Below are 57,374 nucleotides of genomic sequence, written 5' to 3'. Positions count from 1 at the left end.
AAGTCATGAAACTGGTTTTGAAGTTCTTTAAAGTTGTTTTCGAATTCTTCAGCTGCTTCAGGTTTTAATTCAACAAGCTTGTTTTTAATGTTTTCCGCTAGTTGTTCTGCAAGAATTGGATCGAGCCAAATATGTGGATCTACATCATGAGCGTGATCATCTTTATCTTCTTCCCCATGTTCATGATCATGCGCATTCTCTTCAGCATGCTCACCTTCATGTTCATGATCATGAGTAGATTTTTGAAGAGAAATACCTTCTCCAGCCTTTAAAATGGGAACATTTTCTGCTTCTAACGTTTCATGAGCTTTTTCAGCAAAGCCTTCTAATCCGATACCTGTATAAATAAATAAATCTGCTTCAGCTAACTCGACCATTTGTTTTGTTGAAGGTTCATAAGTGTGTGCGTCTGCACTTGGTGGGTAAACACTTTTTACAGAAACGTGATCACCCCCAATTTTTTTTGTGAAATCTTCTAGTGGGAAAATCGTTGTGTAAATTTGGATTGAATCTTCCGTATCCGTACTTGTAGAATCACTCGAACAACCGATTAACCCAGCTATTACAATGAACATAATCGGTAAAAATAAAGAAAATTTTCTTTTCATCGTCGAACTCCTTTCAAACAGTCCCTTATAGAAGTTATCGTAATAATTACGATTTAAATAACAAAAAAACAAATCAAAACGATTACGATTTATATCGTATTCGATTTTAAGTGAAAATACAAGAGGAAAATGAAATTATGTTTTTTTCTGACTTTTTTCGGGTACTGGATCAATGCCACCTGGATGAAATGGGTGACATTTTAATAAACGTTTTATCGTTAACAAGCCGCCCTTAAGAGCTCCATAGCGCTCGATCGCTTCCTTACCATATTGTGAGCATGTCGGATAAAAACGGCAGGTTGGTGGTTTTAAAGGAGAAATCACTTTTTGGTAGAAATAAATAAACAAGATAAGTACTTTCTTCATAATGGTCTCCTCATCTTCGTATTATGTTTCTATTTTAGCAAGAAATGCTGTATAAGTCACAATTTTGGAATTCCAATAAAGTTGATGAAATTTATCGGAATTTATAGTAAGATACATTTAGAAGGAATAAAAGGTAAGGAGTGATAAAATGCCTTCAGTAGAAAGCTTTGAATTGGATCATAATGCTGTAAAAGCACCATATGTTCGACACTGTGGCGTGCATCGAGTTGGTACGGATGGGGTTGTCAATAAGTTTGACATTCGATTTTGTCAGCCGAATCAGCAAGCAATGAAGCCTGATGCGATTCATACATTAGAACATTTATTAGCGTTTAATATTCGAAAGCATGTAGAAAAATATGATCATTTTGATATCATTGATGTTTCGCCAATGGGGTGTCAAACAGGCTTTTATTTAGTTGTAAGTGGTGAACCGACAGTACGGGAAATTATTGATTTATTAGAAGACACCATCAAAGAAGCAATTGTCGTTTCAGAAATACCGGCAGCGAATGAGCGTCAATGCGGGCAAGCGAAGCTCCATGATCTAGAAGGTGCGAAACGATTAATGCGTTTCTGGTTAGAGCAAAGTAAAGAGGATTTAGAAAAGGTTTTTGGATAATGTTCGATAAGGGGATTCTCATGATAGAATCCCCTTATATTGTTGGGAAATAATCTTGACGGAATAGAAAAGTTGAGATAAATTTGGATAGTAAATCGTAATTGTTACGATAAAAGATTGTGAAACAATAGGAGATGAACGATGGAACATCTACAAAAAGATAATAAAAATCATTATGTTGCTTATCTTTTACTAGGTCTATTTCTTTTTGCGTTTTTCTTTATTGATTTGTTTAAACTTGATTCTTTTATACCTAGTTCCTATAAAAGTGTCCATGTCATGTTTTTAAGTATTGTATTAGAAGCACTTCCTTTTATTTTGTTGGGGGTATTTGTTTCATCTATTATTCAAATTTTTGTATCAGAAGAAACGGTAAAGCGTTATTTACCTAAAAATCCATTTGTTGCAATTTTGCCAGCTGCATTGCTAGGGGCCATTTTTCCTGTTTGTGAATGTGCCATTGTACCGATTGTAAGAAGGTTAATAAAAAAAGGCGTTCCCGTGCACCTTGGGGTTGTATTTCTTGTTGGAGGTCCGATTTTAAACCCGGTTGTGTTTGCCTCAACTTATTATGCTTTTCAATCAAATGTAGAAATAGCCTACGCAAGAATGGGACTTGCTTTTGTTTTATCGATTGTCATAGGATTTATCATTTACTTATTATTTGAAAACAGTCCACAATTAAAAAACGTTGATCGACATCACCATCATCATGGAAGTCAAAATAAATGGATGAGCGTGCTTCAACATGCTAGCGATGAATTTTTTGATATGGGGAAATATTTAATTTTTGGTGCTTTTATCGCTAGTTTATTTCAGGCATTTTTAGATCGCACCATTTTGACGAGCATCGGAAATAATGAATGGTTCGCGCCACTTGTAATGATGATTTTTGCCTATGTGCTATCCTTATGCTCAGAGGCCGACGCGTTTGTTGCATCTTCTTTTTCTAATTTATTTACAGCAAACTCGTTACTTGCTTTCTTAGTATATGGACCAATGATTGATTTAAAAAATACGATTTTGCTTTTTGCTTATTTTAAAAAGAGATTTGTTTTTACATTTGTTTTCGTTGTAACACTTGTCGTTTATTGTTCCGTCTTATTGTATCCTGTGATTTTTGGATAAAAAATTTGAGTAGTTGGAGGGTATCATGACTCAATCTCATGCATTGCTAAGAGGCGTTATTTTACTTGGCTTTTCATTGTTAATGTTTAAGCTTATTGTGACAGGGAATATGACGAAATATATTGCTCCTAAAATGCTCCCTTACAGTTATTTTAGTCTCATTACCTTTTTTATTTTAGGATGTTTACAAATATGGAAAAGTCGTGCTAAAAACACAGATGACGTAACAGCTTGTGATTGTGAAGGACATGAACTTCCTAAGACAAGAGGAAGAGCAATCTTTATTTACTCGCTATTTATTTTTCCTGTTCTTACTGGATTTATGCTTCCGAATGTCGTTTTGGATAGCTCTATTGCGATAAAAAGAGGATTTAAAGCAGATATCGTTACTTCAACTTCAAAAGAATCCAATGTTCGAGAAGATAAAGAAGAAACGAATTTAGCAGAAAAATATTTAGAAGATCCAGATGCTGTACTAAAGGAATTGGAGGATGAGGCAAAAGCGCAATCGGATAATTTGCAAGAAGTAAATGGAGAATCCATAAAAAAAATGTTTGAAGAGCAAGACTTAGAACGAAAAGAGAAAATGCTAGATCGTGATGTCATTCGAGTAACCGATGAAAACTTTATCTCTGTTACACGCATTTTAGATCAATGGAAAGATGAATTTGTCGGCAAAAAAATTGAGTATTCAGGCTTTGTTTACCGAGAACCGGGTTTTATAGATGATCAATTTGTTATCGCTCGATTTGGTATTTCATGTTGTGCGGCAGATGCATCCGTTTATGGAACGATTGCTTCATCTGGTGAAGCAAAGCATTTGCAAAATGATGAATGGGTGAAAGTAAGTGGAACCTTATCTACGACAACGTATCAAGATGTCGAGATTCCCTTAATCGTCATTGATAAACTAACAAAAATTAATCAGCCAAGTGATCCGTACGTGTATGAATTATACGATAGTCTTTCAATTGTAGAGTAACATTTCTCCTGATGTCTGATAATCGTTTCAGTTTTTTTAAAAAGGGTAATGTACAAGTGAAACGATAAAAGGAGGAATGTCAAAATGAAACAATCACAATTAGTAGATGTCGTGAATAAACAAGTGGCTGATTGGACTGTCCTTTACGTGAAATTACACAATTACCACTGGAACGTAAAGGGACCGCATTTTTTCGTTTTACATGACAAATTTGAGGAATTGTACACAGAGGCTGCGACATATATCGATGATTTAGCTGAACGTTTACTTGCTTTAAATGGAAAGCCTGTCGGTACGATGAAAGAGTGCTTAGAGATTTCTTCCATTCAAGAAGCGTCAGGGAATGAGTCTGCTGAACAAATGGTGAAACAAATCCATGACGATTTTACGATGCTCATTGAAGATTTATCGAACGGTATGGAGTTAGCAGATGAAGCAAATGATGAAGCAACAGGGGATATGCTATTAGGTATTCATCAAACACTAGAAAAGCATAATTGGATGTTAAAATCATTTTTAGGAGAGTAAGAAGAAAGGGGAGCCCTTTCTTCTTTTTTTATACATTTTCAAATTGAAGAAGCAGTTCGTCCGCTCGTTCTTTTAAATAGGGTAGAAGCAATACGTGAAGCTGTTCGTCTGTCATTGCTTGTAATTCATGGACTAATTGCTGTTTCGTAAATTTTCGCAATACCGTAAGAAGCATGGCATCTAAGTCTTCCTCATCTGTTCTCATTGTTTCAAGTGCTTGAATTATTTGATCATGTACGATACTCATTCAACTAACTCCCTTTTCGTGACGTTTTTCCGACTTGAATTCGTTACTGATGGTTTCTCTTAATAATGTTGAATAAAATCGTTTATTCATACGTTTAAACAAAAATAAATTTTTGCAGAAGTTTTTATCTGTTGTCATCAAGATGGTTGTGTTTTTCTTAAGAATAATTCAAGTTCTTAATGGGAAAAACAAAAACAGAATGCAAGAGGGGGCTTATGAACATGGTTGATCATCGTAAAAAAACGTATTATATATCAGTTGCAAGTGGTGAAATTTCCCAAAGTCGTACAGCATCACCGTGGGATTTTAAAATTGAAGCTACAGATGATGAAATAACAATGTTGCGGGAGTATTTTGATCAAATTCATTCTACTGGTTGGCAAAACTTTTTTCGAGCACATGTTCCGTATGTAGGCTACCATTATGACCGTGAGAACGACGCAATTGATTCACTTAATAAAAAAGTGTATCAAATGATTTATGAATTAGGGGATGAAGAGGCAAAGGAGCATATTCGGACAAGTGGAATTATCGATCGTATTATAGAAGAGCCTCAATAAATATACATTCCCTGTTCAGTGTGATAAGATGTGAGTGATACGAACTGAAATAGAGGGATTAAGATGATCCGATTTACTGATTTTTATCAAAATGAAGTACTATTATCCTTTGACGACCATCCTTTTTCGAAAAAGCCAAAACATGTATGGGTAATATGTAAGTATGGTCGTCAATGGCTGCTAACGAATCATCAAGACCGAGGCTATGAGTTCCCAGGCGGAAAAGTTGAAAAAGGAGAAACGCCTGTTGATGCAGCAATGAGGGAAGTATTTGAAGAAACAGGTGGTATCGTTCAAACAATGAAGTACTTAGGGCAATATAAAGTGCTTGGTAAAGAAAAGGAAATAGTAAAAAATATTTACGTTGCTACAATTGAAAAGATCATCAAAAAAGAAACATACTATGAAACAAAAGGTCCCGTTTTACTTAATGAACTCCCAACAAATATTCAAGAAGACAAACGTTTCAGTTTTATTATGAAAGACAGAGTCCTTTTAAATAGCCTAGAACGAATGAAGATACTTAATCATACATAAAGCCGGGTGATTGAACCCCGGCCTTTTTCCTGTCATAAATCCATATTTTTTATCAATTTTGCTTCTAACCATTCAACGATTTTATACATAATCGTTGCAAAAATGGCGATTAATAATAAGCTGAGCATGACGAGTGTAAAGTTAAATACTTGGAATCCATAAATGATCATATAGCCGAGACCTTTACCGGATACGAGAAATTCTCCGACGATAACGCCTACCCACGATAAGCCAACATTAACTTTTAGTGTAGAAATAATGGTCGGAAAGGATGCTGGTAAAACAGCTTCTTTAAATGTTTGGAATTTAGAAGCATGGAAGGTTTTGAGTACTTTAATATAATTTGGGTCGACTTCTTTAAATGATGTGTAAACGACGATGGTCGTAATAATAACAGAAATAATTGTTCCCATTGCGATAATGGAAGTGAACCCTGGTCCGAGTGCTACGATTAAAATAGGCCCAAGTGCGACTTTAGGCATTGCGTTTAAAATGACTAAGTAAGGGTCAAGAATTTTGGCCATTTTCGGAAACCACCATAAAAAAGCGGCTAATAATGTACCGAGTGCAGTCCCTAAAATAAAGCCTACAATCGTTTCAAAAAGAGTAGCATTTAAATGTGTGACTAACGTACCGTCACTAATTTTATCAACAAACAAGGTCCATATTTTCGAAGGAGCACTAAAGATGAGAGGGTCAATCCATCTTTGAAACGATGCAACTTCCCATAGTGTAAAGAATGTAATAAATATAATGAATTGGAAAATAAAAATCCAATTCTTTTCGATTTGTAGCTTTTTTACATATTGTTTATGGAGAAGATCAATGTCATTGTTTTGATGTTTCAAGTTGATCTAACTCCTTCCATATAGATTGAAACAGATCGGGAAATGTCGGGTGCTGCCTCGCATGAAAAGGTGTTAATTGCTGCAAGTTTTCAGGGACTTGGATAATTTTTTCAACTTTTCCAGGTTGTGAAGAAAGAATGATAATTCGGTCACTCATTGCTATCGCTTCACCAATATCATGAGTAACTAATAGGGCTGTTTTCCCGTATAGCTTCAATGTGTCAAAAACAAGGTCTTCAAGCTTTAATTTTGTTTGGTAGTCGAGCGCTGAGAAAGGTTCATCTAATAATAAAAGTTTCGGATTGGTTGCTAAAGTACGTACGAGAGCCGCTCTTTGTCTCATCCCTCCTGATAATTGACGAGGGTATGATTTATGAACCGATTTTAATCCCATCTCATTGAGTAATTTCGTTGCGGAAGCAGTTGTTTCTTTATTAAATTGTTTTGAAATCTTTAATCCAATTAATATATTTTCTTGAATGGTTTTCCAAGGGAATAAATAGTCTTGCTGTAGCATGTAACCAATTGAAGAGCTCGTTGATTCAACTCGTTTTCCTTGTATATAAACTTCACCACTCGTTGGCTTTAGGAGCCCTGAAACGATCGATAATAAAGTTGTTTTCCCACAGCCACTAGGTCCAAGGAAGGAGATAAATTCCCCTTCCTCAATGGATAGATGGATATCGTCTAAGGCACGGGATGCAGAATCTTTTGTGAAATACGTATGATGGATATGATTAATCATTAAAAACGCCGACATGGAACATGCCTCCTTACTTGACGGCCTCCTCAGAAAACGTTGTATTAACAAGTGTTTCATAATCGACACGTTGAGGAAGTTCTCCTGCTTCATCCATAATGTTTTGTAAATTATTCCATTCTTCTTCGTCTAATAATGGATTTGTTGCATAAGAGCCTTGGGTTTTATAGCGGTCGATGACAGTATCGAGTAAGTCAATGGACGTATCTTCAAATTGTGGGGCAACGACTTCAGCGATTTCTCTTGGAGTATGAGTATCTACCCATCGTTGCGCTTTGTATAGTGCTTTTGTAAATTTTACGATGGTTTCATCGTTTTTTTCTAGGTAGCTATTCTTTGCCATAAAAGATGTATATGGTACTAATCCAGACTCCTCACCGAATGACGCGACGATATGCCCTTTTCCTTCCTGTTCGAAAATGCTCGCAGTTGGTTCAAAGAGTTGCACGAAGTCCCCTGTTCCAGATGCAAAGGAATTAGCGATGTTGGCAAAGTCAATATTTTGGATTAAATGTAGATCCTGATGTGGGTCGATGTTATGTTTTTTCAATACAAATTCCCCAACCATTTGTGGCATTCCACCTTTTCGTTGGCCTAAAAAGGTTGTTCCATTTAACATATCCCATTGAAAATGTTCGATCGGTTTTCGAGACACGAGAAATGTCCCATCCGTTTGGGTTAGTTGGGCAAAATTAATAACAGGATCATTCGCTTCTTGAGCATGAACGTAAATGGTCGTTTCGGAACCGACTAAAGCGATATCAGCACCACCTGATAAGAGCGCTGTCATCGTTTTGTCTCCTCCCCACGTTGTCTTCAATTCTAAATCAATTCCCTCAGCCTCGAAAAATCCTTTTTCAATGGCGACATACAAAGGTGCGTAAAAAACAGAATGAGTAACTTCCGCTAAGCGAATTTTTTCGTTACCTTGATTTTTATTACAAGCAACGAGAGAAAAAAGCATGACACTTGCGAGAAAAAGTGTAAATAGCCACTTTTTCATGTTATAGCCCTCCTTTTATTGAACAGTTCCGATTCAAACCTTGTAAAAACATTTATACCTACGTTACAGTATGAAAAGAATCATAAATATGTGAATGCCTAATAGCTGGAGGATATGATATGAAAAATGGCGATGTGATTGAAAAGCAGTTATTTCCTTCACCTAATCCGAATATAAAATTATTTCAAGTAACATATTGGTCAGATGGTTTAAAAGTTAAAGGGTTATTAGCAGAGCCTCGTAAGCCCGGGATATATGATGGCTTTTTATATTTACGAGGTGGTATTAAAAATGTTGGTATGGTAAGACCAAGCCGAATCGTTCAATTTGCAGCGCAAGGGTTTGTTGTGATGGCCCCTTATTATCGTGGTAATCAAGGAGGGGAAGGAAATGAAGACTTTGCCGGAAACGATCGTGTCGATGCGTTTTCAGCTGTTCGTCTTCTAAGAAATCATTTGAATGTACGAAAAAGTCGTATTCATGTCTTCGGTTTTTCTCGTGGAGGTGTAATGGCTCTATTAACTGCTATTCATTGTCCAGATTGTCCAGCCATTCGTTCTGTCGTCACATGGGGCGGTGTTTCTGATATGGCACTTACATATGTTGAACGCGAAGATTTACGGCGTATGATGAAGCGGGTTATTGGAGGTACGCCAAATAAATATCCCGACCGTTATAAATGGCGAACACCTTTATATGAACTAGAACAATTACATGTACCAGTACTCATTATTCATGGCGTTCAAGATCAAAATGTATCCATTAAGCATGCGTACCGACTTGAAAAACGATTAAAAGAATTAGGTAAACTCGTTACGACGATATATGTTGAAAAATTTAATCATTACTTCCCTCCTAAGATGAACAGGGAAATGGTCAAACAATTAACAGAATGGATGAAAAGACAATAACTCGAATGGCTATACTACCTTATTGTCTTCAGAAATGATATGATAACAACAGATAAATGGAAGATGAAGGGGCTGAATAGACGATGGGAATGCCACTTGAATTAAATACAATGATTGTAACAAAAGGAAATGAAAAACGTATCGAAGAAAATATGTTCCGACTTGTAAAAAAAGGATACCGTCTTTATCCAATTGATATCCCACTTGAAGTTAAAAAAACAATTGAAGGTGACACAATTGGAACGGGTATCATTCAAAAGATTGAACTCGAAAATAATAAAACGGTTTTAACATATAATTTGATTGCCTTAAAATCAACCAATTAAGGGTAAAAAAACTCGGCTGTAAATCAGCCGAGTTTTTAATCTTTTAAATTATGCTATGGAAGCTTCATTTTTTGACCCGCTACTTTGTTTCTTTGTAAATTTATTGACGATAACCGTTAATGCTCCATCACCTGTTACGTTTGTTGCTGTTCCGAAGCTATCTTGCGCTAAATATAAGGCAATCATTAACGTTAGCATCGTTTCATTAAAGCCAAGCATAGAATCTAATAACCCTAATGCAGCCATGACGGCACCACCAGGTACACCAGGTGCGGCTATCATTGTGACACCTAGCATGAAAATAAACGGTGTAATGGAAGCAAGGTCAGGAGTTTGTCCATTTAACAACATCACACCCATGGCACAAGATACTAATGTGATCGTACTACCAGATAAGTGAATCGTTGCTAATAGCGGTACAGTAAAATCTGCTACTTTTTCTTTAACGCCTGTTTGTTTTGCTTGTCGTAATGTAACAGGAATTGTTGCTGCAGATGATTGAGTTCCAAGTGCTGTAAAGTAAGCAGGAAGCATCGTTTTCATCAATGTAAATGGATTTTTTCCTGATACAACACCGCTAGTTGTATATTGGATCAGTAACATGATGATATGAAGAGCGATAATTAGTGCAAAAACTTTAGCAAAAACAGATAATATAAGTGCTACTTGCCCACCGTACGTCATGTTCGCGAAAATTCCAAAAATATGAATAGGAAGAAGTGGAATAATAATGTTTGAAATTAATTTTTCAATAATTGTACGGAAGTTATTAAACGCTTGCTGCAATGTGTCGCCTTTGATTGTGGCCATTCCTATTCCTAAAATAAAAGCTAATAATAAAGCACTCATCACGCCCATAACAGGAGGCATGTCTATTTGGAAGAAAGGATGCTGTAAAAATTCCTCTGGATTTTCCAATTCTTCTAAGTGGTTGCCAGAGATAAAAGATGGAAGGAACGCTGATCCTGCAAAAAAAGCAAGTAAACCGGCTACAATCGTTGACCCGTAGGCAACAGCAGTTGTAATACCGAGCATTTTTCCAGCGCCTCTTCCCATTTCCGCAATACCGGGTGCGATAAAACCGATAATAATAAGCGGAATGACAAATCCTAGGAAGCTGCCAAAAATGCCATTAAAGGTTGAGAACAACTTGACTAGCCATTGTGGTGCAACACTACCGATGGCAACGCCTAAAACAATTGCTAAAATAATTCTAGGTAAAAGACCGATGTTGATTTTCATTTTTGTCCCCCTCTTATATACAGATGTTCATCTGAGATGAATTATAAATAAAGTATCATAAAATAAAACAGATTGGAACGATAAAAATAAAATTTTCATTATTCAGAAAAATTATATTGAAATACATAAATTTAAGGTAAATGTAGATGCATATCCTAATCTATCTATTGTAGGGATATATTGGTCATTTGCCAAAAAAACAGGACAAGCTGACCATTGGTCAGCTTGTTACATCAATTATACAGTTGGCCCTCCGAGCTTTCCAATCTCTTCAGGAACATTTGAAAACTTTTTAAAGTTTTCTTTAAATGCTTCCGCAAGTTCTTTTGCTTTTGTATAATATGCCTCTTGATCGTCCCATGTTTTTACAGGTTGTAACACTTCATCAGGTACACCTGGTACATGTAAAGGAATGTGTAAACCGAAAATTTCATCTTTTACGGTTTCAACATTGTCTAAATCGCCCTCTAAAGCTGCTTGAACCATAGCTCTTGTGTAGGAAAGCTTCATACGTTGGCCTACGCCGTATTCGCCTCCAGTCCATCCAGTGTTCACTAAAAATACTTTCACATCGTGTTCATCTATTTTTTGGCCAAGCATTTCAGCATATCGAGTAGCTTGTAAAGGTAAGAATGGCGACCCGAAGCATGTTGAGAATGTTGTTTGCGGTGATGTAATACCACGCTCAGTACCAGCAAGTTTACTTGTATAACCACTTAAGAAGTGGTACATTGCTTGTTCTTTCGTTAATTTAGAGATCGGTGGTAACACACCGAAAGCATCTGCTGTTAAGAATACGATTGTATTTGGATGTCCGGCAATACTTGGTTTTATAATGTTGTCAATTGCTTCAATAGGATACGCAGCTCGCGTATTTTCTGTTAAAAAGGAACTATCATAATCAGCAACACGCGTTTCCTCATCAATCATAACATTTTCAAGAACAGAGCCGAATCGAATAGCATCAAAAATTTGCGGTTCTTTTTCGCGAGATAGTCCGATACATTTTGCGTAGCATCCACCTTCAATGTTAAATACGCCAGAGTGAGACCAACCGTGCTCATCATCACCAATTAAGCGGCGCTTTGGATCTGCGGATAATGTTGTTTTTCCCGTGCCAGAAAGGCCAAAGAATAACGCAACATCACCTTCTTGACCTACGTTTGCAGAACAATGCATCGATAAAATGTCATTTTCAGGTAATAAAAAGTTCATAACAGAAAAAATGGATTTTTTCATTTCCCCTGCATATTCTGTCCCACCAATTAAGATAATCCGTTTTTCGAAAGATAGCATAATAAATGTTTCTGAATTTGTACCATCAATTTCAGGATCAGCTTTGAAAGTTGGCGCAGATACGATTGTAAATGGATTTTCATGATTCTTTAACTCATCTTCATTTTCTGGGCGAATAAAAAGTTGATGAGCAAATAAATTGTGCCATGCAAATTCATTGATCACTTGAATTGGAAGTCGATATCTTTCGTCTGCACCCGCGAAGCCTTTAAATACAAATAACTCATCTTTCTTTTTCAAGTACTCGATTACTTTCACGTAAAGTTTTTCAAAAATTTCTTCCGATATAGGTTGATTAACAGAACCCCAATCAATTTTATCTCTAGTAGATGCTTCGTCTACAATAAATTTATCTTTAGGAGAACGTCCAGTGTATTTTCCTGTAGTTGCACGAACAGCGCCTGTTGATGTAAGAATTCCCTCATTACGCGCAAGCACTTTTTCAACCAATTGGGAAACAGATAAATTATGGTAAGTATTCGTACCGTTCAATACATGAATTAACTCATTGGATATATCCACTGTATTCATTCCTCATACCATCCTTTTTTTATATAAATTAAAGTCATCATCAATGTAAGTTCAAAATTAGTATAACACATTTACAAAAATAGTCTATACTATTTCGTGTTTTTTTGTTCGTATTTTATTAAAAAATAGGTAGCTAAATTTTATCCCATCTTAAAGGGAAATAAGGACTTCAGTATATTTAATTATATTATCGATAATTATGAAGAATCTAGTCATTTTTTTGTTGACATTGCCCATTTTATTCATGTAAGATAATTGCTTGAACGGATTCTCTTATCCCGAGTTGGTGGAGGGACAGGCCCGATGAAACCCAGCAACCGGCTTACAAAGAAAGTAGCCGCATACATCATCATTCATTGTACAATTAATGGGGTGTAAGAAGGTGATTATTTACTTCATGGCATGCGGTCGTTTTCGAGCAACGGTGCTAACCTGATGCAAGGTATTGTCCTTGATCGATAAGAGTGAAAGGCAATGAACGACATTATCAACCTTTCCTCAAAGTAAGGAAAGGTTTTTTCTTTGCGATAAGTAAATAGTGTATGTTCAAAAAGGTGGGAAGTTCTCTTTCTTGAAATCTTAAAAAGACATGACCCCTTTTTGATCATTCTCTTATAGTAAAAAATGCTACTAATTGAAAGCATGTATAAGTGAACACTATTTTTAGAAGGGAAATGAGTTCCGTCTCAACCAATTGATAATATTTGAGGAGGAAAAGTTCATGACGAATAAAAGACGTCTATTTACATCGGAGTCTGTAACGGAAGGGCATCCGGATAAGATTTGTGACCAAATTTCTGATTCCATTTTAGATGCCATTTTAGAAAATGATCCGAATGCACGTGTAGCATGTGAAACTTCTGTTACAACTGGTTTAGTATTAGTAAGTGGAGAAATCACGACAAGCACTTATGTTGATATTCCAAAAATTGTTCGTGAAACGGTAAAGGAAATTGGTTATACGCGTGCAAAATACGGTTTTGATGCTGAAACTTGCTCTGTATTAACATCTATTGACGAGCAATCCCCTGATATTGCAATGGGTGTAGATAAAGCGCTTGAAGCACGTGAAGGACAAATGACAGATGAAGAAATTGAAGCGATTGGTGCAGGGGATCAAGGGTTAATGTTTGGTTACGCTTGTAACGAAACGAAAGAATTAATGCCATTACCGATTTCTTTAGCACATAAAATTTCTAGACGTTTAACAGAAGTTCGTAAAGAAGAAATTCTCCCATACTTACGTCCTGACGGGAAAACTCAAGTAACAGTTGAGTACGATGAAAACGATAAGCCTGTCCGTATTGATACAATTGTTGTGTCGACTCAACATCATCCAGAAATTACGTTAGAACAAATTCAACGTAATATTAAGGAACATGTCATTGATCCGGTAGTTCCAAAAGAATTAATAGATGAACATACAAAATATTTCATTAACCCTACAGGTCGTTTTGTTATCGGTGGACCTCAAGGGGATGCTGGTTTAACAGGTCGCAAAATTATTGTTGATACGTATGGCGGTTATGCTCGTCACGGTGGTGGAGCTTTTTCTGGTAAGGATCCTACAAAGGTTGACCGTTCTGCTGCCTATGCTGCTCGTTACGTAGCGAAAAATATTGTTGCAGCAGAACTTGCCGATAAATGTGAAGTTCAACTTGCTTATGCAATTGGTGTGGCACAACCGGTCTCGATCTCGATTGATACATTCGGTACTGGCAAAGTTTCTGAAGATGTCCTTGTAGAGGTTGTACGTAAAAACTTCGATCTTCGTCCAGCTGGTATCATTAAAATGCTTGACTTACGTCGTCCAATTTACAAAAAGACGGCCGCTTACGGTCACTTTGGACGCAACGATCTTGATTTACCATGGGAGCGCACAGATAAAGCGACTGCGCTTCGTGAACAAGCATTATCATCTTAACAAAAAGGCCCCCTCTAAATTGAGGGGGTTTTTTAATTCGATAGAAGTGCTAAGCGTATTGAACTTTTTTATAGTTAATGACTGTTTTATATTCATTGATAAGTCCATCTAAAATGGAGTCCCACGTTTGTGATAATGCGTAAGAACGGGCTTCATGCCCCATTTCAATTCGCTTTGAGTCATTGGATAAAAGATACGCAATTTCCTCAATAAACTGATTTGCCTGTTTCATTTCACATAAACTACCTGTTTTGTAATGTTGAATAATGTTTTTTACTCCACCTGAATTGGCACCAATTGTCGGTGTGCCAGATGCCATCGCTTCTAATACGACATTTCCAAATGTTTCTGTCGGTGAAGGGAACACAAATAAATCAGAAGTAGCGTACACTTTTGCCAATTCTTCTCCTTTTAAGAATCCTGTAAATGTGCTATTAGTAGGTGCTTTCTGTTTCATTTCTTCAAGTGAAGGACCTTCTCCAACAATTAACCAATGAACATTTTGTTTTACATGCTCGGGAAGGTTATTGGCAATCGTTATTAACGTCTCGATATCTTTTTCGGGGGCAATTCGACCAACATACGATAAAATATACTTTTCCTTAAGGTTGTATTTCGTTCGAATTTCTAGTTTGTCAAAATAGGGGTGAAACATTTGGCAATCGACGCCTCTTGCCCAAATGTGTAAATTCGTAAACCCGTGCTTTGTTAGTTGTTCCATTGTAAAATGTGATGGAACAAATATTTTTTCGAACGGACGATGAAACCAATGCATATATTTCCACAATAATTTCGAGAAAAGTTGCAGGTCGTAATACTCTAAATATTGATCAAAATCTGTATGATAAGATCCTACAAGTGGAATGTTTAACTTTTTTGCATAATGTAATCCACAAAGTCCTACATTAAATGGTGTAGCGATATGAATAAGGTCTGGTTGAAAGCGGATAAGCTCTGCTTTAATCTGGAGCATATTTGGTAAAGCGAGCCGGCATTCCGGGTATAAGAAAAAAGGCAAGCTTGTAAAACGACGGATATTATTGGAAAACAAGTGGTCGTTTGTACTCTCTGGTGCAAAAACGCGATATTCATGTCCACGTTTTTCTAAATGATCTGTAAATCGCTTTAGCGTCCGTGCTACTCCATTGACGTCAGGGTAAAACGTATCTGTAAAGATCGCAACCTTCATCATGAACCTCCTGTCTATTTATATTTATAACTGTAAAAGATATAAAGAGATAAGAGTTATTCTTATATTCCATTCTATGTGGAGAGAATGATTCCATAAGAGCTTAGGTTATAAGTTGTGTGATGGTTGTATAACAAATAACGCCTGTACAGCTACCTAAAAACATCCCAACGAGCACATCTGAAGGATAATGAAGCCCTAAATATATACGAGAGAGCGCTACACTAAAAGCAATAGGAAGAATGATAATAAAAAGTTCAGGCATAAATAATATATAAGGAGTTACGAGAGAAAAAATGGCTGTCGTATGTCCTGAAGGAAATGAATGATCTTGTAGTGGGTTTTTTAATATTTTCGCATCTTGTAAAGCTATATAAGGACGTTTGCGAGGATATAATTTTTTTATAATTGCAACGGGAATGTGACTAAACAACAAAGCGGCACCACTTGCAAGAGCAACAGATTTTAAAGGATGCTCAGCAAAAACAATGAATAAAAGAGAAAGTAAAATGGTAAATGTGGCACCGCCAATATGGGTGATGTTGCGAAAATAAAAGTTTAAACATTTTTTTTCGAAATATTGATTCACATACTTAAATAATTTACACTCAACGTCATACATTGTGGCAATAAATTTGCTCATTTTCTGTTTACTCCTTTGCAAATCTTTTCTTTTATTGTAAGGGAGGAATATTTAAGGAGTAATAAATTTTTGTAAAGATTGCGAAAAAAAGATTTGCAAATTTTTAACATTTTTATGAACTGATTGAGTAAAATATAGAATTTCTAAAAAAGGACTTTTAAGATATCTTTATAAACAACGTGTAACATTTATTCTTTTTTTTCGATTGGTTCACATTGTTTATAAAATTGTCCTTTTTCTACATATTCGCGACGGATTCGATCCATATCTCGGCGGTCATCCTCTGTCAATTCTCGAATGACTTTCACTGGTCTGCCAAAAGCTAAACAATTAGGAGGGATTTTTTTCCCAGGAGGCACTAAGCTACCGGCACCGATAAATGCTCCTTCACCAATTTCAGCTCCGTCTAAAATAATGGAACCCATGCCGATGAGAGCGTTTTTTCGTATAATCGAACTATGGAGTATAACTTGGTGGCCAACTGAAACACCGTCCTCAATAATAAGCGGACGATTCGGGCTTTGATGAAGACAACATTGATCTTGAATGTTGACACCCTTACCAATCATAGTTGGAGATACATCTCCACGAATAACTGTATTAAACCAAATGCTTGTGTTTTCACCAATTTGGACATCGCCCGTAATCGTCACAAAATCTGCGATAAAGGCACTTTCAGCAATGACTGGTTTTTTATCTTTATAAGGATAAATCATGATGGTTTCGTCCTTTCAATTAATTTGATGAGATAAATAAGTGTATATTTATTATACATGAGGTTTGAGTGTATCGAAAAGGGGGGTAGTAATATGTGGAAATGGACGAGCGAAAATCCAAAAGGGGTTATTGTCATTATTCATGGTGCTGCAGAACATCACGGCAGATATAAATGGCTAATTGAAATGTGGAGGCTTGCTGGTTTTCATGTTGTCATGGGGGACTTACCTGGTCAAGGGACAACGACTAGAAGGAGAGGTCACATTCAATCCTTTGACGATTACATTGAAGCTGTGGAAGAATGGTTTCGTGAAGCGAAGACATTTGATTTACCAATTTATTTATTAGGACATAGCATGGGCGGACTTATCACGATTCGCGCATTACAAGAAAAAGAACTCAAGGTTCATGGAGTAATTTTATCTTCACCGTGTTTAGGTCTTGTCAAAAAGCCAAATAAGGCGTTAAATACGCTTTCAAAATGTTTAAATGTATTTCTTCCTAAGTGGCGTTTTGATTCCGGTTTATCCGTAAAGATCGCGACACGAAATAAAGAAGTACAAGATATGGATGAAAATGATTCCTTGTATGTGACAAAGGTATCTGTTCGCTGGTATCGTGAACTACTGAAAGCGATAGACGAAGCTTTCAAACAGCTTCCAAAATTTCCGAAAGTCCCAGTATTTGTCATGCAAGGTGGGGAGGATTTAATTGTTGATAAATCGTACGTATTTAAATGGTTCAATGAACTCGCAATCCCGGAAAAGTCCTACAAAGAATGGGAAGGCTTTTATCACGAAATATTTAATGAACCTGAACGTGAGCTCGTTTTTGAGACAGCAAAAAGGTTTATTGAAGCCCATTTGCCTCATTCAAAATGTGAAGATGAAAATTCGTGAGGAGGTGAGTGTATTTTGAAAATTCCAGAGCATCCAGTGATGTTAATGAAAAAAGTATACCGTGAAGTATTACCGACCGTTCATCGTTATTTAAAAAAATGGCGTCAAAAAGCAGAACAAATTCCGAATGATGAATTGAGGAAACAAGCTTTGCAAAGTATTGAATCGAAAGCCTTTCATTGTGAAGGGGGAAGCATTTTAGCGATACTAGCTGATCAGCAGATGGAAAGATGTATTGAATTTATCGTCGCCTATCAAACGATTAGTGATTATTTAGACAACTTATGTGACCGAAGCACGTCTCAGGATCCAGAAGATTTTCGTATGCTTCATCAATCTATGGTCGATGCATTGTCCATTAACGAGCCGTTAAAATCGTATTATCAATACCGGCAAGATCAAGAAGATGGAGGCTATTTACATGCACTTGTCTCAACTTGTCAAACGGTTCTAAGAAGCATGGGACAACATTATTCAGTTATTGCTCCATATTTACACGAGCTTTGCTTATATTATTGTGATTTACAAGTGCACAAACATGTTAAAGAAGAAGAACGTGTCCCGCGACTTGAAAATTGGTTTGAAACGTATCGCTCTCATTTACCAAAAATGGAATGGTATGAATTTTCAGCTTGTGCGGGATCAACACTCGGAGTATTCTGTTTAGTTTCTTATGCTTTTCAAAATCATTTTACAGAAATGATGGCAAAGCAAATAAGGAACGGATACTTTCCATATGTCCAAGGGTTACATATTTTACTCGATTACTTAATTGATCAACAAGAAGATGAACTAGAAGGGGACTTGAATTTTTGTCATTACTATGAGAATGAGCGTAATATGATGGAGCGACTTGAACATTTTATAACCGAAGCGGATCGCAGTTTAGAAGGCATTCCACATGAGAAATTTCATCGTTTAATTAATCGCGGCTTGCTCGGCGTTTATTTATCTGATGATAAAGTGAATGAACGGAAACAATTAAATAAGTTAGCAAAAAAACTCGTACGGTTAGGTGGCTCATCGTCCATTTTCTTTTACGTCAATGGACGGGCCTATCGAAAGATTCAAAAATTAAGTTTTATGAAATCGTCCTAAAAAACAAGGGGCTGTCCAATAATGGTTTTTCGACCTTGGATGCCCCTTTTATTTTCAAGAGGCTTTCCTTTTTGGACAGTCTCTTGTTTGGTGAATAAATTACCGTTTTTCAATAGCGATAATAAATGGTGGGTTGTTTTGTTGATTCAAAAAACGATATTCAAGCACGTGAGCCTCTTTTTGATCTAAATGTTTCACAAATTGTAAGATGGCATCGCGTTCCTCTTTGCCTTCGTCATGTCCATGATAAATAACGAGGACAATCATCCCTTCCTTTTTCAATACATTTAAAAGTTGCTTAATAGCTTGAATGGTTGAAACTGGTTTTGTGACAATGTCTTTATTGCCACCTGGCAAGTATCCAAGATTGAACATTGCTCCAGAAACGTTTCCATGATGCTCTTTTGGGACCGTTTCTTGTATAGCACTATGACTTTGATGAAATAATGTTACACGATTGCTAAGATTTTTATCTATTAAAAGTTTTTCCGTATTTTTAATGGCTTCTTCTTGGATGTCATAGCCAAATACATGCCCGTTTTCCCCGACAAGCTCGGCTAAAAAGGCGGTGTCATGCCCATTTCCAACTGTTGCATCAATGACGATATCGCCTGTATCTGCTGCCGTTTTCATTAATTGTTTGGCGAAAGGTAAAACGCGAGTTAATTTCATTTCGACTTCACTCTTTCTCTGTTGAAATATTTTCCTTGATAGCTATTCCGGCGTTTTAGCTCTTTATCAATCGTATTTAGTACGTTCCATTTATTCACACTCCACATTGGACCAACCATTAGTTCAATCGGTCCATCCCCTGTAATACGATGAATAATCATTTCCGGCGGTAATATCTCAAGTTGGTCACACACTAATTGAATATAATCATCGAACGATAAAAACTGTAACAAGCCTTTTTCGTATTGTTTCACCATTGGTGTTCCTTTTAATAAATGTAAGAGATGGATTTTTATTCCTTGTACATCTAAATTGGCAACTTCTTTTGCGGTTTCCATCATCATATCGTAACTTTCTAGTGGTAGGCCGTTAATGATATGTGAACAAACACGTATGCCATGGCTTCTTAACTTTTCTACTCCTTCTACATAACAATCATAATCATGGGCACGATTAATAAGGTCAGCTGTTTTTTGATGAACGGTTTGTAATCCTAATTCAACCCATAAATAAATGCGTTCATTTAACTCAGCTAAATAGTCTACAACTTCATCTGGTAAGCAATCAGGTCTAGTAGCAATAGAGAGTCCGACAACACCATCGAGATTCAAGACGGTTTCATATTTTTCACGCAGTACGCTAACAGGTGCATGAGTATTTGTGAAAGCCTGAAAATAGGCCATGTATTTACCGTCTTTCCATTTATGATGCATTTTGTTTTTAATCGTATTAAATTGTGTCACAAGATCATCCGCACGATTTCCTGCAAAATCACCAGAACCAGCAGCGCTACAAAAAGTACAGCCTCCATGACTAACGGTGCCATCTCGATTTGGGCAGTCGAAACCGCCATCTAAAGAGACTTTAAACACTTTATGTCCAAATGTTTGTTTTAAATGATAATTCCATGTATGGTAACGTTTATCGTCAAATGTATAAGGAAAAGGATTTTCATGATTCAAATGGAGATACCTCCTACTGTTAAAAATATACCATCATAGCATTTTATCACGAGATAAAATGGAATCTCAAATGGGAATGTTATCAACAAAAATTTCCAACTCCCATCATGTGTATTCATAGCCTATCAATGACAAAATAAGAACGATGATCATTGTATTTTATCGAAAGAAAAGGGGGAATTCGCTTGGCAACGAGACAATCTGTTGAGAATTGCATTCAAAAATGTGAAGAAGTATTAAACTATGCAAGAGAGCAGTATGAAGAAGCAGCGAAGCAGGAGCACTATAACGATGAAGAATATACAAAAGCACAACGAATGCTTGAAGAAGTCCTTCAAGAAATTGCCCAGCTTGAAATAAGTTCAAGTGATCAGCAACGTGAACAACTGTATCGAGAGCGATTAAAGTTACAGTCATTACAAAACAATATGATTTTACAATAGGAGAGGAAAAGTATGAAAAAACGTTCGAAACAAAACAATCCTGAACAAAAAACGAAAAATGGAATGAATAGTAATGATGTTGAATTTGCCGGGGAATATGATCCGGTAAAAAGTGCCAAGAAAAATTATTTAGATGCTAAACAAAAGAAATAGTGATTGGAAAGGAAAGGTTCTGGTTTAAAGAACCTTTCTTTTTTTGTTGTTTCAGAAAGTTTAAATTCGCTAAAGCGTTAAAATACAATGAATGGAGCTTTGTCCAACGGAAGCCACCTACTCTCTCGAAGTCAAATAAAATTTTACGCCGTAAAGGCAAAAAGCTCCTTTGTCGTAAGAACATTTTGTACGAGGCTGATTCAGGCGCTTCGCGCTTATTTTACAAAAAAATTGTTGACAACTTAATAAAAAAACCATACTGTATTAAGTGTATTATTTTTAATAGTACACTTAATACGCTGTATGGAAGTAGGGATGAAATGATTCAAATTGATCCAAGAAACTCTACACCCATTTGTGAACAAATTGTTCAAAACGTTAAAGAGCTTTGTTTTAAAAGAGTTCTAAAGCCTGGGGATCAAGTTAGCTCTGTTCGTGAGCTCTCAAAGGTGATTGGTGTGAATCCTAATAGTGTTTCCAAAGCTTATCAAGAACTTGAAAACCAGGGCATTATTGAGGAGATAAGCGGAAAAGGCATGTTCGTAACAGAAAGAGCGAGAAGTTTAATTTATGAAGAAAAAATGCGAATCGTTTTAGGCCAGTTAAAACAGATGATCGTTACCGCTCGTTATAAAGGAATGGATATGGAACAAATGCAAAATTGGTTAAGCAATGGACAGATTGAGGAGGAAAAATGACATGATTCAAGTTAGCCATTTATATCACTCATTTAAAGTTGGGAAAAAGGGAAGTGAAAAAGAAATTCCCGTGTTACAAGATGTTAATTTGCATATTCACCAAGGAGAAATCGCTACAATTGTCGGGAAAAGTGGTTCAGGAAAGTCAACGTTATTACACTTGATTTCCGGATATATTTCCCCCACAGCAGGTGAGATTGTCATAAATAATACAAATGTTACGAATTTCAATGAAAAAGAATGGGCGAAATTCCGCTTAGATTATTTAGGATTTATTTTTCAAAACTTCCAATTGATTCCTAGTTTAACCACCTATGAAAATGTCGAACTCCCATTAACATTAAAGGGTATTGCCGAAAAAGAGAGAAAATTACAAGTTTCTCGCTTATTAGAAAGAGTTGGTTTACAAGATCACACCAATCATTATCCGAACGAACTATCAGGTGGACAACAGCAACGTGTCAGTATTGCAAGAGCACTCATTACGAACCCGAAAGTGATTTTAGCTGATGAGCCGACTGGAAGTTTAGATTCTGAAACAGAGCAAGAAGTTTTAGCGCTCATTCAAGAGTTAAATAGAGAAAAAGGAATTACGTTTTTAATGATTACACACGATGAAGAAGTCGCACAATCAAGTGATAGGAAACTTTTCTTGCACGACGGTGTTTTACTAGAGAGGGGAATATTACATGAAGTTTAAAGATCAAGTGCAATTTGTCCGCCAAAACATAAAGAAAAATCGTTTACGTATATTTATGACCATATTAGCGACAACGATAGGGTGTGCCTTTTTAATCGTGCTAGCATCGGTCGGCTTCGGTTTGCATAAAAGTATTACGTCTGAAATTCTTGAACAAGATATCGTGACAACAATTAATGTCTTCGGTAAAGATGACGGGGATGAGGTGCAAATGCCGACAGATGAAGATCTTAAAGAATTAAAAGGATTAGAACATGTGAAAGCAGTAGTTGTAAATAAATATATAGATCAGAGGGTGGATCTATCATTACAGGATCGAGCGACAACTGTTGCACCGATTTTTACGAACATAAAGGAATGGAAAAAAACAGGTGTAAAATTAAGTGAAGGGAGACTTCCGAAACAAGATGGTGAGGTAGTCGTTGGATATCATTTTGCCAATTATTTAAATACAGAAAAAGAAAGAATAGAATTTGAAAAAAAACCACCTGAAAACGGTTCACTACCAGAAGGGTACAAAGGTGATTTAATCGGACAAACCTTGTCGATGAGAGTAAGTAGTGAACAAGTGGAAGAGGTTATTCCAGTGAAAGTTGTTGGTGTTTTAGATGAACCTGCCAATGATTGGGATATTGATACAAAGATTATTATTAGTGATTAAGTATTTAATCAAGTGAAAAGTATCATTGAAAAAGAATCAATGAATGAAGAAATGGGAGAGGTTTACTCAGAAGAAGTGAATGTTTACGCCTCAAATTTAGAGCACGTAAAACCGCTCCTCGAAGAACTAAAAGACAAAGGCTATCACGTTTATTCGGTTACAGAACAACTAGACAGTATGAACGTTTTTTTTCTTGTATTTAAAATTGGATTAATTTTTATCGGAACGGTAGCAGTTCTGATTGCATCCATTGGTATATTTAATACGATGACAATGGCGGTAACAGAGCGTACTCAAGAAATTGGAATTATGAAGGCAATCGGGGCACAGCCGAATGTTATTCGAAGGATCTTTTTAATGGAAAGTGCATGGATCGGTGTCGTTGGGGCCATGCTTGGAGTCGTTATTTCATACGGGATTAGTGGAATATCCAATTGGATTATTCCGATGGTTTTAAATTCAGTTACGGACTCAGAAGGACCTGAAGGATTTATATTTTCATATATTCCGCTTAGTTTAGTTCTTATTGCTTTTGGTATTAGCGTTGGTGTTGCCATTATTTCTGGTTTAAGACCAGCATTTAAAGCGACAAACATCCCTGTATTATCTGCACTTCGAAAAGAAATATAACGTATTTATTGAAAAAATGAACAAAACGGAATAGAATAATTTTAATAAATATAGCGGAAAGCATGTCATTTAGCGTGCCTTCCGTTCTTTTTTTTTCGAAATTTTAAAGGAAAGGTGGTTGAAACATGCCACGTTCATTATGGTTGTTAATCATTGGAATGGCTATTAATGTAACAGGTGCATCCTTTTTATGGCCGTTAAATACGATCTATATTCATGACCATCTTGGGAAGTCGTTAACGATGGCTGGGATTGTGCTTATGCTCAATTCAGGAGCTAGTGTCGTTGGGAATATGCTAGGTGGAATTCTCTTTGATCGAATAGGCGGTTTTCGTTCCATTATGGCAGGTATTATAACGACTCTCGCTTCCCTAATTGTACTCGTATTTTTTCACGATTGGCCAGCTTATATTATTCTTTTAACGCTTATCGGTTTTGGGCAAGGAATTGTTTTTCCTTCTATGTATGCTCTAGCTGGAGCTGTTTGGCCTGAAGGAGAACGTCGCGCCTTTAACGCGATCTATATTGCCCAAAATAGTGGTGTTGCAATCGGATCAGCTTTAGGTGGAATCGTAGCGAATATTTCATTTGAATTTATTTTTATCGCAAATACATTATTATATATTGTATTTTTTATGATCAGCTATTTTGGTTATCGAAATTTAGTAGGAGAGAAAGGAGTACACTCAACGATATTAAAACAACGTACTTATGTGAAAAATCGCCAAAAATATATGGCATTAGTAACGTTAACGATTGGTTACTTATTAGCATGGGTAACTTACTCGCAATGGCCTTCTACTTTTGCGGCCTATTCACAAGAAATGGGGATTGGACTTCATCAATATAGTTTATTATGGACAGTAAACGGTGCTCTTATTGTGTTAGGTCAGCCATTGCTATCTGCCTTTATAAAACGGTTAGCAAAATCGTTAAAAGTGCAAATGTTTGTCGGATTTATGATGTTTATTTTATCTTATATCGTGATGTCTAATGCTACCCAGTTTACCGGATTTATGGCAGCAATGATCATTATTACAATTGGAGAAATGCTCGTTTGGCCAGCTGTTCCGACGATTGCTAATAAACTAGCTCCGAAAGGCCGAGAAGGCTTTTATCAAGGGTTTGTGAATAGTATGGCAACTGGAGGAAGAATGATTGGACCTTTATTGGGTGGAGTCATTGTTGATGTTTTCGGAATTCGATGGCTGTTTGTTGCGATGATCGGATTATTATGTATTGGAACAATCACGGCAATTATATACGACCGAAGTATCGTACAAAAAAATAATAAACAAATGTCATTAACCCACTAACTTCGTTAGGGACTGTGAATAGCAGTCTCTTTTTTTTTTTTACACTTTTTCTGTTGTTAAATAGGAGATACCTTATTAAACGTCTAAATTAAAGAAAGTGATTGATCATGTTTGAAGTGTCTTCGAAAATGAGCTTTTAAGGAGGATTAAGAGAAAATGTTGATGGAAAAACAATTACCATTTGCGAAAGAAATTGTTGAAACGGTTTTAGAAAATGCCTTCGCGTGGCTTGTTATCGTCGACAAAGATGGGAAAATTATCTATATGAACGACGAATATTGTACGTTTATCGGCTTAGATCGTGTTGAATGTCTAGGTAGGCACGTAACGGAAGTGATCGAAAACACAAGAATGCATATTGTTTTAAATACGGGAATCGAAGAAATAGCGGAACTCCATTATATTAAAGGGAATTACATGATTGCGAATCGCATTCCAATTTTTGTGGAAGGAAAAGTTGTTGGTGCATTCGGTACGGTTATGTTCCGAGATACGAGAGAGTGGAACGAAATGAACTCTCATGTGAAACAGCACTTAGCTGCCCTAAAGTCGATTTTCGATAAACAACATCGAACTGGAACGAGATATTCATTACATGATATTGTCTCAGTTTCTGAAAAAATCGAAGAACTAAAGGAGCGTGTAAAAAGTATTGCGGCTAGTGATAGCTCCGTTTTAATATGCGGGGAAAGTGGAACAGGGAAAGAGCTGTTTGCACACAGTATCCATCAATTAAGTGAACGAAGTGAAAATCCATTTGTAAAAGTAAACTGCGGTGCGATCCCAGAGCATTTATTGGAGTCAGAATTATTCGGGTATGAAGAAGGGGCTTTTACAGGTGCGCGTAAAGGCGGAAAGAAGGGGAAGTTTTTAATAGCAAATGGCGGATCCATCTTTTTAGATGAAATAGGTGACATGCCACACCATATGCAGGTGAAGCTATTAAGAGTATTACAAGAAAGAGAAGTAGAGCCTATCGGTTCTACAAAAGCTATACCGATTGATGTTCGGATTATTACAGCGACAAATAAGCCATTAGAAAAGATGATGAAAGAAAATCGATTTCGTAAAGATTTATTTTACCGGCTTAGTGTCATTCCGCTTTACATACCTCCATTACGTGAGAGAATGGAAGACTTAGATGTGCTCGTCTATCATTTTATGAAAAAACTATCTTTTCGAACAGGAAAGCGTGTAACAAGGTTACAAGATGAGGTGATGAGAGCTTTTCGTCAATATGAATGGTATGGAAATATACGTGAATTGGAAAATGTGATTGAGTCAGCCATCAATTTGACTAAAACAGACGAAATTACGATGGCTGACATTCCGGAATATATTAAGCACGAAGCAGTTGTGAATGAGGAGGAAAAAAGTTTAAAAGAAATGATGGAAGAGTTGGAAAAGAGAATTTTAGTTCGAGCGCTTCGAAAGCATAATGGGGATAAGAAGAAAGCGGCTAAATCACTCAAAATTAGTAAATCTTCCATATACGAAAAAGTACAAAAATACCGAATCGAAATTTAGTCCGAATAACCGGAATTTATTCCGGAAAAGTGGACTTTTTATATGTTGAAGTGATAAAAGAGGAAATCACCGTGTGTAGGTTTTTGTCCAGAAAATTGGAAAAATTATTGTTTTAGATTATTGTCGTATCTTCCTTTAAAGGATGGCATGATTATTGCTTATTACTATTTAAAGGCTGGACAAGGAGGAGAAAAAATTTGCTTAGTATGGTTGGATTAATCGGTGGTCTCATTTTATTAATTGTTTTAACGATGCGTGGTATGAACTTACTTGTGGCAGGTCCTTTATGTGCCTTATTCGTAGCACTATTCAGCGGAATGCCTTTATTCCCGCAGCTCGTTCAAGAAGGGGAGGCAAATTTAGTCGGAAATTACATGGCAGGTTTTTCAGGGTTTGTTGCGTCATGGTATTTAATGTTCTTACTTGGCGCGATTTTCGGAAAGGTCATGGAAGACAGCGGTGCGGCAGATAGTGTTTCAAAATGGGTTGTTGATAAGTTAGGCATGAAAAGAGCTGTACTGGCGATTGTGGCAGCATGTGCCGTTTTAACATACGGTGGGGTAAGTTTATTCGTTGTTGCGTTTTCAGTATATCCAATGGCTGTTAGCTTATTTAAGCAAGCGAATTTACCACGCCGCTTTATCCCAGCGACATTAGCATTTGGTTCTGTGACGTTTACAATGACTTCTGCTGGTTCTCCGGAAATTCAAAACTGGATTCCAATTGAATATTTAGGAACAACCCCGTATGCCGGATGGGAAGTAAGCATAATTGTTGCATTATTTATGATGTTTTTCGGTTATTGGTGGTTAACGAAAATGATCCGTAAAGCGGTTGAACGCGGCGAGACATTTGAAATGAGAGAAGATGATCCCGAAACGAATAATGGTGCCTTGCCGAATCCTCTTTTATCCATGCTCCCACTTGTTGTCGTACTAGCATTTTCATTCGTTTTTCATAATTCGTTAAAGCAATCAGCGCTCATTATCGCTTTATTAGGTGGAATTGTTGCGACATATATCGTTAATCGAAAATATTTTCATTCATTTTGGACAGCTGTTTCGGCTGGTACGGTAGGGGCTCTTATCGCGATTGGGAATACAGCAGCTGTTGTTGGGTTTGGAGGTGTCGCCAAAGCTGTACCAGCATTCCAAACAGCGGTTGATCTGATGACAAGCATCCCAGGAAGTCCGTTAATTGGAGGAGCTATTGCTGTCAGTGTTATTGCTGGTTTAACAGGTTCTGCGTCAGGGGGGCAAGCGATCGCCTTACCAATTTTAGCACCTCACTACGTTGAGCTAGGTGTTAATACGGAAGCACTGCACCGTGTTGTATCCATTTCTTCAGGGGCATTAGATTCCCTTCCTCACAATGGCTATGTTGTAACGACGGTTCGAGCCATTTGTGGAGAAACTCATCAAGACGCCTACAACGCAGTTGGAGCGTTAACCGTCATTGTTCCTTTAATGGGTGTAGCATTAGCAATCATACTTTTTTCATTAGGAATAGGTATTTAAAAATATGATAAGGAGAAGGAGGTTTTTACGATGGTGAAAAATCGTGTCGCCATTGTGACGGGGTCAGCACAAGGGATTGGGCTTGAAATAGCGAAGATGCTCGCTTTTTCCGGAGCAAAGGTTGTATTGTCTGATCTACAAGAAGATAAAATCGAACAGGAAGCGACTAGTCTAACTTCGCAAGGATTTAATGCAAGCGCTATATGTTGTAATGTAACGGATGAGCAGGACATTATAAAACTAGTTGATGCGACGACAAAGAAATATGGTCAAATTGATATATTAATTAATAATGCTGGATTACAGCATGTCGCTCATATTGAAGATTTTCCAACAGAAAAGTTTGAGCAATTGTTAAAAGTTATGCTTGTTGGACCTTTTATGTTGATGAAACATGTCATGCCAATGATGAAAAAACAGCGATATGGAAGAGTTTTGAATATGGCTTCGATAAATGGTCTTGTCGGATTTGCAGGTAAGTCTGCGTACAATAGTGCAAAGCACGGTGTGATTGGTTTAACGAAGGTTGCTGCTTTAGAAGGAGCGGAGCATGGAGTGACGGTAAATGCTCTTTGTCCCGGGTATGTCGATACTCCGCTCGTACGGAATCAACTAAAAGATTTAGCTGAAACGAGGAACGTTGCATTTGAGAAAGTGTTAGAGGAAGTGATCTATCCGCTTGTCCCACAAAAACGACTGCTAACTGTCGAGGAAATAGCAGATTACGTTGTATACTTAGTTAGTGAAAAAGCAAAGGGAATTACAGGCCAGGCTATCGTCATTGATGGAGGTTATACGGCTCAATGATGAATGTTACCCTTGAATCTTATTGAACAGTAATTTTCGACATAAACTTGCACTACTATTGAAAATTTCTTAAAATAATAAATAGAAAACTCGATACATGATGAACGTTGAAAAGGACTAGTAGTGAACGGAAAATGTTCAGAGAGTTGGCGGCTGGTGTGAGTCAATCATTTTCCTTCGTGAACTCCCCTTTGAGTTACAGGTGTAAAATGACTTATAAATGATCAGAGTAATACCTTGTCGTCTATTCCACGTTACGGAAAAGAGCGGGCGCGTTTGGCGCTAATTTGGGTGGTACCGCGGGAAGATATGAAATCCTCTCGTCCCTTTATTGGGATGGGGGTTTTTTTATTTCCTATGATCATACATATTCTGTACTTTTCAAATGAGTATGTTGTGAATCGAAAAAATGTTCATACTGTTAACAACATGTTGAAGGAGGAAGCACTATGAGCTTTAATCATCGCGAAATTGAAAAGAAATGGCAAACATATTGGTTAGAAAACAAAACGTTTAAAACAGAAGAAGGAGATAAACCGAAATTTTATGCATTAGATATGTTCCCTTATCCTTCTGGAGCAGGACTTCACGTTGGACATCCAGAAGGCTATACAGCGACTGATATTTTATCTCGTATGAAGCGCATGCAAGGGTACAATGTACTTCATCCGATGGGATGGGATGCATTTGGATTACCTGCTGAACAATATGCTCTAGATACAGGAAATGATCCTGCAGAATTTACGGAGAAAAATATTGATAATTTCCGCCGACAAATACAAGCCCTAGGCTTTTCTTATGATTGGGATCGAGAAGTGAATACGACAGATCCAAACTATTACAAATGGACACAATGGATTTTTCTAAAGTTATATGAAAAAGGGTTAGCTTATATCGATGAGGTTGCGGTGAACTGGTGTCCTGCGCTTGGGACTGTTTTAGCAAATGAAGAAGTCATTGATGGGAAAAGTGAGCGTGGTGGACATCCTGTAGAACGCCGCCCGATGAAGCAATGGGTATTAAAAATTACGGCTTATGCTGATCGTCTCTTAGAAGATTTAGAAGAGCTTGATTGGCCAGAAAGTATTAAAGAAATGCAACGGAATTGGATTGGCCGTTCTGAAGGGGCAGAAGTTCATTTTGCAGTGGATGGTTCTGACGAGACATTTACAGTATTTACGACTCGCCCCGATACACTGTTTGGTGCTACGTATGCCGTTTTAGCGCCAGAACATTCATTGGTCGAAAAAATAACAACAGAAGCCCAAAAAGAAGCTGTACAAGCTTACATTGATCAAGTTGTAAATAAAACAGATTTAGAGCGAACAGACTTAGCGAAAGATAAAACAGGTGTGTTTACAGGTGCCTATGCAGTCAATCCTGTAAGCGGTGAAAAAATGCCCATTTGGATTGCCGACTATGTCCTGATGAGCTATGGGACAGGTGCTATCATGGCAGTACCGGCACATGATGAACGCGACTATGAATTTGCGAAAAAGTTTGATTTACCGATTAAAGAAGTTGTTGCTGGTGGAGATATTTCGAAAGAAGCGTATACAGGAGACGGTGAGCACGTCAATTCTGATTTCCTAAACGGTTTAAATAAAGAAGAAGCCATCCAAACAATGATTCAATGGCTTGAGACAAATAAAAAAGGTGAAAAGAAAGTGACGTATCGTCTACGCGACTGGCTATTCAGCCGTCAACGCTATTGGGGAGAGCCGATTCCAATCATTCATTGGGAAGACGGTACAATGTCGCCTGTGAAAGAAGAAGAGCTTCCATTAATGCTTCCTAAAACAGATGAAATTAAGCCATCTGGTACAGGAGAGTCACCGCTTGCAAATATTGAAGACTGGGTTCATGTAGTAGACCCTGAAACAGGGAAAAAAGGTCGCAGGGAAACAAACACGATGCCGCAATGGGCAGGAAGTTGCTGGTATTACTTACGCTATATTGACCCACACAATGATGAGCAACTAGCCGATCCAGAGAAGCTTAAGAAATGGCTTCCAGTTGATATTTATATCGGAGGGGCAGAGCATGCCGTCCTTCATTTACTTTATGCACGATTCTGGCATAAAGTGTTATATGACTTAGGTGTTGTACCAACGAAAGAACCGTTCCAAAAGCTCTTTAACCAAGGTATGATACTCGGTGAAAATAATGAAAAAATGAGTAAATCGAAAGGAAATGTTGTCAATCCGGATGAAATTGTTGAATCGCATGGTGCAGATACATTGCGCTTATACGAAATGTTTATGGGACCATTAGATGCATCGATTGCTTGGTCAACGAATGGACTGGATGGTGCTCGTCGTTTCCTTGATCGTGTATGGCGCTTATTTGTAGAAGATGAAGGAGAATTAAATCCGAAAATTCAAGATGCTCCTTCTGACGAACTTGAGAAAGTGTATCATCAAACAGTGAAAAAAGTAACAGAAGACTATGAAGAATTACGATTTAACACAGCCATTTCCCAAATGATGGTGTTTATTAATGAAGCATATAAAGCAACGGTTTTACCGAAAGAATATATGGAAGGGTTTGTTAAATTACTTTCACCAATTGCACCACATATTTGTGAAGAGCTTTGGGAAAAGCTTGACCACACTAATACAATTTCATATGAACAATGGCCAACATTTGATGAGTCGAAGCTTGTCGACAATGAAGTGGAAATTGTCGTTCAAGTGAATGGGAAAGTTCGCGCAAAGCTCCTTGTCCCAACAGATGCATCGAAAGAACAAATGGAGCAGCTTGCGCTTGAAAATGAAAAAGTGAAAGAACAAGTTGAAGGCAAGACGATTCGAAAAGTCATTGCCGTGCCTAGAAAGCTTGTAAACATTGTGGCAAACTAATAAGAACAAAGCCCTCTGAACGAATCCGTTTCAGAGGGCTTCCATTTGCTAATAGTAGTCCAACTAAAGAATTTGATATAATAACGATATCCTTAAAAAAGGAGTGGAAATCATGCTTGAAATAAAAGAAATTACCCCCGCTGAATTACAAGAAAAGCTAGAAAAAGGTGAAAAGCTCGAATTAATTGATGTCCGTGAAGAGGAAGAAGTTCAAGAAGGAATGATTCAAGAAGCTAAGCACGTTCCGATGGGGGAAATTCCTAATTACGTGGACCAATTAGATAAAGAAAAAGAATACATTTTTATCTGCCGTTCCGGTAGAAGAAGTGAAAATGTGTGCATGTATTTACAAGACAAAGGCTTTAAAGTCGTCAATATGGTTGGTGGCATGCTTGAATGGAAAGGTAAAAGTACTCCAAAAGCTCAATTGTAGAAGGATTGGGAAAGCTGTGTGTGAAAGCACGGCTTTTTTTATTATAATGATCAGATAATAGGAAGTTTCCGCAAGTTAGTCACATTTTCGCGCAAGTCGTGAAAAATATCCGCATGCTATGAAAATATCCCTCAAGTTGTGAAAGAAATCCTCATATCATGAAAGAAATCCGCAACCAACATGATAGATAATAGGACCATTTGACCGCTATTGATCTGATATCGAATAGTCATATATTTCGAAAGCGTTATCATAAATAATCTACACGCTCAATACATTATGTTAAGGAGGGATGTAAATGGCGAAATACCTCAAATTAGATGTGACAGAACGGATTCAAATCAAAATAGATGGAGAGGACATTTTATTATTCAATGGAAAAGATTGTATCGGTATGCTAGTCATAAAAGAAAAGGAAAAGCAATATGATTTAGTAGATGGATACGTTTATGAAAATCTACGAATATTTCGGCTTTTCCGTCACGAAGGTACGGGTCAACCGTATGCGGAAGGCTGTGATTTAGGGTGGTGTTAATAAATGTATCAAGTAGCAATTTTTGATGAGGAACACGAGAAAGATTTAGAGTATGAAGTGAATGACTTTTTATCATCACTTTCTGAGGAACAATTTATAGATATCCAATACAAAGTGGCGGCAACGTGCGACCAAAAAGGGGAACAAATTTATTGTTTCACAGCAATGATTATTTATCGTAAATTATAACAAGAAAGCTTAAAAGGGGTGCCCCTTTAAGCTTTCAACTAAATAAAAAAGATCTTCAATTTTTGGACAAGGCATTACATAATCTTTCGATGTATTGTTCCTTTGTCTCGTTTCGGATGTTTTAGTTTTTGTATTTGGAACAACTGTTTTTCAATTAAATACTTCCATGGAAGTACAAGGTGACAAGGTTTTCACCCGACCTGTCTACATTTTTCGAAAAAATAATATTTTTCTTGCTATTATTCGATTATTCTTGTTAAAGTAGAATAAGTAGGGAAAAAATAAGAATATTTTACGGAACATTCGAAAATATGTAAATATAAAACTGAATAGCTGTTTAAAAGTGCTTAAAATTGCAGAGGTAATTTTAAGATAATAGGGAAATCGGTGCAAATCCGATGCAGCCCCCGCTACTGTAAGCGCTGATGAAATTGTCATAGACCACTGGCATATGTGCCGGGAAGGTGACAAGAGTAAAGGGAAGCGTAAGCCAGGAAACCTGCTTTTAAACAATGAATCTACATCTTTCGGAGGGAAGGGTGGGAAGTGAAGAAGTTTCATGCACTTATGTTAAGCTAAGCCTAGCTTGTTCAAATCCTTAATTCCCCCTGGAGTTAAGGGTTTTTTTGTTGTCTTAAAAATGGGGACTGGGAGGAAAGGTATTATGGCAACATGGAATTTGAATGGAACGAAGCACCATGTCTTAATTTGTAACGGTAGTAGTTGTATGAGAAAAGGTGGAGAAGAAGTTACTTTGGCGATTCGCGATGAAATTTCAAAGCGTAAACTCGATGAAGTCGTTCATACGAGTCGAACCCGATGTAACGGTCGATGTCAAGATGCGTGTGTCGTTGTCGTCTACCCAGAAGGCATTTGGTATGAAGGAGTGACAGAGGAGCTAAGCCGTGAAATTGTCTCTCAGCATTTACAAAAAGGAGAACCGATTGAGCGTTCAATCAGTTATACGATGACAGAAGACGGGATGCAGCTACAAAATAATCGTCCAATCGGCAAGAAAAAAGAAGAAGTCGTAACAAAATAAGGAGGTTTCCACATTGTCAGGAAAACTATTTGTCATTGGATTCGGTCCAGGTAGTGAGGAACATTTTACAAAGCGAGCTAAGGAAGCCATTCAAGAAAGTGATTCTATTATCGGCTATAAAACGTACGTTGACTTAGTACGTGATTTCATTGTCGGAAAAGAAGTTGTCAGTACAGGGATGTCTGAAGAAGTGACTCGTGCGATTAAAGCCGTGAAATTAGCGGAACAAGGGAGAAAAGTAGCGGTCATTTCTAGCGGCGACTCAGGTGTATATGGAATGGGTGGGTTAGTATACGAAGTGTTGGTTGAAAGAGGATGGACGGAAAAAGATGGGATACAAGTGGAGATTGTCCCTGGCATATCCGCCATCAACTCATGTGCCTCGTTACTCGGCGCACCAATTATGCATGATGCATGTACGATTAGTTTAAGCGATCACTTAACACCGTGGTCCATCATTGAAAAGAGAATTGAAGCGGCAGCTATGGCTGACTTTGTTATTGCCTTATACAATCCGAAAAGCGGTAAACGTACGAAGCAAATTGTCGAAGCACAAAAGATTTTGTTAAAGTACCGTTCGAAAGAAACACCTGTTGGACTCGTGAAAAGTGCATACCGTGAGCGTCAACACATTGTCATAACAACATTAGAAGAAATGCTAGAGCATGAAATTGGTATGTTAACGACTGTCATCATTGGGAACTCTACAACCTTTTTATACGATAATAAAATGATTACGCCGAGAGGCTATCAACGGAAATATACGTTAACGAAAGAAGAACAACCGTTAAAACCACATGAACGCTTACGAAAAGAAAATGAACCTTGGGCGTTACATGGCGGAAAGGACTCAGATAGCATCGCAAACCTTGTAGAATTAGCAAACGAAGCATTAAGTAAAATAAAACAAGAAGAAGTGGAACAAGTACCATTTCATCACTTTCAAGAAAGTATTTTAGAATTTGCTGTAAGTCCTGGGCTCGCCAATAAACAATTCACACCGAAACAACTCAAAACGTTGGCAGAAGTTGTCGGCGAAAATGGAACGATGGAATATACTCCTCACCATCAAATTTATGTGAAAATTTCAACACAAACGCCTGAAGCTGTAACGCGACCTCTTGAAGAAACAGGGCTCATGCTTTTACCGATAGGAAATGTAGTAAAGATTAAAGCGTGTGATTTTTGTGATGGAGAAAAATCAGATTCCATTCCGTATGTAGAAGAACTACATAACCGAATAGGTGGTATGGAATTACCGAAAACGTTAAGAATTGGGTTTAATGGTTGTGGAATGGCCTGTTACGGCGCTGTCCATGAAGATATTGGGATCGTGTATCGAAAAGGAAAGTTCGACCTTTTCATTGGGGCAAAGCCGGTCGGGCGTACGGCACACCCAGGACAATTAGTTGCTGAAGGAATTCCTCCTGAACAACTCGTCGATCTTGTTTGTTCAATAGTTGATGAATATAAAGAAAAAGGTCATCCAAATGAACGATTTTTCAAATTTTTCAAACGAGTAAAAGAAGTGCAAGGCTTTGTCTACCGTGACATTGCCCCGAAAATGGAAATTGCCCCACTACCTTGTGGAGATTAAAGGAGGACATCCAACATGAAAGCCGTACTATTTGTCGGGCATGGTAGTCGTGACCAAGAAGGAAATGAGGAAGTCATTCAAGTTGTCAATCGCCTGAAAGAGCGGATGGACAAGCGTCTTATCATCGAAACATGCTTTCTCGAATTCGTCGCACCAGATGTACAACAAGGGATTGGAACGTGTGTAGAAAAAGGCGCAAAGGAAATAGCGGTGATTCCAATCATGCTTTTGCCTGCTGGACATTCTAAAATTCATATTCCGATGGTTATTGACGAAGCAAATAAAAAATACCCTTCGGTGTCCATTACATACGGAAAACCAATTGGAGTACATCCTTTAACATTGGAAATTTGTCAAGAGCGATTAAAAGAAATTGGTGAAGATGTTCAAAAGGAACATTTAGATACAGCGATTATCCTGCTTGGAAGAGGTGGCAGTGATCCTGATGCCAATAGTGATTTATATAAATTATCCAGAATGTTATGGGAAAAATTGAACTATCCGATTGTGGAGACAGCATTTATGGGTGTGACTTCCCCATTAATACAAGAAGGAGTCGAACGAGCAATTAAATTAGGTGCGAAGAAAATCATTATCGTCCCTTACTTCTTGTTTACTGGAATATTAATTAAACGCCTTCACGACTATGCGGAAAACTTTAAACAAACATATGCTGACACGGAATTTTCATTAACGCATTATTTCGGCTTCCATCCATTATTAGAGGATATATTGCTCGAGCGGGCTGAAGAAGCGTTACAAGGACCCGTTTCGATGAACTGTGATACGTGTCAATACCGACGAGAGCTAACCGAGCATCTTGAAGCACATCATCACCACCATCATCATTAAAAGGAAGGAGGAAGATCATGATTTTACTTTTAGCTGGAACGAGTGATGCAAAAAAATTAGCCCTTTTGTTAAAAGATGAAGGATATGATCTCATAACTTCCGTTGTGACCGAAAATGCTGCCAATGAATTAAAAGAAGTTCAGCTGCCTGTTCGAGTCGGAAGAATGAATGAACAAATGTTTGAAGAATTTGTAACGACAAAGCATGTTGAGCTCATTGTTGATGCAAGCCATCCTTTTGCTGAAGAAGTGTCGAAAACGGCGATGAAAATAGCAAATCGTACAAACATTCCTTATGTTCGCTATGAACGAGAAAGTCAAACGTTTCATACACCATACGTAACCTATGTCAATGATTATGAAGAAGCAGCCAATGTAGCAGCAGAGCGAAAAGGGGTTATTCTTCTTACGACAGGAAGTAAAACCCTTCACATATTTGCAGAAAGACTACTAGATCAACCAAATACAAGATTAATAGCTCGTATGCTGCCGAGAAAAGACAATATGGAAAAATGTGAAGCGCTCGGTATTCCACAAAAAAACATCGTGGCAATTCAAGGGCCGTTTACGAAAGAATTTAATCAAGCATTATTGAAGCAATACGGTGTTACGTTAATGATTTCGAAGGAAAGTGGAAAAGAAGGGTCAGTAGACGAAAAACTTGAAGCAGCAAAGGAATTAAAGATTGAAACGATTATGATAAAAAGACCGAAAATTGAATATGAAACGATGTTTCATACATTTGACGATATTGTTCGTCACGTTCACATGTGCATGAAAAATAAAGCGATGTATTCGTAAACGTTGTTACGATTTAAAACAAAAATCATCACTTCGAAAGTTATTGTGGCACCTTGAGGTTAGAGGTGGGATGTGAGGAAACCTTCGAACTAACCACCGATTGCCTGTATTTAAGTGTAGATCATGATAAAGAAACAATACTCTTTAGAGAAGAGCCGAATAAAAAGGAGGAAACAAAATATGGACTTTAAAACGGAATTTAAACCATTAACGGTTCAGCCACAACAGATTGAAGGAAAAAGCTTTGAAATGATTGATGAGGAAATTGGAGAGCATCCGTTTACAGACGAGCAATATCCTGTCGTGCAACGTGTCATTCATGCTTCAGCAGATTTTGAGCTCGGAAAAAGCTTACTCTTTCATCCAGACGCTATTCAATCGGGTATTGCCGCAATTAAAAACGGAAAAAAAGTCGTGGCGGACGTTCAAATGGTTCAAGTTGGGATTAGTAAACCGAGAATTGAAAAATATGGCTGTGAAGTAAAGGTTTACATTTCTGATGAAGATGTCATGGCAGAAGCGAAACGTCTAAATACGACAAGAGCCATTATTTCCATGCGAAAAGCGGTAAAAGAAGCAGAAGGCGGAATTTTTGCCATTGGAAACGCCCCAACAGCTTTACTAGAATTAATTCGCCTTGTCAAAGAAGGAGAAGCTAAGCCGGGTCTTGTAATCGGTCTACCAGTCGGCTTTGTATCAGCAGCTGAATCAAAAGAGGAATTGGCGAAATTAGATATTCCATATATTACAAACGTTGGACGTAAAGGAGGAAGTACGGTCACGGTTGCCGCATTAAATGCGATCTCATTACTTGCTGAACGTGTGTAAAAAATGAAAGAAAAAAAGAAATTACGCGAAGGGTTTACGACGGGTGCTTGTGCAACTGCTGCTGTAAAAGCTGCTTTAACGACTTTCATTACAGGCGAGTGTCAAACGGATGTAACGATCTATTTACCTGTTGGGCGATTTGCTACATTTCAGGTGTCAGATTGCTATGTAGAGGAAGATTATGCGGTTGCTTCTGTCATTAAAGATGCTGGTGATGATCCAGATGCAACGCATGGAGCGGAATTAGTTGCGACGGTTTCTTGGATTGACGAAAAGAAAATTATTCTTGACGGTGGAAATGGGGTGGGACGTGTCACAAAGCCTGGTCTCCCCGTATCCGTCGGCGAGTCGGCGATTAACCCTGTCCCGAGAAAAATGATCCTATCGGTAGCCGAAGAAGTGTTAGCCGAATTTCAAGTTGAAAAAGGAATTAAAATTGTGATCTCTGTTCCAAATGGCGAAGAAATGGCAGAGAAAACATTAAATAAACGACTTGGCATCATTGGCGGCATATCGATACTTGGTACGAGAGGTATCGTCGTTCCTTTTTCTACATCTGCCTACCGGGCGAGCATAGTCCAAGCTCTTCAAGTAGCCAAGGCAAATGAATGCAAGCACGTTGTCATTACAACGGGGGGAAGAAGTGAAAAATATGCGATGAAAAAGTACCCTCATTTACGTGAAGAAGCGTTTATCGAAATGGGGGATTTTGTCGGCTTTACGTTAAAGCATTGCAAGCGTCTCGGTATGAAAAAAGTATCCATGGTCGGAATGATGGGGAAATTTTCAAAAGTAGCACAAGGTGTGATGATGGTTCATTCGAAAAGTGCGCCAGTTGATTTCGGCTTTTTAGCAAAAGTAGCCGAAGAAGCAGGAGCAAAAGAGTCATTATTAACAGAAGTCCTACAAGCCAACACCGCTTCTCAAGTAGGAGATTTAATGCTGCAACATGGCTTTCCAGAGTTTTTCAAACGGCTATGCCATTATTGTTGTCAGTCAGCATTAACAGAGGTAAAAGGTGGAATTCACGTTGACACTACTTTATACACATTAAAAGGAGAGAAATTAGGAGAGGCTGATTTGGATGGATCATGCAATTAAATTAATTGGTATCGGAGCGGATGGAAAACAGAGCCTGTTACCAATCTATGAAAAATGGATTAATGAAAGTGAAGTATTAATTGGCGGAGAAAGACAGCTTTCTTTCTTCCGAGATTATACGGGTGAGAAAGTCGTCATTAAAAATGGGCTTAAAGCATTAGTGAGTCGGCTTCAGCAAGAGACGAAAAAAACGGTGATATTAGCCTCCGGTGACCCGCTATTTTATGGCATTGGTAGTTACTTAGCAGCAAAAGTTAAGCTTGACGTTTACCCGAATGTGAGCTCGATCCAACTTGCCTTTTCTAAAATGGGTGAAAAATGGCAAGACGCCTATATAACGAGTGTGCATGGGAGAAGTTTGAAGGGATTAGCGCAACGAATCGATGGAAAAGAAAAGGTCGCGTTATTAACAGATGAGAAAAACAGTCCTGACCAAATCGCAAGCTATTTACTTTCATATCATATGACAGAATATGAAGCATTTGTAGCAGAAAATGTAGGTGGTGAAAATGAAAAATGCGCTTTTTACACATTAGAGGATATGAAAAATACAAGATTTTCACCACTAAATGTCGTCATCTTAAGAAAAGTAAAGCCATCGCCTTTTTGGTCATTCGGAATTGAGGATGAGGAGTTTGTCCAGCGAAAGCCGGAAAAGGGCTTAATTACGAAAAAGGAAATTCGCACATTATCATTAAGTGCCTTAAAGCTAAAGTCTACTAGCGTCGTTTGGGATATCGGAACGTGTACAGGCTCAGTGGCGATTGAAGCAAGTAAAATTGCGAAAGAAGGAGCCGTTTACGCGATAGAAAAAAATGAACAGGACATTAAAAACTGCTATGAAAATATGAAGAAATTTCGCTCCGATATAACGGTTGTTCACGGGCGAGCACCCGAAAAGTTAGATGAATTCCCAGATCCAAATGCGATTTTCATTGGAGGAACTGCTGGGAATATGGATGCGATTTTAAATATATGCACGAGCCGACTACAACAAAACGGTCGCATTGTATTAAACGCTGTAACGATTGAAAACTTATACGAAGCAGTGAACGGATTGAAACAAAGAGGATTTCATGTAGATATTACACTTGTGCAAGCATCAAGAAGCAAACCAATTTTGTCTTTAACACGGTTCGATGCATTAAATCCTATTTACATCATAACAGCGAGTCGAAAGAAGGAGGAATCATCATGATTGGGACATTGTATGGCGTAGGTGTTGGTCCTGGCGATCCTGAATTAATAACGGTGAAGGCATACCGTGTATTAAAGGAAGCACATACGATTGCCTATCCGAAGAAGCGAAAAGGGAGCAAAAGCTATGCCCACCAAATTATTGATGTGTATGTAAATCCAAACGAAAAAGATATGCTTGGGCTCGTCTTTCCGATGACAAAAGACGAGGATGTTTTAACGCGGGAATGGACGAAAACCGCTCACCTTCTTTGGGAAAAACTGAAAGAAGGGAAAGATGTTGCCTTTGTAACAGAAGGAGACCCTTCCTTTTACAGTACGTTTATACATGTTCTAAACATCATGAAAGAATTATATCCAAACGTGAAGATGGACATGGTGCCGGGGATTTCGTCTATCAATGGTGCGAGTGCTAGACTTGGCATTCCATTAGCTGAAGGGGATGAGCACATCGCGATTATTCCTGCAAGAGAGGATCAAGAAGCGATGAAAAAAGCGCTGCTTGAAAACGACTGTATTATCTTTTTGAAGATTGCTAAAGTGTTAGATTTTATGCTTGATTTATTAGAAGAACTGGATTTATTACATAAAGCCCATGTTGTGACAAAAGTGACCTCAAAAGAAGAAATCATCTGGGATGTGAAGGAGTTAAAAGGTACAGAACTTGGATATTTATCGTTAATGGTGGTGAGAAAATGAACGTATATATCGTTGGGGCTGGTCCAGGAGCAACGGATTTAATTACGGTACGCGGTGACAGATTAATTCGCGAGGCAGATGTCATTTTGTATGCCGATTCATTAGTAAGTGAAGAATTATTAGAGAATAAAAAGCCGACATGTGAAGTGTATAAAACAGCGGGGATGCATTTACACGAAATGACTAATATTATGATTCAACGTGCAAAGGAAGGGAAAAAAGTCGTTCGTCTTCATACCGGAGATCCATCTGTATTTGGTGCGATTATGGAACAAATTGCTTTATTAAAAAAAGAAGGAGTTGAAGTTGAAATCGTACCAGGTGTAAGTTCTGTTTTCGCCTCTGCAGCTTCTGCACAAGCGGAACTGACGATACCTGATTTAACGCAAACGCTTATTTTAACGAGGGCAGAAGGAAGGACACCTGTTCCACCATTGGAAAAACTGTCTGAGTTAGCAAAGCATCATTGTACAATCGCCTTATTTTTAAGTGCAACCTTAACAAAAAAAGTTGTAAAAGAACTCGTGCAAGCGGGATGGAAGGAAGAAACGCCAGCAGTCGTTGTTTATAAAGCAACATGGCCAGATGAAAAAATCGTGCGAACGACCATTTCACAGTTAGATGAAGATATGAAGAAAAACGGTATTCGCAAGCAAGCGATGATTCTTGTCGGTTGGGCACTTGATGAACATATTCACGAAAAAGAGTACCGTTCAAAATTGTATGATCAAGCCTTTACCCACGGTTTCCGTAAGGGGTGTCAACATGACGATACGATTATCTGAGGAAGCGAATGTTTTGATTAAGCAAACGTATCCTTATGCGGTTGTTGCCATTACGAAGCACGGTGTTCAGCTCGCTCGAAAGCTTACGGAAACATTTCAACAAATGGACCTTTACTATATGAAAAAATTCGAGCATGGTGATGAACAAGAAAAAGGCATTCAGCTTTTTGATGGGAGTGTACGTCTATTATTACCTTCCTTGTTTCAGCAATATAAAGGGATCATTTTAATCATTTCCCTCGGTGCCGTTGTCCGAATGATTGCACCCATTTTAAAAGATAAAAAGACAGACCCCGGTGTAGTCGTGATTGATGATAAAGGAGAGCATGTTATTAGTGTATTATCAGGACATATAGGTGGGGCGAATGAGCTAACGCGTGAAGTTGCCAAAGCGTTAACCGCAAAGCCTATTATTACGACAGCATCCGACGTCCAACAAACGATTCCCGTTGATTTATTTGGAAAGCGTTTCGGCTGGGAATGGGATTCACCAGAACATTTAACACCTGTAAGTGCTGCCGTTGTAAATGAAGAGCCCGTTGCTGTTGTTCAAGAAAGTGGAGAACGCCAATGGTGGGATTACGACAGACCATTACCAAACCATATTCAAGTATATAATAAACTTGAAGAGGCAGTAGCTCAGAAGCCAAATGCGATTTTGATGGTCACACATCGACTATTATCTCGTGATGAGGAAAAGTGGATGGCAAATGCAGTCGTTTATCGCCCGAAAGTACTTGTGTTAGGAATCGGATGTAACCGCGGGACATCTTCTGAGGAAATTGAGGAAGTGATTTCTGAAACGTTACGAGAAATTCACGTATCTATAAAAAGTGTGAAGGCAATCGCAACAATTGACTTAAAAAAGGATGAACAAGGTTTACTCGATGTGGCGAAAAAGTACAAGTGGGAGTTTATTTATTATGAGCCAGATGAATTGAATCGTGTTTCCATTGAACAGCCATCAGAAACCGTTTATAAGTATACAGGTGCTTACGGAGTTAGTGAACCGGCCGCAAAGCTATATAGCGGTTCTGATCAGTTGTTACTAGGAAAGAAAAAAAGCGGAAATGTTACGATTTCTGTCGGGCTCATTTCACATGAGTAGAAAAGAAGGGGGAATACGTTTGAGAAGAATCGTGATTGCTGGAACGGGAAGTGGTGTCGGGAAAACGACGATCTCAATCGGATTAATGGCAGCACTTTCTAAAATTGGTTATACCGTACAAGGATTTAAGTGCGGTCCGGACTATATTGATCCTTCCTACCATACGGCCGTAACGAAAAGACCCTCAAGAAACTTGGATAGCTGGATGTTGAAAAAAGAGGTCGTAAAGGAGGTTTTTATTAATGGAAGTAAAGGTGCTGACATTTCGATTATTGAAGGGGTGATGGGCTTTTATGATGGAAAAGATCCATTATCCAATGTCGGAAGCACAGCTGAGATTAGTATATTAACGGAGAGTCCCGTATTACTCGTTGTAAATTGTGCGAGTATGGCACGGAGCGCTGCTGCCATTGTAAAAGGATTTCAAGCACTATGTAATGAGGTAAACATTGTCGGTGTCATCGCAAACCGTGTCGGCAGCCAAGGGCATTATAAACTCGTAAAAGCGGCGATTGAACAAGAGTGCCAAATTCCCGTCGTCGGTTATGTAAAAAGAGATGCCGAATTATCCATTCCAGAACGACATTTAGGGCTTATTCCTTCCATTGAAAGAGGAGAGCTCGATTCCTTTTTTCATCAACTTGGAGAAACGATTTCACAAACGGTAAACATAAAGAAAATATATGATTTAGCAAATGTCTCACCGATCGAAATAAATGATCAACCGCTTTTTGTTCAAAAGGACCATCAAAACGTTCGAATAGCTGTAGCAAAAGATTCAGCCTTTAATTTTTATTACCGAGAAAATTTTGAGTTACTTCAAAAGCGTGGCGCAGAACTTGTTTTCTTTTCACCATTAAAAGGGGAAAAAATACCACCGAATGTTCATGGATTGTATATTGGAGGAGGATTTCCGGAAGAGTTTGCCGAACAGTTAGCTCATAATGAGAATGTAAAGGCCTCCATTAAGGAAGCGGTTGAAAGTGGTATGCCAACTTTGGCTGAATGCGGCGGATTTATGTATTTAACAGAATCTATTGAGACAACGGTAGGAAAAAAATACGAAATGATCGGTTTCATCAAAGGACACGTGAAAATGCAAAAAAAATTAGCGGCATTAGGCTATCGGGAGATTCGGGGTGAAAAAGGAAATTATTTATTCGGAAACGAACTAACTGCAAAAGGGCATGAGTTTCACTACTCTACGTTTGAATCCGGTGAAACCGTACCGGCTGCTTATTGGACGAAAGGATTAAGGCAAGAAAAGCTTGAAGGTATTCAAAAAGAAAATGTCATCGCAGGATATACGCATCTTCATTTTGCGTCATGTCCAGAACTCGTTCAAAATTGGATTGAAAAATGTAAACAATATAAAAAAGGTTGTGTAATGATCCATGAATAATATTTTACCTTTAAATCATGAAATTGGAGAAGCTACAAAAAACTATATTGATACGTTAACAAAGCCAATTGGAAGTCTTGGAAAGCTTGAAGAAATAGCCATTCAACTCGCTAAGGTGACTGGATGTGAAAAACCTGACGTGACACCACCAGGAGTGATCATCTTCGCCGCTGATCACGGTGTTGCAGAAGAAGGGGTATCAGCCTATCCGAAAGAAGTTACAAAACAAATGGTGTTGAATTTTGTAAATGGCGGTGCCGCCATCAATGTTTTTTCAAAACAGATTGGTGCTATTTTTTCTATTGTCGATATCGGGGTAGATGGAGAAGTAAATGAACCGAACGTTCGGCAAAGAAAAATTCGAAATGGTACCCAGAATTTTTTACATAGTCAAGCGATGAGTATGGAAGAAGCTAGGCGGGCTATAGAAATTGGAAAAGAAGAAGGAAAGCGGCTCATTGAAAAAGGAATTAAATGTCTAATCGTCGGAGAGATGGGCATTGGAAATACAACGACGTCAAGCGCGCTCTTAAGTGCCATGACGGGTGAACGAATGGAATCGATCGTCGGATATGGTACAGGTATTTCGAATGAGCAAAAGAAGGTGAAGGAGCGTGTCATTACTCGTGCCATTGACGTTCATCAGCCTGATCCAAAAGATGGCTTCGATCTTCTTTCTAAACTAGGCGGACTCGAAATTGCCGGGATGGTTGGGGCTATGTTTGCTGCAGCAGAAAATAATATTCCCATTTTAATAGATGGATTTATTACTACCGTTGCCGCATGTGTTGCAAAACTGATCGATCCAGCAGTATGTGATTATATATTTGCAACCCATCGTTCTCTTGAACCAGGTCATGAAGCAGCATTACGTTTTCTTGAGAAGGAACCTTTATTACAATTAAATCTTCGTCTAGGCGAAGGGAGTGGGGCAGCGGTTTGTTTCCCGCTCTTTTTATCAGCGACATTAATGGTACATGAAATGGCTACGTTTACGGAGGCAGGAGTATCTAACAAAGGTTAGGAGACGGACGCATGTATTATCCAGCTATGTTGAATTTAGTAGGAAAACGAGCAGTTGTCGTTGGCGGAGGGAAAATTGCTACGAGAAAAGTGAAGACGCTGTTAAAAGCTGAGGCAAACGTGACGGTCGTGAGTCCAACCGTTACAGAAGAGTTGCATCAGCTTGCACAGCTTCACCATATCGAATGGAAAGAAAAAACGTTTGATCCAAAGGATATTCGAGAAGCTTTTTTAGTCATAGCTGCGACAAATAATCGAAACGTAAACGAAATCGTCTTTGAGTCAACAACTGATCATCAACTTATTAACATTGTTGATGACCAAAGGAGAAGTAATTTTATCGTTCCAGCCGTTTTTCAAAGAGGTAAACTAATGATGTCCATTTCAACAAGCGGTACCTATCCTGGCTTAGCGAAACAAATAAAAAAAGAATTAGTAGCGCATTATGATGAGCGTTATGAAGGATATTTATCATTTTTGGAAAGCTGTCGGATGGAAGTTCTTCAAACTATTGAGGATGAGAGTGAGAAACAGCAAATTTTAAAAGAATTATTAAAACCACACTATATACAATTAAGTGATGAACAAAGGCGAGAAGCGTTTATACAAATCATGGAGAGAAGTAGGGGAACGTGATATGAATAAAGGAAAAGTGTATATTGTAGGAGCGGGGCCTGGTGATCCAAAGCTCATTACCGTTTTTGGGTTAGAGTGTATTCAAAAAGCAGACGTTATTTTATACGACCGCTTAATTAATAAAGAATTACTATCTTATGCGAAAAATGGTGCAGAACTCATTTATTGTGGAAAAGAACCTGGAAAACATGCGCTTATTCAAGAGCAAATTCATCAATTATTAGTTGAAAAAGCACAAGATGGAAAAGTCGTCGTTCGACTAAAGGGAGGAGATCCATTTGTGTTTGGAAGAGGGGCTGAAGAAGCGGAAGTATTAGCAAATGAACACATTCCATATGAAATCATACCAGGAATAACAGCGGGGATTGCTGCACCTCTATATGCCGGTATTCCTGTTACACATCGTGATTTAGCGACATCTTTTGCTATCGTAACAGGTCACGGCAGAGTCTATAAGGACGAAGATCGTGTACATTGGGAATCGTTAGCGAAAGGTATGGACACGATCGCTTTTTATATGGGTGTTGGAAATCTTCACTACATTTGTGAGCAGCTCCTGAAGCACGGTAAACCGCCGGAAACTCCTGTTGCAGTCATTCAATGGGGAACGTATAAAGAGCAAAAAACGGTCACAGGAGATTTAACGACGATTGAACGAAAAGTGAAAGAAGAAAACTTATCCCATCCAGCGATCATTCTCGTTGGAAACGTTGTGAGTCTTCGGGAAAAGATTAAATGGTTTGAGCAGCTTCATATGGAACATTCGATCGGAAAGTAGGAGCGTCATAAAATGGAGAAAACTAAAAAGGGACAAGTGCTCATTTATACAGGTGATGGAAAAGGAAAAACGACAGCGAGTTTAGGACTCGCCGTCCGGGCATTTGGCAGAGGTCTTCGTGTATGTGTTTTACAATTTATTAAATCGCCCGAAAGAACGTATGGGGAACAGATTGTTTTTCAAAAGCTCGGAATTGAAATTGTCCAAAAAGGAGTAGGCTTTACGTGGACAAAAACCCCTGAAGAACATCGGGATGCACTAAAGGAAGCTTGGAAATTAGCCAAGGAAAAAGTATATTCAGGCAATTACGATCTTGTCATTTTAGATGAACTAAATAATGCATTAAGTATCACATCTTTTCCCATTGAGGATGTTCTTCCTCTACAAGAAGTTCTCGATTTAATTGAACAGAAGCCCGAATCGATGCATTTAGTGATAACCGGCAGAAATGCGAAGGAAGAAGTGAAAGAGAAAGCCGATTTAGTAACAGAAATGAACCTCGTGAAACATTATTATACGGAAGGTACAACAGCTATAAAAGGAATTGAATTTTAAAGCTTACCTTGTAATAAAAACAGTATATTTGAAAAAGGTCAGGGAATCATTCGCCTGACCTTTTTGCATATTGTGAAGCGTTTATTCCAGCAAGTCGACCGGTTACGAGCGCGGAGGTGATGTTATAACCACCCGTATATCCGTGAATATCTAAAATTTCACCGCAAAAATAAAGTCCGTTCATCATTTTCGACGACATTTTTTTCGGGTGAATTTCTTTTACGGAAACACCGCCACCTGTAACAAATGCTTTTTCTATCGGTAATGTCCCATGCACAGTAAAAGTAAAGTGCTTTATGTTTTGAACAAACTGACGTAACCGATCTTTAGAAATAGTGGAATAGGATGCGCTCGGGGCGATGTTCGCTTGTTCCAATAAGAAGAGTAAATACCGTTCTGGCACAATGCCTTTTAAAACATTTTTAATCGCTTTTTTCGGTTCCGCTTGCAAATCTTTCATAATCGATTGATACAACTCTTCTTCATTTCGATCTGGCAAGGAGTCTATTGCCATCTTCACATCATTTGTTTTCGATTTTTTTAACTGTTTAACGACAAACTGGCTTGAGCGAAGAACGGCTGGGCCTGATAGGCCAAAATGGGTGAAAATCATATCCATTCGATGTGTAATGATATTCTTTCCTTTATTGTTTTTAACGGAAAGCGCAACATCTCTTAGCGATAACCCTTGCAATGTTTTGTTTTGAATAAATGCTTCTTTTGATGTAATCGGAACTTCTGTTGGGAATAGATCGGTAATCGTATGCCCGGCTTTTTTAGCCCATGCGTATCCATCTCCGGTTGAACCGGTATGAGGAACGGATTTTCCGCCAACCGCGATGACAACGGCCTTTGCTTTTAGTTTTTCTCCGTTTTTTAGGACAATTCCTTTCACTTGTCCATGTTCATACAATACCGTTTCAACCGGTTCATTCGTACGGATCGTCACGTTTAACCGTTTTAACTCGGATAAAAGGGCATCGACAACATCTTGTGCTCGGTTGGAGACAGGGAACATTCGCCCGTGATCTTCTTCTTTTAATGGAATTCCGAGGTTCTCAAAAAAACGGATAATATCTTCGTTATTAAACTCAGAAAAAGCACTATAAAGAAATCGTCCATTTCCAGGTATATGCTTAATGATTTCTTCAATCGGGAGGCGGTTTGTCACATTACAGCGCCCTCCGCCTGAAATCGCTAATTTTCGACCTAATTTATTTCCTTTATCAATAAGTAACACATTTGCTCTATTCTCACCGGCAGCAATTGCAGCCATAAGCCCTGATGGACCTCCACCGATGACGATGACATCATAGTTCATGCTTTCACGACCTTTAATGAAAATGTTCATTTCTTCATTATATCCAAACAAAAATATGGGAACAACAAGAAAAATAGTGTTTCGATGTAGTATCTACAATTATAAAGATTGTGGTAAAATAGAAAAGTTGAATTTGAATCCAACAGTATGGTGAGTGCGATATGTCAAATAAATTATTACGAGGCACGTTAATATTAACATTAGGTACATATATTTCGCGATTTTTAGGGATGATTTATGTCATTCCATTCTTTGCATTAGTAGGAGAAACGGGAGGAGCTTTGTTTCAATATGGTTATGCTCCTTATACGGTTTTTTTAAGCTTCGCGACAATGGGGTTTCCATTAGCCGTCTCTAAATTTGTGTCTAAATATAATGCAATGGGTGATTATAAAACAAGTCGGAGAATGTTTAAATCCGGTTTATTTGTCATGTTTTTAACTGGGATAACGGCTTTTATTGTTTTATACTTAGTTGCCCCGGTTTTTGCGAAAGAAGCTTTAGGGCAAAAAGAACTTGCTGGAATTACGTTAGATGACGTTGTTCTTGTTATTCGAATGGTGAGTTTAGCTCTAATTGTTGTTCCAGTCATGAGTTTAATTCGTGGTTTTTTTCAAGGGCATCAATCAATGGGGCCAACAGCGGTTTCCCAAGTAATTGAACAAATTGTCCGTATTGTATTTTTACTCGGATCTTCTTACCTCATATTAAAGGTATGGAACGGGGACTTAGTAACGGCTGTCGGTTATGCTACATTTGCTGCATTTGTCGGTGCGATTGGCGGTCTACTCATATTGCTCGTCTATTGGTTTAAACGAAAAGAAAGGCTTTTAGCGATGCAGGAAAATATCGTTCCGGCTTCAACTATCTCCTATAAGCAAATGTTTGGGGAGCTTTTTCGGTATGCAGGACCTTTCGTATTTGTCGGATTGGCGATTCCTTTATTTCAATTTATCGACACAATGACGTTTAATCAAGCGATGATACAAGCAGGTAATGCAAATGAAGCGCAGGATCTTTTTTCGATTGTGAATTTTTGGGTAAATAAAATTGTCATGATTCCTGTATCACTTGCTACAGCGTTTGGATTAACGCTCGTACCAACGATTACAAAATCTTTTACAGAGAGAAACAATGGCTTACTAAATAAACAAATCAATCAAACATTTCAACTATTAATGTTTCTCGTGCTGCCAGCTACCATCGGCTTATCGCTTTTATCTCAGCCGATCTATATGCTTTTTTACAATGATAATGAAGTCGGAGGAAACATTTTAGCGGCGTATGCTCCCATTGCTTTATTGTTTTCCTTCTTTACGGTAACCGCAGCTATCTTACAAGGAATTAATAAACAAAAATTAGCTGTTATTAGTTTAGCACTTGGTTTAATCATCAAAGCATCGTTAAACACGGCGCTTATTATGGCATTTGAAGCGTACGGCTCGATTCTGGCGACAGCTCTAGGGTTTCTCGGCTCATTGCTATATAGCTTTTCGATGATTAAACGTCACGCTGGATATAAATATAAACAATTGATCAAACGATCCGTGTTGATGGGAATATTCTCAATTTGTATGGTCATTGTCGTCCTTGCTGTTTATTCTGTTCTTTCACTATTTATTCATTATCATGACGGGAAGCTACAAGCGGCGGTCATGTTAACCTTTAGTGTTGGAGCAGGAGCAGGTACGTATTTATATTTAGCGCATTATTCAGGACTATTACCTGTTCTGTTCGGCGCTCGATTTAATAAATGGAAGATGCGCGCATAGAAATTACGAGGAGGTGATTCCTTTGAGAATGGACAAATTATTAGCAAACCTCGGATTTGGGAGCCGGAAAGAAGTTAAAAAATTATTGAAATCAGGTGTTGTCAAAGCAGATGGTCATACCGTTACCGATCCAAAAATTCACGTTGACCCAATGGAGCAAGAAGTCACGGTAAATGGTGAAGTTGTTGAATATAAAGAATTTATTTATTTAATGATGAATAAACCTGCTGGCTATTTATCAGCTACAGAAGATGCGACAGAAGAAACGGTTATCGATTTGTTAGAATGTGAGGATGTCGTGTATCAACCGTTCCCTGTCGGTAGACTTGACAAAGATACGGAAGGATTTCTTTTATTAACAAATGATGGGCAGCTTGCCCATCAGCTGACATCGCCGAAAAAACATATTCCAAAAACGTATTATGCTCATATTTTAGGTGAGGTCACAGAAGAGGATGGTGCCATCTTTAAACAAGGTGTTGTTTTAGACGATGGATATAAAACGAAACCAGGACAGCTTGAAATTGTCGAATCAGGATCAAAGTCTATCATCTACTTAACGATTACAGAAGGAAAATTCCATCAAGTCAAACGAATGTTTGAGGCAGTCGGAAAAAAAGTGACCTACTTAAAACGAGTGAGTATTGGTCCCTTGTCGTTAGATGAAGATTTACAAGTCGGAGAATACCGAGAATTAACAGATGAAGAAATTGAATTGTTAAAAAATGCGAAAGGGATCGATTTGTAAAAACGATGTTAAGAAATTAGTATAAAAAAAGGAACCTGCTTGCAGGTTCCATATGTATATACAAAAAGGTGTTTTTTTATTTTCCATTTAAGATGACATCTTTACTTTCTTATCTGTAGTTGTCCATTTACCTCTTGCAGGGCTTTGCACCAAATCGTTATATGCTAACACGTTTAAATCACGTTGAACGGTTCTTGGTGTAATACCAAATTCATCAACGAGGTCTTGAGTTGTTACAGTTCCTTTTTCTTGAATAAACATGTAGACTGATTTAATTCGAGTTAGCATACGGTTTGTCGAAGGTTTCAAAAAACCACTCCTTATCGTTTAATGCAGCCTTTTTCCTACTACAACTCCGATGTCACATTCTTATGAGGCTCTTTAATGTATTAAGTTGTTAAACGTTACAAGTCTATTTTACACGATATGAGGGGCTATATTCTAGTCATAGATCTATTTTTACATAATATTAACAGAATGATAAAAAGTATGCTGCTATGAAACATATATGAAACAATTAAAAAAATATGACGGATTAATGTAAAAAAAGCGATGTATCAATTGACACATCGCTTTTTTCAATAAGTCGTGAAGGTCTTTAATGTGTCCCTAGGAAAAATAGTTGATAGAAAAATAACACGGCAAACAAGTATACAAAAGGATGAACCTCTTTTCCTTTCCCTTTTACGATTTTCATTAAAGGATACGAAATAAAACCTAATGCAATTCCAGTAGCAATACTTGATGTAAGCGGCATACTTAATATAACTAAAAAGGCAGGGAAGGCTTCATCTAACTGCTTCCAATTTATTTCGGCAATAGCTCCCATCATTAAACTTCCGACAATAATGAGTGCTGGTGATGTAATGGCAGCGACACTCGATACCGCAGCTACAGTCGGGCTAAAAAAGGCAGTCAAGCAAAATAAAATGGCGACAACGAGTGTTGTTAATCCTGTACGACCACCGGCTGCGACTCCAGAAGATGATTCAATATAGGCGCTTGTTGGGGAAGTGCCAAACATGGCACCTGCTGTAGCAGCAATTGAATCAGCGAGGAGTGCTTTTCGTGCCCGTGGCATTTCATTTCCCTTCATTAAACCTGCTTGTTTCGCCACACCAATCATCGTACCTGTTGTATCGAAAATCGTCACGAGCAAGAACGAAAAAACGACAGCATATAAACTATGACTAATGACATCGCCAATCGCCGAAATGGGATTGGAAACGATAATGCCCTCCGGTAATTTTGGAAGTGATGTAAATCCTTCGTTAAAGGATAACTGTCCTGTGATCACCGCAATCATTCCAGTTGCAATCATTCCGATAAAAAGCGCACCGTGAATATTTAGGCTCATTAAAATGAGCGTTATCGCAAGTCCGGTAAAAGCGAGTATTACAGACGGTGAATGTAAATCACCAAGTGTGACTAAATTCGTAGGATGATCAGCAATGATGCCTGTCATTCGTAAACCGATAAAGGCGATAAATAAGCCGATCCCAGCTGTAATACCGTTTTTTAAGTTTTGTGGTATCGCTTCAATTAAGTGTTTCCGAAAAGGTGTTAAAGAAAGGAGGATAAAAATAATTCCTGCAATAAAGACAGCTGAAAACGCAATTTGATAAGAGATATCTTCACTTGCTCCAACAACTGAATAAGCGAAAAATGCATTAAGTCCCATCCCTGGTGCTATTGCGATTGGATAATTGGCAGATAAGGCCATCCATAACGTTCCAATGACAGTTGCAATAATCGTTGCTGTAAATACTTGATCAAACGGAACACCTGCATCGGATAAAATAATCGGGTTGACAATGACAATATAAACCATCGTTAAAAAGGTTGTGAAACCAGCCATGATTTCTGTTTTCACATTTGTATGATTTTCCTTTAGCTTAAACATAGGAACCTCCTGTAATGACGAACATTATTTCAAAACATATATAATAATATTCGTTTTTGGTGATTGTTGCAAGAGGGAAATATATTTTATTTTTTAATCATGCTAATATGAAAGAAGGGAAACCGTTTTTCCTTAGGAACGTTTTACATAAATCAAAATAAAAAATGAAAGGATGGTCTTAAAATGAATTGGAAAGAAGAAGTGATCAAACGAAAAGACAAGCTTATTTCGGATACACAAGCATTTTTAAAAATTAAAAGTGTTTTAGACGAATCAACGAAATCATCGGATGCGCCTTTTGGAAAAGGGATCAATGACGCGTTACAGTTCTTACTTTCGAACGGGGAGAAAGATGGTTTTAAAACAAAAAACGTAAATGGATATGCAGCACATATTGAAATGGGGGAAGGAGAAGAAATTGTTGGCATTCTATGCCATATTGATGTCGTACCTGAAGGAGACGGCTGGTCAAAACCTCCATTTGGAGCCGAGATTCATGACGGGAAAATTTATGCTAGAGGAGCTCTTGATGATAAAGGCCCGACAATGGCAACGTATTATGCGATGAAAATAGTGAAAGAACTAGGACTTCCTTTAAATAAACGAGTACGAATGATCATTGGAACTGATGAAGAAAGTGATTGGAGATGTGTCGATCACTATTTCAAACATGAACAAATGCCTACAATTGGATTTGCTCCCGACGCAGACTTTCCAATCATTCATGCTGAGAAAGGCATTATTGATGCAAAATTCACACTGACATTACGACAAAGTAGTAGAAGTGCAACAACGCTTCAACGTTTTGATTCAGGCAGACGATTTAATATGGTTCCTGACTATGCAAAAGCAACTATATCGAATGTTGCAAACATGGATGAAGTTACACATTCTTTTCAATCGTTTTTATTAAAAGAAAACGTAAAGGGTCATTTAGAATCTACAGGAGACACATTAACGTTTCATCTTGAAGGTGTTTCCGCTCATGCAATGGAACCGAATGATGGACGAAATGCTGGAGTCATATTAGCGACATTTTTAGCGGAATTACAACTAGATGAACAAGGTGAAGACTTTATTGCATGGATTCGTCATTATTTTCACAAAGATACGCGGGGGCGAAAATTAGGAATAGCGTGTCAAGATGAGGTGAGCGGCGAACTCACTGTAAACGTTGGGATGATTCGTTATGAAGCGAACAAGCATAATGAAATCGGGATCAATATTCGTTATCCTGTAACGAAAAAGGGCGAAGAAATAAAGATTAAATTACAGACTGTACCGAAAGCTTCTATTATTCATTTTTCCAACTCTAATCCACATTATGTTGATGAAAAACATCCCCTTATACAAACGTTATCGCGTGTGTATGAGGAACAAACAGGTGATAGTGCACAGCTTCTTTCAATAGGAGGTGGGACGTATGCACGTGCTTTAGATGCTGGCGTTGCATTTGGACCGCTGTTTCCTGGACGAGAAGATGTCATTCACCAGAAAGACGAATATATCATCATGGATGATTTGCTAAATGCAACCGCGATTTATGCACAGGCGATTTATGAACTTGCTAAGTAATGTTCAAAACTAATTTGATATGATAGGATAGTATAGAAAACCGCTCCCTTTATATGGGAGCGGTTTTCAAAAGCTTAATGTGTGAAAGAAGGGGTAGAATGGAATATACATTAAGTAGGGAAGAGCGTGAGACGAAAATTCATTTTTACACGTTTTATTTTTTTGTCTTTTTTGGCTTCGGTTCGTTGTTTCCACTTCTATCTGTTTATTTAAAGGATGTTGTCGGGTTAACGGGAAGTCAAATTGGTATCGTCATGTCGATCAGTCCTGTTGTGATGATTATTGTCCAGCCGATATGGGGAATAATTAGTGATGCGACAAGAAAGCCGGTACAAATTATCGTTTGTTCGTTATTACTAGGAGCTGTTTTTGGAATTGTGTATTCTTTATTAGGAAACTATTATTATATTATTCTCATTGCAACGCTTCTAGCTATCGTTCAAAGTGCGATCGTGCCATTATCGGATAGTGTTGCGATCAATTATGTTCAACGAACAAATGTTATCGAATATGGCTCGATTCGATTATGGGGAGCTGTCGGATTTGCGGTGTCCGCATTAATAGTTGGATGGTTATCTGAAGCTTTTCATTTAAAAGTTATTTTTTATTCGTTTTCAATTGTTTTATTGATTGCCGCTATTTTTGCTCTGCAGTTACCACGTGAAAGTGATTCATTGCAAGTTAGCATTCGAAACGGATTAGCCGAACTGAAAAAAATTCCTCAATATTTTTTATTTTTATCTTGTACGTTTCTTATTCTAGGCCCGATTTTAGCTAATAATATTTATTTCGGTATTTTCGTTAATGAGCTTGGTGCCGGTTTAGCCGGGGTGGGACTCGCCTTTTTATTAGGTGCAGGTAGTGAAGCTCCGTTTATGAAGGCTGTAAGCCGTTTTATTGCAAAACTAGGAATTCATAAAGTGTTAATTTTAGCAGCTCTCGTGTCCACGTTAAGATGGGCGCTATATATTTTCGAGCCACCTTTGTTTGTCGTGTATGCGACGATTATTACTCAAGGTTTTTCCATTGGGTTATTTATACCGGCTGCTTTACAGTATGTTCAAGAGATTACACCTAAAAGTGTAGGGGCTACGGCTATTTCGATTTATTCAGCAATTGGGAATGGATTAGGAAACTGGTTTTGCACATTTATTGGTGGAGTCATTTTAGAAGCTTACGAAATTACCGGTGTCTATTTATTTTTTGCCGTATTAACATTGCTTGGTATGCTTCTTCTTTTCCTTATTCCAAACATACAAAAAGGAACGGTGTGAATCATCACCCGTTCCGATAAATACGATGTGCCAATGTTAATTCATTGTAAAACTAAATAAATCACTTGATAAATAGCGTTCTCCTGTATCAGCCGTCATGCATACGACAACATCATTTGGCGTTAACCTTTTGGCAACTTGAATTGCTGCATAAACAGAAGCACCTGAAGATGGTCCAACAAGAATTCCTTCTTCACTTGCGAGACGACGTGTGATTTCATATGCCTCTTGATCTTTTATTTGGATAATTTCATCGTATACGTCTGTATTTAAAATAGGTGGAATAAAGCCAGGGCTTGTGCCGACTAATTTATGACGACCAGGCTTTCCACCGGATAAGACGGGGGATCCTGAAGGCTCAACGACATGGATAGTTAAATGGTCAAAATGTTTCTTTAACTCTTCACCTGTACCTGTAATCGTTCCACCAGTACCCGCTGTTGAAACGAATGCAGCTAACGGCTTTCCGATTTCCTTCATCGCTTCGATGATTTCGGATGCTGTTGTAAAACGGTGAGCATCAGGATTCGAGCGATTTTCAAATTGCATCGGAATAAAGCTGTTCGGAATTTCTTTTGCTAGTTCATGCGCTTTTTTAATTGCACCAGGCATTTTTTCATCACTAGGTGTTAAGACAACTTCTGCACCAAAAGCTTTTAACAAGTTGATCCGTTCTTTTGTGCTTGTATCGGGCATGACAAGAATGGCCTTATATCCTCTCGCACAAGCATTCATCGCAAGTCCGATTCCGGTATTCCCGCTTGTCGGTTCAATAATGGTTGAATCTTTCGTCAGCTTCCCTTCCTTCTCAGCTTGAACGATCATATTGTAGGCTGCACGATCCTTTACACTTCGACTCGGGTTAAAGTATTCAAGCTTTACATATATTTCGGCGCCATTTTTAGGGGCTAAATGATTTAATTTTACGATAGGGGTTTGGCCAATTAATTCGGCTATATTATTGACTACTTTCAACGCTACACACCCTTTTTCCTCGGTTACATTTTGTTATTACATATTTTATCATAAAGAATGAATCAAATCCTAATAAAGAAGTTTTGTCTAAGCATATGCAAATGAAAGTCTTGTTTGTTACAATATTTTCAAGTCATTCGATCGAGGTGTCAATGAAAATGGACTTTCATTATTTTTTAGCAGTCGATGTCGAAAGGAATGTAGCAGAAAGAATCAATGAATGGTGCGAACGTAAAAAGCGAGAGTGGTCGTTTCAAAAATGGGTTCATCAAGAAGATTATCATCTGACACTAGCTTTTTTAGGCGCAATGAAGGGAGAACAACAGTTTCAAAT

General features: G+C 38.0%; 62 protein-coding genes, 2 riboswitches and 1 other annotated feature (2 of these 65 cut by a window edge). Of the genes, 45 read left to right on the top strand and 17 right to left on the bottom strand.

Translation table 11 applies throughout. The features are described from left to right. On the bottom strand, positions 1-608 hold the 5' portion of the coding sequence (locus tag MLD65_RS06790) for a metal ABC transporter solute-binding protein, Zn/Mn family (protein WP_243291128.1). It extends 382 nt beyond the left edge of the window; 608 of the gene's 990 nt are visible here — the first part of the coding sequence; it begins with the start codon at positions 606-608; its stop codon lies off the left edge, out of view. A gap of 135 nt (positions 609-743) precedes the next feature. After that, a complete protein-coding gene (yidD, locus tag MLD65_RS06785) occupies positions 744-974 on the bottom strand; it encodes a membrane protein insertion efficiency factor YidD (protein ID WP_243291127.1) in 231 nt (76 codons plus the stop codon). 148 nt (positions 975-1,122) lie between these two features. On the opposite strand from yidD, the gene MLD65_RS06780 reads away from it, so the two are divergent. From MLD65_RS06780 to MLD65_RS06765, 4 genes are all read left to right on the top strand, one after another. Further along, on the top strand, positions 1,123-1,596 hold the full coding sequence (locus MLD65_RS06780) for an S-ribosylhomocysteine lyase (protein ID WP_243291126.1): 474 nt from the start codon (positions 1,123-1,125) through the stop codon (positions 1,594-1,596). Between the two features lie 141 nt (positions 1,597-1,737). After that, positions 1,738-2,724 carry a permease gene (locus MLD65_RS06775; protein WP_243291125.1) on the top strand — a complete coding sequence of 329 codons (987 nt, stop codon included), beginning with the start codon at positions 1,738-1,740 and terminating at the stop codon, positions 2,722-2,724. 25 nt (positions 2,725-2,749) lie between these two features. Beyond that, positions 2,750-3,706 carry a TIGR03943 family putative permease subunit gene (locus MLD65_RS06770; RefSeq protein WP_243291124.1) on the top strand — a complete coding sequence of 319 codons (957 nt, stop codon included), beginning with the start codon at positions 2,750-2,752 and terminating at the stop codon, positions 3,704-3,706. Between the two features lie 84 nt (positions 3,707-3,790). Next, positions 3,791-4,234 carry a Dps family protein gene (locus MLD65_RS06765; protein ID WP_243291123.1) on the top strand — a complete coding sequence of 148 codons (444 nt, stop codon included), beginning with the start codon at positions 3,791-3,793 and terminating at the stop codon, positions 4,232-4,234. Positions 4,235-4,262: 28 nt separating this feature from the next. Here MLD65_RS06765 and MLD65_RS06760 read toward each other — a convergent pair whose 3' ends face one another. Beyond that, positions 4,263-4,481: a hypothetical protein gene (locus MLD65_RS06760; RefSeq protein WP_243291122.1), complete on the bottom strand. Its 219-nt coding sequence runs from the start codon at positions 4,479-4,481 to the stop codon at positions 4,263-4,265. Between the two features lie 221 nt (positions 4,482-4,702). Here MLD65_RS06760 and MLD65_RS06755 point away from each other — a divergent pair, with 221 nt between their 5' ends. Both MLD65_RS06755 and ytkD read left to right on the top strand, forming a co-directional pair. Next, positions 4,703-5,041 (top strand): hydrolase, encoded by a 339-nt coding sequence (locus MLD65_RS06755; protein WP_243291121.1) that lies wholly within the window; start codon positions 4,703-4,705, stop codon positions 5,039-5,041. A 63-nt stretch (positions 5,042-5,104) separates the two neighbouring features. Further along, entirely contained in the window at positions 5,105-5,578 is a 474-nt protein-coding gene (gene ytkD / locus MLD65_RS06750) for an RNA deprotection pyrophosphohydrolase (protein WP_243291120.1), read from the top strand. 32 nt (positions 5,579-5,610) lie between these two features. On the opposite strand, the gene MLD65_RS06745 is transcribed toward ytkD, so the two are convergent. The 3 genes from MLD65_RS06745 to MLD65_RS06735 are packed head-to-tail and all read right to left on the bottom strand — an operon-like array spanning position 5,611 to position 8,189. After that, positions 5,611-6,426, bottom strand: coding sequence for an ABC transporter permease (locus MLD65_RS06745; protein ID WP_243291119.1), 816 nt, complete (start codon positions 6,424-6,426; stop codon positions 5,611-5,613). Continuing rightward, the gene (locus MLD65_RS06740; RefSeq protein WP_243291118.1) at positions 6,407-7,186 is read right to left on the bottom strand and encodes an ABC transporter ATP-binding protein; all 780 of its coding nucleotides are present in this window, start codon (positions 7,184-7,186) and stop codon (positions 6,407-6,409) included. Before MLD65_RS06740 ends, MLD65_RS06745 begins: the two co-directional genes overlap by 20 nt. 13 nt (positions 7,187-7,199) lie before the next feature. Next, positions 7,200-8,189 (bottom strand): ABC transporter substrate-binding protein, encoded by a 990-nt coding sequence (locus MLD65_RS06735; protein WP_481748501.1) that lies wholly within the window; start codon positions 8,187-8,189, stop codon positions 7,200-7,202. A 119-nt stretch (positions 8,190-8,308) separates the two neighbouring features. Here MLD65_RS06735 and MLD65_RS06730 point away from each other — a divergent pair, with 119 nt between their 5' ends. After that, positions 8,309-9,100 (top strand): alpha/beta hydrolase family protein, encoded by a 792-nt coding sequence (locus tag MLD65_RS06730; protein WP_243291117.1) that lies wholly within the window; start codon positions 8,309-8,311, stop codon positions 9,098-9,100. Positions 9,101-9,183: 83 nt separating this feature from the next. Next, positions 9,184-9,426: a DUF2584 domain-containing protein gene (locus tag MLD65_RS06725; RefSeq protein ID WP_243291116.1), complete on the top strand. Its 243-nt coding sequence runs from the start codon at positions 9,184-9,186 to the stop codon at positions 9,424-9,426. 48 nt (positions 9,427-9,474) lie between these two features. Here the strand turns inward: MLD65_RS06725 and MLD65_RS06720 are convergent, their stop codons facing one another. Both MLD65_RS06720 and pckA read right to left on the bottom strand, forming a co-directional pair. Beyond that, positions 9,475-10,668 (bottom strand): dicarboxylate/amino acid:cation symporter, encoded by a 1,194-nt coding sequence (locus MLD65_RS06720; RefSeq protein WP_243291115.1) that lies wholly within the window; start codon positions 10,666-10,668, stop codon positions 9,475-9,477. A 237-nt stretch (positions 10,669-10,905) separates the two neighbouring features. After that, positions 10,906-12,495: a phosphoenolpyruvate carboxykinase (ATP) gene (gene pckA, locus MLD65_RS06715; protein ID WP_243291114.1), complete on the bottom strand. Its 1,590-nt coding sequence runs from the start codon at positions 12,493-12,495 to the stop codon at positions 10,906-10,908. Between the two features lie 270 nt (positions 12,496-12,765). After that, a riboswitch (SAM riboswitch) is annotated at positions 12,766-12,960 on the top strand. Positions 12,961-13,216: 256 nt separating this feature from the next. Here pckA and metK point away from each other — a divergent pair. Continuing rightward, entirely contained in the window at positions 13,217-14,419 is a 1,203-nt protein-coding gene (gene metK / locus MLD65_RS06710; RefSeq protein ID WP_243291113.1) for a methionine adenosyltransferase, read from the top strand. Between the two features lie 49 nt (positions 14,420-14,468). Here metK and MLD65_RS06705 read toward each other — a convergent pair whose 3' ends face one another. From MLD65_RS06705 to MLD65_RS06695, 3 genes are all read right to left on the bottom strand, one after another. Next, on the bottom strand, positions 14,469-15,608 hold the full coding sequence (locus MLD65_RS06705; protein ID WP_243291154.1) for a glycosyltransferase family 4 protein: 1,140 nt from the start codon (positions 15,606-15,608) through the stop codon (positions 14,469-14,471). Positions 15,609-15,711: 103 nt separating this feature from the next. Further along, positions 15,712-16,251 (bottom strand): phosphatase PAP2 family protein, encoded by a 540-nt coding sequence (locus tag MLD65_RS06700; RefSeq protein ID WP_243291112.1) that lies wholly within the window; start codon positions 16,249-16,251, stop codon positions 15,712-15,714. Positions 16,252-16,439: 188 nt separating this feature from the next. Then, positions 16,440-16,967, bottom strand: coding sequence for a gamma carbonic anhydrase (locus MLD65_RS06695; RefSeq protein ID WP_243291111.1), 528 nt, complete (start codon positions 16,965-16,967; stop codon positions 16,440-16,442). Between the two features lie 93 nt (positions 16,968-17,060). On the opposite strand from MLD65_RS06695, the gene MLD65_RS06690 reads away from it, so the two are divergent. Both MLD65_RS06690 and MLD65_RS06685 read left to right on the top strand, forming a co-directional pair. Beyond that, positions 17,061-17,867, top strand: coding sequence for an alpha/beta hydrolase (locus MLD65_RS06690; protein WP_243291110.1), 807 nt, complete (start codon positions 17,061-17,063; stop codon positions 17,865-17,867). A gap of 15 nt (positions 17,868-17,882) precedes the next feature. After that, a complete protein-coding gene (locus MLD65_RS06685; RefSeq protein ID WP_243291109.1) occupies positions 17,883-18,965 on the top strand; it encodes a tetraprenyl-beta-curcumene synthase family protein in 1,083 nt (360 codons plus the stop codon). A 99-nt stretch (positions 18,966-19,064) separates the two neighbouring features. On the opposite strand, the gene mnmM is transcribed toward MLD65_RS06685, so the two are convergent. After that, a complete protein-coding gene (gene mnmM, locus MLD65_RS06680) occupies positions 19,065-19,637 on the bottom strand; it encodes a tRNA 5-(aminomethyl)-2-thiouridylate-methyltransferase MnmM (RefSeq protein ID WP_243291108.1) in 573 nt (190 codons plus the stop codon). Then, positions 19,634-20,599, bottom strand: a complete 966-nt coding sequence (mnmL, locus tag MLD65_RS06675; protein WP_243291107.1) for a tRNA modification radical SAM protein MnmL/YtqA — start codon at positions 20,597-20,599, stop codon at positions 19,634-19,636. Before mnmL ends, mnmM begins: the two co-directional genes overlap by 4 nt. Before the next feature lie 185 nt (positions 20,600-20,784). On the opposite strand from mnmL, the gene MLD65_RS06670 reads away from it, so the two are divergent. The 29 genes from MLD65_RS06670 (at position 20,785) to cobO (ending at position 47,472) form a co-directional block, all read left to right on the top strand. Further along, entirely contained in the window at positions 20,785-21,042 is a 258-nt protein-coding gene (locus tag MLD65_RS06670; protein ID WP_243291106.1) for a YtzC family protein, read from the top strand. A gap of 12 nt (positions 21,043-21,054) precedes the next feature. Continuing rightward, positions 21,055-21,195, top strand: a complete 141-nt coding sequence (locus MLD65_RS06665) for a glycogen biosynthesis protein GlgD (RefSeq protein WP_243291105.1) — start codon at positions 21,055-21,057, stop codon at positions 21,193-21,195. A 320-nt stretch (positions 21,196-21,515) separates the two neighbouring features. Next, entirely contained in the window at positions 21,516-21,893 is a 378-nt protein-coding gene (locus MLD65_RS06660) for a GntR family transcriptional regulator (RefSeq protein ID WP_243291104.1), read from the top strand. Position 21,894: 1 nt separating this feature from the next. Then, positions 21,895-22,593, top strand: a complete 699-nt coding sequence (locus MLD65_RS06655) for an ABC transporter ATP-binding protein (protein ID WP_243291103.1) — start codon at positions 21,895-21,897, stop codon at positions 22,591-22,593. After that, a complete protein-coding gene (locus MLD65_RS18250) occupies positions 22,583-23,254 on the top strand; it encodes an ABC transporter permease (protein ID WP_347709278.1) in 672 nt (223 codons plus the stop codon). Before MLD65_RS06655 ends, MLD65_RS18250 begins: the two co-directional genes overlap by 11 nt. Positions 23,255-23,266: 12 nt before the next feature. Beyond that, positions 23,267-23,884: an ABC transporter permease gene (locus tag MLD65_RS18245; protein WP_347709276.1), complete on the top strand. Its 618-nt coding sequence runs from the start codon at positions 23,267-23,269 to the stop codon at positions 23,882-23,884. Between the two features lie 125 nt (positions 23,885-24,009). Then, positions 24,010-25,200, top strand: a complete 1,191-nt coding sequence (locus MLD65_RS06645; RefSeq protein ID WP_243291102.1) for an MDR family MFS transporter — start codon at positions 24,010-24,012, stop codon at positions 25,198-25,200. A gap of 156 nt (positions 25,201-25,356) precedes the next feature. Then, entirely contained in the window at positions 25,357-26,727 is a 1,371-nt protein-coding gene (locus MLD65_RS06640) for a sigma-54 interaction domain-containing protein (RefSeq protein ID WP_243291101.1), read from the top strand. A 197-nt stretch (positions 26,728-26,924) separates the two neighbouring features. Further along, positions 26,925-28,244, top strand: a complete 1,320-nt coding sequence (locus MLD65_RS06635; protein WP_243291100.1) for a GntP family permease — start codon at positions 26,925-26,927, stop codon at positions 28,242-28,244. A gap of 30 nt (positions 28,245-28,274) precedes the next feature. Further along, positions 28,275-29,051 carry a 3-hydroxybutyrate dehydrogenase gene (locus tag MLD65_RS06630; RefSeq protein ID WP_243291099.1) on the top strand — a complete coding sequence of 259 codons (777 nt, stop codon included), beginning with the start codon at positions 28,275-28,277 and terminating at the stop codon, positions 29,049-29,051. A gap of 98 nt (positions 29,052-29,149) precedes the next feature. Further along, positions 29,150-29,382 (top strand) — a binding site (T-box leader). 118 nt (positions 29,383-29,500) lie between these two features. Continuing rightward, entirely contained in the window at positions 29,501-31,912 is a 2,412-nt protein-coding gene (gene leuS, locus MLD65_RS06625) for a leucine--tRNA ligase (RefSeq protein WP_243291098.1), read from the top strand. A gap of 112 nt (positions 31,913-32,024) precedes the next feature. Next, positions 32,025-32,345 (top strand): rhodanese-like domain-containing protein, encoded by a 321-nt coding sequence (locus tag MLD65_RS06620; RefSeq protein WP_243291097.1) that lies wholly within the window; start codon positions 32,025-32,027, stop codon positions 32,343-32,345. 298 nt (positions 32,346-32,643) lie between these two features. Beyond that, on the top strand, positions 32,644-32,880 hold the full coding sequence (locus tag MLD65_RS06615) for a DUF2553 family protein (protein ID WP_243291096.1): 237 nt from the start codon (positions 32,644-32,646) through the stop codon (positions 32,878-32,880). A 3-nt stretch (positions 32,881-32,883) separates the two neighbouring features. After that, the gene (locus tag MLD65_RS06610; protein ID WP_243291095.1) at positions 32,884-33,069 is read left to right on the top strand and encodes a sporulation protein Cse60; all 186 of its coding nucleotides are present in this window, start codon (positions 32,884-32,886) and stop codon (positions 33,067-33,069) included. 324 nt (positions 33,070-33,393) lie between these two features. After that, a riboswitch (cobalamin riboswitch) is annotated at positions 33,394-33,590 on the top strand. Positions 33,591-33,733: 143 nt separating this feature from the next. After that, on the top strand, positions 33,734-34,111 hold the full coding sequence (locus tag MLD65_RS06605; protein WP_243291094.1) for a (2Fe-2S) ferredoxin domain-containing protein: 378 nt from the start codon (positions 33,734-33,736) through the stop codon (positions 34,109-34,111). A gap of 13 nt (positions 34,112-34,124) precedes the next feature. Then, positions 34,125-35,708: a precorrin-3B C(17)-methyltransferase gene (cobJ, locus tag MLD65_RS06600; protein ID WP_243291093.1), complete on the top strand. Its 1,584-nt coding sequence runs from the start codon at positions 34,125-34,127 to the stop codon at positions 35,706-35,708. A 15-nt stretch (positions 35,709-35,723) separates the two neighbouring features. After that, positions 35,724-36,560 (top strand): sirohydrochlorin chelatase, encoded by an 837-nt coding sequence (locus MLD65_RS06595; protein ID WP_243291092.1) that lies wholly within the window; start codon positions 35,724-35,726, stop codon positions 36,558-36,560. Positions 36,561-36,577: 17 nt separating this feature from the next. Then, entirely contained in the window at positions 36,578-37,360 is a 783-nt protein-coding gene (locus MLD65_RS06590) for a cobalt-precorrin-6A reductase (RefSeq protein ID WP_243291091.1), read from the top strand. A 180-nt stretch (positions 37,361-37,540) separates the two neighbouring features. After that, positions 37,541-38,188, top strand: a complete 648-nt coding sequence (locus tag MLD65_RS06585; RefSeq protein WP_243291090.1) for a precorrin-8X methylmutase — start codon at positions 37,541-37,543, stop codon at positions 38,186-38,188. 3 nt (positions 38,189-38,191) lie between these two features. Next, a complete protein-coding gene (locus tag MLD65_RS06580; RefSeq protein ID WP_243291089.1) occupies positions 38,192-39,289 on the top strand; it encodes a cobalt-precorrin-5B (C(1))-methyltransferase in 1,098 nt (365 codons plus the stop codon). Next, positions 39,273-40,487, top strand: coding sequence for a precorrin-6y C5,15-methyltransferase (decarboxylating) subunit CbiE (gene cbiE, locus MLD65_RS06575; RefSeq protein ID WP_243291088.1), 1,215 nt, complete (start codon positions 39,273-39,275; stop codon positions 40,485-40,487). Before MLD65_RS06580 ends, cbiE begins: the two co-directional genes overlap by 17 nt. Next, a complete protein-coding gene (cobI, locus tag MLD65_RS06570; protein ID WP_243291087.1) occupies positions 40,484-41,185 on the top strand; it encodes a precorrin-2 C(20)-methyltransferase in 702 nt (233 codons plus the stop codon). Before cbiE ends, cobI begins: the two co-directional genes overlap by 4 nt. Beyond that, positions 41,182-41,970 carry a precorrin-4 C(11)-methyltransferase gene (gene cobM, locus MLD65_RS06565; protein WP_243291086.1) on the top strand — a complete coding sequence of 263 codons (789 nt, stop codon included), beginning with the start codon at positions 41,182-41,184 and terminating at the stop codon, positions 41,968-41,970. Before cobI ends, cobM begins: the two co-directional genes overlap by 4 nt. After that, positions 41,951-43,078 (top strand): cobalt-precorrin 5A hydrolase, encoded by a 1,128-nt coding sequence (locus tag MLD65_RS06560; RefSeq protein WP_243291085.1) that lies wholly within the window; start codon positions 41,951-41,953, stop codon positions 43,076-43,078. Before cobM ends, MLD65_RS06560 begins: the two co-directional genes overlap by 20 nt. 13 nt (positions 43,079-43,091) lie before the next feature. Continuing rightward, positions 43,092-44,480 (top strand): cobyrinic acid a,c-diamide synthase CobB, encoded by a 1,389-nt coding sequence (locus MLD65_RS06555; protein WP_243291153.1) that lies wholly within the window; start codon positions 43,092-43,094, stop codon positions 44,478-44,480. Beyond that, the gene (gene cobT / locus MLD65_RS06550) at positions 44,473-45,504 is read left to right on the top strand and encodes a nicotinate-nucleotide--dimethylbenzimidazole phosphoribosyltransferase (protein ID WP_243291084.1); all 1,032 of its coding nucleotides are present in this window, start codon (positions 44,473-44,475) and stop codon (positions 45,502-45,504) included. Before MLD65_RS06555 ends, cobT begins: the two co-directional genes overlap by 8 nt. Before the next feature lie 11 nt (positions 45,505-45,515). Beyond that, on the top strand, positions 45,516-46,139 hold the full coding sequence (locus MLD65_RS06545) for an NAD(P)-binding protein (RefSeq protein ID WP_243291083.1): 624 nt from the start codon (positions 45,516-45,518) through the stop codon (positions 46,137-46,139). Position 46,140: 1 nt separating this feature from the next. Continuing rightward, the gene (gene cobA / locus MLD65_RS06540) at positions 46,141-46,917 is read left to right on the top strand and encodes a uroporphyrinogen-III C-methyltransferase (protein WP_243291082.1); all 777 of its coding nucleotides are present in this window, start codon (positions 46,141-46,143) and stop codon (positions 46,915-46,917) included. A 12-nt stretch (positions 46,918-46,929) separates the two neighbouring features. Beyond that, complete coding sequence (cobO, locus tag MLD65_RS06535) at positions 46,930-47,472, top strand: cob(I)yrinic acid a,c-diamide adenosyltransferase (RefSeq protein ID WP_243291081.1); 543 nt, start codon at positions 46,930-46,932, stop codon at positions 47,470-47,472. 46 nt (positions 47,473-47,518) lie between these two features. Here the strand turns inward: cobO and MLD65_RS06530 are convergent, their stop codons facing one another. Further along, complete coding sequence (locus MLD65_RS06530; protein WP_243291152.1) at positions 47,519-48,793, bottom strand: BaiN/RdsA family NAD(P)/FAD-dependent oxidoreductase; 1,275 nt, start codon at positions 48,791-48,793, stop codon at positions 47,519-47,521. A 161-nt stretch (positions 48,794-48,954) separates the two neighbouring features. On the opposite strand from MLD65_RS06530, the gene MLD65_RS06525 reads away from it, so the two are divergent. Together MLD65_RS06525 and MLD65_RS06520 are read left to right on the top strand one after the other, a co-directional pair. After that, complete coding sequence (locus tag MLD65_RS06525; protein ID WP_243291080.1) at positions 48,955-50,565, top strand: putative polysaccharide biosynthesis protein; 1,611 nt, start codon at positions 48,955-48,957, stop codon at positions 50,563-50,565. Positions 50,566-50,587: 22 nt separating this feature from the next. Beyond that, positions 50,588-51,313: a pseudouridine synthase gene (locus MLD65_RS06520; RefSeq protein ID WP_481748500.1), complete on the top strand. Its 726-nt coding sequence runs from the start codon at positions 50,588-50,590 to the stop codon at positions 51,311-51,313. An 87-nt stretch (positions 51,314-51,400) separates the two neighbouring features. On the opposite strand, the gene MLD65_RS06515 is transcribed toward MLD65_RS06520, so the two are convergent. Next, on the bottom strand, positions 51,401-51,622 hold the full coding sequence (locus MLD65_RS06515; RefSeq protein WP_243291079.1) for a DeoR family transcriptional regulator: 222 nt from the start codon (positions 51,620-51,622) through the stop codon (positions 51,401-51,403). 289 nt (positions 51,623-51,911) lie between these two features. Next, positions 51,912-53,216, bottom strand: coding sequence for an NCS2 family permease (locus MLD65_RS06510; RefSeq protein WP_243291078.1), 1,305 nt, complete (start codon positions 53,214-53,216; stop codon positions 51,912-51,914). Between the two features lie 183 nt (positions 53,217-53,399). Here MLD65_RS06510 and pepV point away from each other — a divergent pair, with 183 nt between their 5' ends. Then, positions 53,400-54,791 (top strand): dipeptidase PepV, encoded by a 1,392-nt coding sequence (gene pepV, locus MLD65_RS06505; RefSeq protein WP_243291077.1) that lies wholly within the window; start codon positions 53,400-53,402, stop codon positions 54,789-54,791. A gap of 98 nt (positions 54,792-54,889) precedes the next feature. After that, positions 54,890-56,065 (top strand): MFS transporter, encoded by a 1,176-nt coding sequence (locus tag MLD65_RS06500; RefSeq protein WP_243291076.1) that lies wholly within the window; start codon positions 54,890-54,892, stop codon positions 56,063-56,065. 36 nt (positions 56,066-56,101) lie between these two features. On the opposite strand, the gene cysK is transcribed toward MLD65_RS06500, so the two are convergent. Then, the gene (cysK, locus tag MLD65_RS06495; RefSeq protein ID WP_243291075.1) at positions 56,102-57,040 is read right to left on the bottom strand and encodes a cysteine synthase A; all 939 of its coding nucleotides are present in this window, start codon (positions 57,038-57,040) and stop codon (positions 56,102-56,104) included. A 158-nt stretch (positions 57,041-57,198) separates the two neighbouring features. Between cysK and thpR the strand changes: the two genes are divergently transcribed. Then, positions 57,199-57,374, top strand: the start of a protein-coding gene (gene thpR, locus MLD65_RS06490; RefSeq protein ID WP_243291074.1) for an RNA 2',3'-cyclic phosphodiesterase. 376 nt of this gene lie beyond the right edge of the window; the window shows 176 of its 552 coding nt (coding positions 1-176); its start codon is at positions 57,199-57,201; its stop codon lies off the right edge, out of view.

It is taken from the genome of Bacillus sp. FJAT-47783 (assembly GCF_022808615.1).
Lineage (GTDB): Bacteria > Bacillota > Bacilli > Bacillales > Aeribacillaceae > Bacillus_BZ.
This window is presented reverse-complemented; position numbering and strand designations above follow the sequence as displayed.

What these genes read in the sequence shown, in the direction of transcription:
- metK (WP_243291113.1), top strand. Translation starts at nt 13,217, where the DNA reads ATGACGAATAAAAGACGTCTATTTACATCGGAGTCTGTAACGGAAGGG.
- MLD65_RS06610 (WP_243291095.1), top strand. Translation starts at nt 32,884, where the DNA reads ATGTATCAAGTAGCAATTTTTGATGAGGAACACGAGAAAGATTTAGAG.
- MLD65_RS06640 (WP_243291101.1), top strand. Translation starts at nt 25,357, where the DNA reads ATGTTGATGGAAAAACAATTACCATTTGCGAAAGAAATTGTTGAAACG.
- MLD65_RS06720 (WP_243291115.1), bottom strand. Translation starts at nt 10,668, where the DNA reads ATGAAAATCAACATCGGTCTTTTACCTAGAATTATTTTAGCAATTGTT.
- mnmM (WP_243291108.1), bottom strand. Translation starts at nt 19,637, where the DNA reads ATGAAATTAACTCGCGTTTTACCTTTCGCCAAACAATTAATGAAAACG.
- MLD65_RS06545 (WP_243291083.1), top strand. Translation starts at nt 45,516, where the DNA reads ATGTATTATCCAGCTATGTTGAATTTAGTAGGAAAACGAGCAGTTGTC.
- MLD65_RS06630 (WP_243291099.1), top strand. Translation starts at nt 28,275, where the DNA reads ATGGTGAAAAATCGTGTCGCCATTGTGACGGGGTCAGCACAAGGGATT.
- MLD65_RS06660 (WP_243291104.1), top strand. Translation starts at nt 21,516, where the DNA reads ATGATTCAAATTGATCCAAGAAACTCTACACCCATTTGTGAACAAATT.
- cobT (WP_243291084.1), top strand. Translation starts at nt 44,473, where the DNA reads ATGAATAATATTTTACCTTTAAATCATGAAATTGGAGAAGCTACAAAA.
- MLD65_RS06760 (WP_243291122.1), bottom strand. Translation starts at nt 4,481, where the DNA reads ATGAGTATCGTACATGATCAAATAATTCAAGCACTTGAAACAATGAGA.
- MLD65_RS06580 (WP_243291089.1), top strand. Translation starts at nt 38,192, where the DNA reads ATGAAAGAAAAAAAGAAATTACGCGAAGGGTTTACGACGGGTGCTTGT.
- MLD65_RS06620 (WP_243291097.1), top strand. Translation starts at nt 32,025, where the DNA reads ATGCTTGAAATAAAAGAAATTACCCCCGCTGAATTACAAGAAAAGCTA.
- cobM (WP_243291086.1), top strand. Translation starts at nt 41,182, where the DNA reads ATGAACGTATATATCGTTGGGGCTGGTCCAGGAGCAACGGATTTAATT.
- MLD65_RS06530 (WP_243291152.1), bottom strand. Translation starts at nt 48,793, where the DNA reads ATGAACTATGATGTCATCGTCATCGGTGGAGGTCCATCAGGGCTTATG.
- MLD65_RS06765 (WP_243291123.1), top strand. Translation starts at nt 3,791, where the DNA reads ATGAAACAATCACAATTAGTAGATGTCGTGAATAAACAAGTGGCTGAT.
- MLD65_RS06560 (WP_243291085.1), top strand. Translation starts at nt 41,951, where the DNA reads ATGACGATACGATTATCTGAGGAAGCGAATGTTTTGATTAAGCAAACG.
- MLD65_RS06615 (WP_243291096.1), top strand. Translation starts at nt 32,644, where the DNA reads ATGGCGAAATACCTCAAATTAGATGTGACAGAACGGATTCAAATCAAA.
- pckA (WP_243291114.1), bottom strand. Translation starts at nt 12,495, where the DNA reads ATGAATACAGTGGATATATCCAATGAGTTAATTCATGTATTGAACGGT.
- MLD65_RS06645 (WP_243291102.1), top strand. Translation starts at nt 24,010, where the DNA reads ATGCCACGTTCATTATGGTTGTTAATCATTGGAATGGCTATTAATGTA.
- MLD65_RS06770 (WP_243291124.1), top strand. Translation starts at nt 2,750, where the DNA reads ATGACTCAATCTCATGCATTGCTAAGAGGCGTTATTTTACTTGGCTTT.
- MLD65_RS06780 (WP_243291126.1), top strand. Translation starts at nt 1,123, where the DNA reads ATGCCTTCAGTAGAAAGCTTTGAATTGGATCATAATGCTGTAAAAGCA.
- MLD65_RS06740 (WP_243291118.1), bottom strand. Translation starts at nt 7,186, where the DNA reads ATGTCGGCGTTTTTAATGATTAATCATATCCATCATACGTATTTCACA.
- leuS (WP_243291098.1), top strand. Translation starts at nt 29,501, where the DNA reads ATGAGCTTTAATCATCGCGAAATTGAAAAGAAATGGCAAACATATTGG.
- MLD65_RS06775 (WP_243291125.1), top strand. Translation starts at nt 1,738, where the DNA reads ATGGAACATCTACAAAAAGATAATAAAAATCATTATGTTGCTTATCTT.
- cobI (WP_243291087.1), top strand. Translation starts at nt 40,484, where the DNA reads ATGATTGGGACATTGTATGGCGTAGGTGTTGGTCCTGGCGATCCTGAA.
- MLD65_RS06595 (WP_243291092.1), top strand. Translation starts at nt 35,724, where the DNA reads ATGAAAGCCGTACTATTTGTCGGGCATGGTAGTCGTGACCAAGAAGGA.
- MLD65_RS06695 (WP_243291111.1), bottom strand. Translation starts at nt 16,967, where the DNA reads ATGATTTATCCTTATAAAGATAAAAAACCAGTCATTGCTGAAAGTGCC.
- cobA (WP_243291082.1), top strand. Translation starts at nt 46,141, where the DNA reads ATGAATAAAGGAAAAGTGTATATTGTAGGAGCGGGGCCTGGTGATCCA.
- MLD65_RS18250 (WP_347709278.1), top strand. Translation starts at nt 22,583, where the DNA reads ATGAAGTTTAAAGATCAAGTGCAATTTGTCCGCCAAAACATAAAGAAA.
- MLD65_RS06735 (WP_481748501.1), bottom strand. Translation starts at nt 8,189, where the DNA reads ATGAAAAAGTGGCTATTTACACTTTTTCTCGCAAGTGTCATGCTTTTT.
- MLD65_RS06655 (WP_243291103.1), top strand. Translation starts at nt 21,895, where the DNA reads ATGATTCAAGTTAGCCATTTATATCACTCATTTAAAGTTGGGAAAAAG.
- MLD65_RS06590 (WP_243291091.1), top strand. Translation starts at nt 36,578, where the DNA reads ATGATTTTACTTTTAGCTGGAACGAGTGATGCAAAAAAATTAGCCCTT.
- MLD65_RS06725 (WP_243291116.1), top strand. Translation starts at nt 9,184, where the DNA reads ATGGGAATGCCACTTGAATTAAATACAATGATTGTAACAAAAGGAAAT.
- MLD65_RS06755 (WP_243291121.1), top strand. Translation starts at nt 4,703, where the DNA reads ATGGTTGATCATCGTAAAAAAACGTATTATATATCAGTTGCAAGTGGT.
- MLD65_RS06730 (WP_243291117.1), top strand. Translation starts at nt 8,309, where the DNA reads ATGAAAAATGGCGATGTGATTGAAAAGCAGTTATTTCCTTCACCTAAT.
- MLD65_RS06525 (WP_243291080.1), top strand. Translation starts at nt 48,955, where the DNA reads ATGTCAAATAAATTATTACGAGGCACGTTAATATTAACATTAGGTACA.
- MLD65_RS06500 (WP_243291076.1), top strand. Translation starts at nt 54,890, where the DNA reads ATGGAATATACATTAAGTAGGGAAGAGCGTGAGACGAAAATTCATTTT.
- MLD65_RS06605 (WP_243291094.1), top strand. Translation starts at nt 33,734, where the DNA reads ATGGCAACATGGAATTTGAATGGAACGAAGCACCATGTCTTAATTTGT.
- cbiE (WP_243291088.1), top strand. Translation starts at nt 39,273, where the DNA reads ATGGATCATGCAATTAAATTAATTGGTATCGGAGCGGATGGAAAACAG.
- pepV (WP_243291077.1), top strand. Translation starts at nt 53,400, where the DNA reads ATGAATTGGAAAGAAGAAGTGATCAAACGAAAAGACAAGCTTATTTCG.
- MLD65_RS06665 (WP_243291105.1), top strand. Translation starts at nt 21,055, where the DNA reads ATGAAAAAACGTTCGAAACAAAACAATCCTGAACAAAAAACGAAAAAT.
- ytkD (WP_243291120.1), top strand. Translation starts at nt 5,105, where the DNA reads ATGATCCGATTTACTGATTTTTATCAAAATGAAGTACTATTATCCTTT.
- yidD (WP_243291127.1), bottom strand. Translation starts at nt 974, where the DNA reads ATGAAGAAAGTACTTATCTTGTTTATTTATTTCTACCAAAAAGTGATT.
- MLD65_RS06510 (WP_243291078.1), bottom strand. Translation starts at nt 53,216, where the DNA reads ATGTTTAAGCTAAAGGAAAATCATACAAATGTGAAAACAGAAATCATG.
- MLD65_RS06585 (WP_243291090.1), top strand. Translation starts at nt 37,541, where the DNA reads ATGGACTTTAAAACGGAATTTAAACCATTAACGGTTCAGCCACAACAG.
- MLD65_RS06700 (WP_243291112.1), bottom strand. Translation starts at nt 16,251, where the DNA reads ATGAGCAAATTTATTGCCACAATGTATGACGTTGAGTGTAAATTATTT.
- cobO (WP_243291081.1), top strand. Translation starts at nt 46,930, where the DNA reads ATGGAGAAAACTAAAAAGGGACAAGTGCTCATTTATACAGGTGATGGA.
- MLD65_RS06690 (WP_243291110.1), top strand. Translation starts at nt 17,061, where the DNA reads ATGTGGAAATGGACGAGCGAAAATCCAAAAGGGGTTATTGTCATTATT.
- MLD65_RS06705 (WP_243291154.1), bottom strand. Translation starts at nt 15,608, where the DNA reads ATGAAGGTTGCGATCTTTACAGATACGTTTTACCCTGACGTCAATGGA.